At 69.7% G+C, this 56,150-nt stretch carries 50 protein-coding genes, 1 tRNA gene and 1 riboswitch; of the genes, 26 read left to right on the top strand and 25 right to left on the bottom strand.

Annotated features, from left to right (window positions below; genetic code table 11):
• Positions 1-232: 232 nt before the first annotated feature.
• Entirely contained in the window at positions 233-874 is a 642-nt protein-coding gene (locus AC1ECW_RS05275; protein WP_409704914.1) for a DedA family protein, read from the bottom strand.
• 61 nt (positions 875-935) lie between these two features.
• On the opposite strand from AC1ECW_RS05275, the gene mutL reads away from it, so the two are divergent.
• Genes mutL through AC1ECW_RS05260 form a run of 3 tightly spaced genes read left to right on the top strand, consistent with a single transcriptional unit; the run spans position 936 to position 4,623 of the window.
• Positions 936-2,741, top strand: coding sequence for a DNA mismatch repair endonuclease MutL (gene mutL, locus AC1ECW_RS05270; RefSeq protein WP_481201353.1), 1,806 nt, complete (start codon positions 936-938; stop codon positions 2,739-2,741).
• 27 nt (positions 2,742-2,768) lie between these two features.
• Positions 2,769-3,722 carry an alpha/beta hydrolase gene (locus AC1ECW_RS05265; protein ID WP_481201352.1) on the top strand — a complete coding sequence of 318 codons (954 nt, stop codon included), beginning with the start codon at positions 2,769-2,771 and terminating at the stop codon, positions 3,720-3,722.
• Positions 3,667-4,623: a pseudouridine synthase gene (locus tag AC1ECW_RS05260; RefSeq protein ID WP_409706508.1), complete on the top strand. Its 957-nt coding sequence runs from the start codon at positions 3,667-3,669 to the stop codon at positions 4,621-4,623. Before AC1ECW_RS05265 ends, AC1ECW_RS05260 begins: the two co-directional genes overlap by 56 nt.
• Before the next feature lie 12 nt (positions 4,624-4,635).
• On the opposite strand, the gene AC1ECW_RS05255 is transcribed toward AC1ECW_RS05260, so the two are convergent.
• From AC1ECW_RS05255 to AC1ECW_RS05245, 3 genes are read right to left on the bottom strand one after another with little or no spacing between them, the layout of a single operon-like run.
• Positions 4,636-4,848, bottom strand: coding sequence for a hypothetical protein (locus tag AC1ECW_RS05255; RefSeq protein WP_409706511.1), 213 nt, complete (start codon positions 4,846-4,848; stop codon positions 4,636-4,638).
• Between the two features lie 16 nt (positions 4,849-4,864).
• Positions 4,865-5,812 carry a PA2778 family cysteine peptidase gene (locus tag AC1ECW_RS05250; RefSeq protein WP_409706514.1) on the bottom strand — a complete coding sequence of 316 codons (948 nt, stop codon included), beginning with the start codon at positions 5,810-5,812 and terminating at the stop codon, positions 4,865-4,867.
• The gene (locus AC1ECW_RS05245; RefSeq protein WP_409706517.1) at positions 5,809-6,222 is read right to left on the bottom strand and encodes a PA2779 family protein; all 414 of its coding nucleotides are present in this window, start codon (positions 6,220-6,222) and stop codon (positions 5,809-5,811) included. Before AC1ECW_RS05245 ends, AC1ECW_RS05250 begins: the two co-directional genes overlap by 4 nt.
• A 192-nt stretch (positions 6,223-6,414) precedes the next feature.
• On the opposite strand from AC1ECW_RS05245, the gene AC1ECW_RS05240 reads away from it, so the two are divergent.
• The 4 genes from AC1ECW_RS05240 (at position 6,415) to AC1ECW_RS05225 (ending at position 10,167) form a co-directional block, all read left to right on the top strand.
• Positions 6,415-7,674 carry a multidrug effflux MFS transporter gene (locus AC1ECW_RS05240; protein ID WP_481201351.1) on the top strand — a complete coding sequence of 420 codons (1,260 nt, stop codon included), beginning with the start codon at positions 6,415-6,417 and terminating at the stop codon, positions 7,672-7,674.
• On the top strand, positions 7,671-8,609 hold the full coding sequence (gene miaA / locus AC1ECW_RS05235; RefSeq protein ID WP_481201350.1) for a tRNA (adenosine(37)-N6)-dimethylallyltransferase MiaA: 939 nt from the start codon (positions 7,671-7,673) through the stop codon (positions 8,607-8,609). Before AC1ECW_RS05240 ends, miaA begins: the two co-directional genes overlap by 4 nt.
• A complete protein-coding gene (locus AC1ECW_RS05230; protein ID WP_481201349.1) occupies positions 8,606-9,274 on the top strand; it encodes an ABC transporter ATP-binding protein in 669 nt (222 codons plus the stop codon). The genes miaA and AC1ECW_RS05230 overlap by 4 nt, the downstream gene beginning before the upstream one ends.
• 116 nt (positions 9,275-9,390) lie before the next feature.
• The gene (locus tag AC1ECW_RS05225; protein WP_409706529.1) at positions 9,391-10,167 is read left to right on the top strand and encodes an oxygen-binding di-iron domain-containing protein; all 777 of its coding nucleotides are present in this window, start codon (positions 9,391-9,393) and stop codon (positions 10,165-10,167) included.
• Here AC1ECW_RS05225 and AC1ECW_RS05220 read toward each other — a convergent pair.
• On the bottom strand, positions 10,140-11,135 hold the full coding sequence (locus tag AC1ECW_RS05220) for a GGDEF domain-containing protein (protein WP_481201348.1): 996 nt from the start codon (positions 11,133-11,135) through the stop codon (positions 10,140-10,142). The genes AC1ECW_RS05225 and AC1ECW_RS05220 overlap by 28 nt on opposite strands.
• A 43-nt stretch (positions 11,136-11,178) precedes the next feature.
• On the opposite strand from AC1ECW_RS05220, the gene AC1ECW_RS05215 reads away from it, so the two are divergent.
• From AC1ECW_RS05215 to AC1ECW_RS05180, 8 genes are all read left to right on the top strand, one after another.
• On the top strand, positions 11,179-13,701 hold the full coding sequence (locus tag AC1ECW_RS05215) for an FtsX-like permease family protein (protein ID WP_481201347.1): 2,523 nt from the start codon (positions 11,179-11,181) through the stop codon (positions 13,699-13,701).
• The gene (locus AC1ECW_RS05210; RefSeq protein WP_481201346.1) at positions 13,701-14,777 is read left to right on the top strand and encodes a lipocalin-like domain-containing protein; all 1,077 of its coding nucleotides are present in this window, start codon (positions 13,701-13,703) and stop codon (positions 14,775-14,777) included. The genes AC1ECW_RS05215 and AC1ECW_RS05210 overlap by 1 nt, the downstream gene beginning before the upstream one ends.
• 23 nt (positions 14,778-14,800) lie before the next feature.
• Complete coding sequence (locus AC1ECW_RS05205; RefSeq protein ID WP_481201345.1) at positions 14,801-16,612, top strand: ABC transporter transmembrane domain-containing protein; 1,812 nt, start codon at positions 14,801-14,803, stop codon at positions 16,610-16,612.
• A 31-nt stretch (positions 16,613-16,643) separates the two neighbouring features.
• Positions 16,644-16,901 (top strand): type II toxin-antitoxin system CcdA family antitoxin, encoded by a 258-nt coding sequence (locus AC1ECW_RS05200; RefSeq protein WP_409710018.1) that lies wholly within the window; start codon positions 16,644-16,646, stop codon positions 16,899-16,901.
• A 6-nt stretch (positions 16,902-16,907) separates the two neighbouring features.
• On the top strand, positions 16,908-17,222 hold the full coding sequence (locus AC1ECW_RS05195) for a CcdB family protein (protein ID WP_409710021.1): 315 nt from the start codon (positions 16,908-16,910) through the stop codon (positions 17,220-17,222).
• 10 nt (positions 17,223-17,232) lie between these two features.
• Positions 17,233-18,054, top strand: coding sequence for a thymidylate synthase (locus tag AC1ECW_RS05190; protein ID WP_481201344.1), 822 nt, complete (start codon positions 17,233-17,235; stop codon positions 18,052-18,054).
• 145 nt (positions 18,055-18,199) lie between these two features.
• On the top strand, positions 18,200-19,081 hold the full coding sequence (locus AC1ECW_RS05185) for a DMT family transporter (protein WP_409704269.1): 882 nt from the start codon (positions 18,200-18,202) through the stop codon (positions 19,079-19,081).
• A gap of 31 nt (positions 19,082-19,112) precedes the next feature.
• The gene (locus AC1ECW_RS05180) at positions 19,113-19,643 is read left to right on the top strand and encodes a dihydrofolate reductase (RefSeq protein WP_409704267.1); all 531 of its coding nucleotides are present in this window, start codon (positions 19,113-19,115) and stop codon (positions 19,641-19,643) included.
• Here the strand turns inward: AC1ECW_RS05180 and cobN are convergent.
• The 5 genes from cobN to AC1ECW_RS05155 form a co-directional block, all read right to left on the bottom strand.
• The gene (gene cobN, locus AC1ECW_RS05175) at positions 19,604-23,683 is read right to left on the bottom strand and encodes a cobaltochelatase subunit CobN (RefSeq protein ID WP_409704265.1); all 4,080 of its coding nucleotides are present in this window, start codon (positions 23,681-23,683) and stop codon (positions 19,604-19,606) included. The two genes, AC1ECW_RS05180 and cobN, sit on opposite strands and share 40 nt — an antisense overlap.
• Positions 23,680-24,006: a DUF2149 domain-containing protein gene (locus AC1ECW_RS05170; protein WP_409704263.1), complete on the bottom strand. Its 327-nt coding sequence runs from the start codon at positions 24,004-24,006 to the stop codon at positions 23,680-23,682. The genes cobN and AC1ECW_RS05170 overlap by 4 nt, the downstream gene beginning before the upstream one ends.
• Complete coding sequence (locus AC1ECW_RS05165; RefSeq protein WP_409704261.1) at positions 24,003-24,464, bottom strand: hypothetical protein; 462 nt, start codon at positions 24,462-24,464, stop codon at positions 24,003-24,005. The genes AC1ECW_RS05170 and AC1ECW_RS05165 overlap by 4 nt, the downstream gene beginning before the upstream one ends.
• A gap of 7 nt (positions 24,465-24,471) precedes the next feature.
• Complete coding sequence (locus AC1ECW_RS05160; protein WP_409704259.1) at positions 24,472-25,011, bottom strand: ZrgA family zinc uptake protein; 540 nt, start codon at positions 25,009-25,011, stop codon at positions 24,472-24,474.
• Between the two features lie 70 nt (positions 25,012-25,081).
• Positions 25,082-25,339, bottom strand: a riboswitch (cobalamin riboswitch).
• On the bottom strand, positions 25,337-25,675 hold the full coding sequence (locus tag AC1ECW_RS05155; protein ID WP_409704257.1) for a hypothetical protein: 339 nt from the start codon (positions 25,673-25,675) through the stop codon (positions 25,337-25,339). It overlaps the preceding riboswitch by 3 nt.
• Positions 25,676-26,044: 369 nt before the next feature.
• Between AC1ECW_RS05155 and AC1ECW_RS05150 the strand changes: the two genes are divergently transcribed.
• Positions 26,045-26,809 (top strand): exodeoxyribonuclease III, encoded by a 765-nt coding sequence (locus tag AC1ECW_RS05150; protein ID WP_409704255.1) that lies wholly within the window; start codon positions 26,045-26,047, stop codon positions 26,807-26,809.
• Positions 26,810-26,827: 18 nt separating this feature from the next.
• Here the strand turns inward: AC1ECW_RS05150 and ntrC are convergent, their stop codons facing one another.
• The 9 genes from ntrC to ettA all read right to left on the bottom strand — a co-directional run bounded on the left by ntrC (position 26,828) and on the right by ettA (position 38,636).
• Positions 26,828-28,336: a nitrogen regulation protein NR(I) gene (gene ntrC / locus AC1ECW_RS05145; RefSeq protein WP_481201343.1), complete on the bottom strand. Its 1,509-nt coding sequence runs from the start codon at positions 28,334-28,336 to the stop codon at positions 26,828-26,830.
• 58 nt (positions 28,337-28,394) lie between these two features.
• Positions 28,395-29,510: a nitrogen regulation protein NR(II) gene (glnL, locus tag AC1ECW_RS05140; protein WP_409704271.1), complete on the bottom strand. Its 1,116-nt coding sequence runs from the start codon at positions 29,508-29,510 to the stop codon at positions 28,395-28,397.
• 17 nt (positions 29,511-29,527) lie between these two features.
• A complete protein-coding gene (locus AC1ECW_RS05135) occupies positions 29,528-30,043 on the bottom strand; it encodes a hypothetical protein (protein ID WP_409704251.1) in 516 nt (171 codons plus the stop codon).
• Between the two features lie 198 nt (positions 30,044-30,241).
• Positions 30,242-31,660 (bottom strand): type I glutamate--ammonia ligase, encoded by a 1,419-nt coding sequence (gene glnA / locus AC1ECW_RS05130; protein WP_409704249.1) that lies wholly within the window; start codon positions 31,658-31,660, stop codon positions 30,242-30,244.
• A 225-nt stretch (positions 31,661-31,885) separates the two neighbouring features.
• Entirely contained in the window at positions 31,886-32,707 is an 822-nt protein-coding gene (locus tag AC1ECW_RS05125) for a competence/damage-inducible protein A (RefSeq protein WP_409704247.1), read from the bottom strand.
• Positions 32,708-32,729: 22 nt separating this feature from the next.
• Entirely contained in the window at positions 32,730-33,629 is a 900-nt protein-coding gene (locus tag AC1ECW_RS05120; protein WP_409704245.1) for an EI24 domain-containing protein, read from the bottom strand.
• A complete protein-coding gene (locus AC1ECW_RS05115) occupies positions 33,626-34,186 on the bottom strand; it encodes a DUF1415 domain-containing protein (protein WP_409704243.1) in 561 nt (186 codons plus the stop codon). Before AC1ECW_RS05115 ends, AC1ECW_RS05120 begins: the two co-directional genes overlap by 4 nt.
• Positions 34,186-36,660, bottom strand: coding sequence for a hybrid sensor histidine kinase/response regulator (locus tag AC1ECW_RS05110; RefSeq protein WP_481201342.1), 2,475 nt, complete (start codon positions 36,658-36,660; stop codon positions 34,186-34,188). Before AC1ECW_RS05110 ends, AC1ECW_RS05115 begins: the two co-directional genes overlap by 1 nt.
• 308 nt (positions 36,661-36,968) lie before the next feature.
• Positions 36,969-38,636, bottom strand: a complete 1,668-nt coding sequence (gene ettA, locus AC1ECW_RS05105) for an energy-dependent translational throttle protein EttA (protein ID WP_481201341.1) — start codon at positions 38,634-38,636, stop codon at positions 36,969-36,971.
• Positions 38,637-38,812: 176 nt separating this feature from the next.
• Between ettA and AC1ECW_RS05100 the strand changes: the two genes are divergently transcribed.
• From AC1ECW_RS05100 to AC1ECW_RS05085, 4 genes are all read left to right on the top strand, one after another.
• Positions 38,813-39,973 carry an MFS transporter gene (locus AC1ECW_RS05100; protein WP_481201340.1) on the top strand — a complete coding sequence of 387 codons (1,161 nt, stop codon included), beginning with the start codon at positions 38,813-38,815 and terminating at the stop codon, positions 39,971-39,973.
• 146 nt (positions 39,974-40,119) lie between these two features.
• Entirely contained in the window at positions 40,120-41,616 is a 1,497-nt protein-coding gene (locus AC1ECW_RS05095) for a DEAD/DEAH box helicase (RefSeq protein WP_481201339.1), read from the top strand.
• A gap of 82 nt (positions 41,617-41,698) precedes the next feature.
• On the top strand, positions 41,699-43,060 hold the full coding sequence (locus tag AC1ECW_RS05090; RefSeq protein WP_481201338.1) for an MBL fold metallo-hydrolase RNA specificity domain-containing protein: 1,362 nt from the start codon (positions 41,699-41,701) through the stop codon (positions 43,058-43,060).
• Between the two features lie 7 nt (positions 43,061-43,067).
• Positions 43,068-44,330: an MgtC/SapB family protein gene (locus AC1ECW_RS05085; protein WP_481201337.1), complete on the top strand. Its 1,263-nt coding sequence runs from the start codon at positions 43,068-43,070 to the stop codon at positions 44,328-44,330.
• A gap of 177 nt (positions 44,331-44,507) precedes the next feature.
• Here the strand turns inward: AC1ECW_RS05085 and AC1ECW_RS05080 are convergent, their stop codons facing one another.
• The gene (locus AC1ECW_RS05080) at positions 44,508-45,119 is read right to left on the bottom strand and encodes a LysE family translocator (protein ID WP_481201336.1); all 612 of its coding nucleotides are present in this window, start codon (positions 45,117-45,119) and stop codon (positions 44,508-44,510) included.
• Positions 45,120-45,485: 366 nt separating this feature from the next.
• Here AC1ECW_RS05080 and AC1ECW_RS05075 point away from each other — a divergent pair, with 366 nt between their 5' ends.
• Positions 45,486-47,063 carry a DEAD/DEAH box helicase gene (locus AC1ECW_RS05075; protein ID WP_481201335.1) on the top strand — a complete coding sequence of 526 codons (1,578 nt, stop codon included), beginning with the start codon at positions 45,486-45,488 and terminating at the stop codon, positions 47,061-47,063.
• On the opposite strand, the gene AC1ECW_RS05070 is transcribed toward AC1ECW_RS05075, so the two are convergent.
• From AC1ECW_RS05070 to yaaA, 3 genes are all read right to left on the bottom strand, one after another.
• Complete coding sequence (locus AC1ECW_RS05070) at positions 47,057-48,085, bottom strand: CaiB/BaiF CoA transferase family protein (protein WP_481201334.1); 1,029 nt, start codon at positions 48,083-48,085, stop codon at positions 47,057-47,059. The two genes, AC1ECW_RS05075 and AC1ECW_RS05070, sit on opposite strands and share 7 nt — an antisense overlap.
• Positions 48,082-48,954 (bottom strand): 2OG-Fe(II) oxygenase, encoded by an 873-nt coding sequence (locus AC1ECW_RS05065; RefSeq protein WP_481201333.1) that lies wholly within the window; start codon positions 48,952-48,954, stop codon positions 48,082-48,084. The genes AC1ECW_RS05070 and AC1ECW_RS05065 overlap by 4 nt, the downstream gene beginning before the upstream one ends.
• A 72-nt stretch (positions 48,955-49,026) precedes the next feature.
• Complete coding sequence (yaaA, locus tag AC1ECW_RS05060) at positions 49,027-49,803, bottom strand: peroxide stress protein YaaA (RefSeq protein ID WP_481201332.1); 777 nt, start codon at positions 49,801-49,803, stop codon at positions 49,027-49,029.
• A 61-nt stretch (positions 49,804-49,864) separates the two neighbouring features.
• Between yaaA and AC1ECW_RS05055 the strand changes: the two genes are divergently transcribed.
• Positions 49,865-50,278, top strand: a complete 414-nt coding sequence (locus AC1ECW_RS05055; protein ID WP_481201331.1) for a YchJ family protein — start codon at positions 49,865-49,867, stop codon at positions 50,276-50,278.
• Here AC1ECW_RS05055 and AC1ECW_RS05050 read toward each other — a convergent pair.
• Positions 50,254-52,665 (bottom strand): transporter substrate-binding domain-containing protein, encoded by a 2,412-nt coding sequence (locus AC1ECW_RS05050; RefSeq protein ID WP_481201330.1) that lies wholly within the window; start codon positions 52,663-52,665, stop codon positions 50,254-50,256. The genes AC1ECW_RS05055 and AC1ECW_RS05050 overlap by 25 nt on opposite strands.
• Positions 52,666-52,982: 317 nt before the next feature.
• On the opposite strand from AC1ECW_RS05050, the gene AC1ECW_RS05045 reads away from it, so the two are divergent.
• On the top strand, positions 52,983-53,753 hold the full coding sequence (locus AC1ECW_RS05045; protein ID WP_481201329.1) for a pseudouridine synthase: 771 nt from the start codon (positions 52,983-52,985) through the stop codon (positions 53,751-53,753).
• 72 nt (positions 53,754-53,825) lie between these two features.
• Positions 53,826-54,008 carry a hypothetical protein gene (locus AC1ECW_RS05040; protein ID WP_481201328.1) on the top strand — a complete coding sequence of 61 codons (183 nt, stop codon included), beginning with the start codon at positions 53,826-53,828 and terminating at the stop codon, positions 54,006-54,008.
• A 60-nt stretch (positions 54,009-54,068) separates the two neighbouring features.
• Here the strand turns inward: AC1ECW_RS05040 and AC1ECW_RS05035 are convergent, their stop codons facing one another.
• Complete coding sequence (locus tag AC1ECW_RS05035) at positions 54,069-54,923, bottom strand: alpha/beta hydrolase (protein WP_481201327.1); 855 nt, start codon at positions 54,921-54,923, stop codon at positions 54,069-54,071.
• 57 nt (positions 54,924-54,980) lie between these two features.
• Between AC1ECW_RS05035 and AC1ECW_RS05030 the strand changes: the two genes are divergently transcribed.
• Positions 54,981-55,877 carry an NAD(P)-dependent oxidoreductase gene (locus AC1ECW_RS05030; protein ID WP_481201326.1) on the top strand — a complete coding sequence of 299 codons (897 nt, stop codon included), beginning with the start codon at positions 54,981-54,983 and terminating at the stop codon, positions 55,875-55,877.
• A gap of 23 nt (positions 55,878-55,900) precedes the next feature.
• Positions 55,901-55,976, top strand: a tRNA-Ala gene (locus tag AC1ECW_RS05025).
• Positions 55,977-56,150 lie beyond the last annotated feature (174 nt).

Below are 56,150 nucleotides of genomic sequence, written 5' to 3'. Positions count from 1 at the left end.
CCTCCTCCAACCGCACCACCAACCGGGTGGTCCTTTCGGGCGAGGCAGACCACTGCACGGCGTGAACTGCAGCGGCTGTCCAGCCGAGGATCAACACTAGCAAGCAGCGATACGATTTCACGGGGGAATGCCTCGGCTCAAGCGCGGCGGTGGGGGATTGTCGCCCATCCCGCGTGGGCATCCGACGCGTGGCGCACGAAGCGTCGTGTTGGATTCAACATTGCACCGCACCTTAGCGCGCCGCCCGCCGCGTCTTCCACGCCCCGTAGATGGCGATCAACCCCGGCACGATGATCAGCGCCCAGATGATCTTTTCCAGGTTGTTCTGGACAAAACTCAGGTTGCCGAAGAAGTACCCGGCCAGCGTGATGCCGACCACCCACAGGACGGCCCCCACCACGTTGTAGAGCGTGAACTTCGCACGGTTCATCTCGGCCACGCCGGCCACGAAGGGAGCGAAGGTGCGCACGAAGGGCAGGAAGCGCGCCAGGATGATGGTGATGCCGCCGTAGCGCTCATAGAACTCGTGCGCCTGGTTGAAGGCGCGCTTGTTGAACAAGCGCGACTGCTCCCATTGGAACACCTTGGGCCCGCAGTAGCGGCCGAGGGTGTAGTTGACCTGGTCGCCGGCGATCGCGGCCACCAGCAGCAACCCGATGGACAGCCGGATGTCCATCAGCCCTGCCCCACACATCGTGCCCACCACGAACAGCAGGGAATCGCCGGGCAGGAAGGGCATGATCACCAACCCGGTCTCGACGAAGACGATGGCGAACAGCAGGGCATACACCCAGGTCCCGTAGGTGGCCACGAAGCGGGCCAGATGCTCGTCGACGTTCAGGATGAAGTCGATCAGGAAGGTGATCAGTTCCATGGGCCGCGATTATCCCTGCCGGGGCCACGGCGGATGGGGCGCCCTCCTACAATCCCCGTGAATGAATGCTCCCCGCCTCCCCCCGCGCCGGCCCATCCGCGAACTGCCCGACGAGCTGATCAGCCAGATCGCCGCAGGCGAGGTGGTCGAACGCCCGGCCTCGGTGGTGCGCGAGCTGGTGGACAACGCCTTGGATGCCGGCGCCTCGGAGGTGACGGTGAAGCTGGTGGGCGGGGGCGTGCGCGCCATCGTCGTCGAAGACGACGGCCAGGGCATGCCGGCCGACGAGATGCCGCTGGCGCTGCGCCGCCATGCCACCAGCAAGATCGCCTCGCTGGCCGAACTGGAGCAGGTGCAGACCATGGGCTTTCGGGGTGAGGCGCTGGCGGCGATTGCCTCGGTGGCCGAGGTGGCCCTGTGCAGCCGGCCGCCCGAGGCCACCCACGCCCACCGGCTGGACGCCCGCTCGGGCGAACTGAGCCCGGCCGCACGCGGCGTGGGCACCAGCGTGGAGGTGCGCGAGCTCTTTTTCAACACGCCGGCGCGCCGCAAATTCCTCAAGACCGAAGCCACGGAGCTGGCGCATTGCCTGGAAGCCGTGCGCCGCCATGCCCTGGCGCGCCCGGACGTGGGCTTTGCCGTCTGGCATGAAGGCAAGCTGGTGGCCCAGTGGCGCCGCGGCAGCGGGGAGCAGCGGCTGCGCGACGTGCTGGGCGAGGACTTCATCGCGCAAAGCCGCGCGGTGGACGCCCGCTTCGGCCCGCTGCGCATCTTCGGACGCGCCGGCCTGCCCGATGCGGCACGCTCGCGCTCGGACCTGCAGTACTGCTATGTCAACGGCCGCTACGTGCGCGACAAGCTGATCGCCCACGGCGTGCGCTCGGCCTATGAGGACGTGCTGCATGGTTCGCGCCAGCCCAGCTACGTGCTCTTCCTCGACATCGCCCCGGAGCGGGTGGACGTGAACGTGCACCCCACCAAGATCGAAGTGCGCTTTCGCGACTCGCGCGAGGTGCACCAGGCCGTGCGCCATGCGGTCGAGGATGCACTGGCCCTGCCCCGGGCGGGTACGACACCGCAGGTGCCCGTCGGGCCGGGCCCGGTGGGCACGGGCCCTTCGGAGCAGTCGTCGGCACCGCGCTGGAGCCCGCCTGCGCAGGCGCAGCCCAGCCTGGGCCTGCAGCAAGCGGCCCTGCTGTTCGCGCAGGAGGCGCCGCCCGCCTGGCCCCGCCCGGCCGCGGCCGCGGCTCCCGCCCCTGCCCCGCACGCCTGGGATCCCGAGGACTGGCCGCTGGGCCGGGCCATCGCCCAGGTGGGTGGCATCTACGTGCTGGCCGAGAACGCCCAGGGCCTGGTGATCGTGGACATGCATGCGGCGCATGAGCGCATCGTCTACGAGCGCCTCAAGCAGCACCTGCAGGGCCGGCGCATCGAGTCGCAGCCGCTGCTGATCCCGGCCACTTTCGCGGCCACGCCGCAGGAAGTGGCCACGGCCGAAGCCTGTCACGAGGCCCTGCTCACGCTCGGGCTGGAGATCACGCCGCTGTCGCCCACCACGCTGGCCGTGCGTTCGCGCCCCACGGCCCTGGCCGATGCGAACGTGGTGGAGCTGGCCCGCAGCGTGCTGGCCGAGCTGGCCCAGTACGACGCCAGCAATGTCATCGAACGGGCCCAGCACGAGCTGCTGGCCACCATGGCCTGCCACGGCGCCGTGCGCGCCAACCGGCGCCTCACGCTGGACGAGATGAACGCCTTGCTGCGCGACATGGAACGCACCGAGCGTGCCGACCAGTGCAACCACGGCCGCCCGACCTGGCGACAGCTCACGCTGCGCGAGCTCGACGCACTCTTTCTGCGCGGGCGTTGAACTTTGACGGGGCTGACGGGGTCCGTGATGCCCATGATCAGCCTGCGACTCGCGCTTCGGTTTCTTCTCGTCGTCCTCACTGGCTCGGCCTTGCTGGCCGGCTGTGCGGTGCTCGACACCCAGCAGCGCCGCTGGATCTTCCAGCCCAGCAGCGAAACCTGGCGGGGTGCTGCCGACGCGGCGCAGGGCATGGACGAGCGGTGGATCGAGTTCGACTCGCGCTTACAAGCCGAGCGGGCCCGGCTGTACGCCCTGTGGCTGCCCCAGGACCGGCCCGATGCGCCCGTGCTGCTCTACCTGCACGGTGCCCGCTGGGACGTGCGCAGCAGCGCCCCGCGCATGCGCCGCATGCACGACCTGGGCTTTGCGGTGCTGGGCATCGACTATCGCGGCTTCGGGCAGAGCTCTGGCGATCTGCCTTCCGAACGCCTGGCCTACGAGGACGCCCGCGCCGCCTGGGACTGGCTGGCCGCCCAGCACCCCAACGCGCGCCGCTTCATCTACGGCCATTCGCTGGGGGGTGCGATTGCCACCCACCTGGCTTCGCAGGTGGACGATGCCGCCGGCCTGATCGTGGAGGCGAGCTTTCCCTCCATCCGCGACGTGGTGAGTACCTTCCGCTGGGGCTGGTTGCCGGTGGGGCCGCTGATCACCCAACGCTTCGAGGCGGCCGAGCACATCGCCCGCGTGAAGGCCCCGGTGCTGGTGGCCCACGGCAGTGCCGACCGCTTCATCCGCCCCGAGCTGGGCCGCCAGCTCTACGAGCGTGCGCCCGAGCCCAAGCGCTGGCTGCTGGTGGATGGCGGCAGCCACCACAACACCAGCGCCATCGGCCGGGACGACTATCGCGCAGCGCTGCGCGAGCTCTTCGGGCTGGGGCGAGCGCCGGACGTGGTCCAATCGCGGCTGGAACCGCCTTCCCGCCATGACATCCCGCTCCAAGCTGTCGCTGCCTCGCCGCCCGTCGTCCTCGCCCGCTGAACCGCCCCGCCGGCGCACCCGCCCGCCGGTGCGCGGCGCCGGATCGGCCCCGCGCTCGCGCGCCTTGCCTGCTGCGGCCCCGGCCGCGCCGGCCGTCGCGCCCGCGCCCGGGCCGACCACAGCCCCGGCGGCAGTGCAGCCGGGCGAGCGCCTGTCCAAGCGCATGAGTGAGCTGGGCCTGGCCTCGCGTCGCGAGGCCGACCTGTGGATCGAACGCGGCTGGGTGCGCGTGGACGGCCAGGTGGTCGACACCCTGGGCGCGCGTGTGCTGCCGCACCAGCGCATCGAGGTGGATCCGGCCGCTCGACACGAACAGGAACAGCGCGTCACCATCTTGCTGAACAAGCCGATCGGCTATGTGAGCGGCCAGGCCGAAGACGGATACGAACCCGCCGTGGTGCTCATCACACCCGAAAACCACTGGAGCCAGGATCCAAGCCCGCTGCGCTTGGGCCGACATCACCTGCGCAAGCTGGCGCCCGCTGGAAGGCTCGACATCGACTCGACGGGCCTGCTCGTGCTCACGCAGGACGGCCGCATCGCGCGTCACCTGATCGGCGAAGACTCCGCCGTGGAAAAGGAGTACCTGGTGCGTGTGGAGCACCCGCAGGCTGCGCACGCCGGTCCGCCGTCGCGGACCTTACCGCCCGACCAGCTGGCCCTGCTGCGCCACGGGCTCAGCCTCGACGGCCATGCGCTAAGACCTGCCCAGGTGAGCTGGCAGAACGAGCATCAGTTGCGCTTCGTGCTGCGCGAAGGCCGCAAGCGCCAGATCCGGCGCATGTGCGAGCTGGTGGGGCTGAAGGTCGTGGGGCTCAAGCGCATCCGCATCGGCCGCGTGGTGCTGGGCGCGCTGCCGCCGGGCCAGTGGCGCTACCTGGGGCCTCACGAGCGGTTCTGAAGCCCCGCCGGCTCACTTGCGCAAGCCCATCACCACCAGCACCAGGCCGGCCGCGATCGCCACCCCGCCGGCCCACGAGGGGATGCGCTCTTCCTTGCGCACCTCGGCCTTGAGGTTGCCCACCTGAAAGACCGTCTCGTTCTGGGTGAAGAACAGGCCGCGGAACAGCACGACCCCGCCCAGCACGATCAGGGCGGCGCCGACGATGGCGTAGACGGTTTTCATGCGCAAATCTCCAGGGTCAGGGCTGCGACTCTACACGCTCGACCAGGGCCCGGGCCCGATCGGCCCAAGGGCCGCCCAGGCTCAGGGCTTCGCGTGCTGCAGCCAGCGCCCGCTCGCGCTGGCCCAGATCGAGCGCCACCAGGCCCAGGTTCACCCAGGCGGCGGCGCTGGCATGGGCTCGCGCAGCGGCCTCGAAGGCCTGCGCCGCCTCGGCCTTGCGGCCCGCGGCGTACAGGCTGTTGCCCAGGCCCATGGCGATCGTGAGGTTGTCGCTCCAGCGCGCGCGCGCGGCCTCGTAGGCCTGTACGGCCCTCTCAGGCGGCGCCACCCGCTCGAAAGCCACCAGAGCACGGGCCATGTCGTCCTCGGTGGCGGTGCGGGGCAGGCGGCCCGGGGCCAGGGCCACGAAGGCCCAGTGCTCCGAGCGCGCCCAGGTGTGTTCGAAGGTGCGCAGGGCCAGATGCTGGCGACGCTCCCGGCCCGAGCGCAGGATCATCCAGCCGTCGTCCAAGTCGTAGCCAACGGCCACGGCATAGTGCCACGCCGGCGCCAGGCTCAGGCCGAGGTTCTGCAACACCAGCACCGGATGGCCGGCCGCGATCTCCTCGCACAGGGCCTGCAGCGTCGGCGGCAGCCGCACCGCCACCGCACCGCAGCGCCGGGCTGCGGCCAGCATCTCGACCTGCAGCGAGCCGCGACGGCCCGGCAGATAAACCAGGGGCACCAAGTCGGTCGGGGTCTGTGCGAAGCCCTGGGCCTGCAGCACCGTGGCCAGGGTTTCGGGGCCACACAGGTCGGGCCCGGCCTGGGGGAAATAGGGAATGTGCTCGAGTTCGGTGCGACGGGGCAGGCCGGTCACGGCACCTGCGCGCAATGCAGCGGTCTGGGTGGCGCAGCCGCCCAGACCGAGGACGGCCGCGGCCGTGCCGGCCAGCCAGCCGCGGCGCGACACCCCGGCGATCAACGCACCGAACGGGTGAAGGGGAAGACCTTGGTCAGACCCAGGATGTCGGTGACCAGCAGCAGCACGAAGATGAAGATGATCGCGCCCAGCACGTCGCCGGCACCGGCAGGGGCCTGGTCGATCCGGGCCACCAGACGCTGGGCCTCCTCGTCGGTCAGGGCCTGCACACGGGCACGGGCCTGCTCGGGGCTCACGCCCCATTCCTGCAGCTTGGCCTGCAGTTCGGGCCGGTCGAGCTCGGCGGCCAGGCGCTCGCGCGAAGCCTCGCCCGCCGCCGAGCGGGCCACCAGCCCGCCCTCCTGCGCGATCTGCTCGGTCGTGATCAACGTGAGCTGACCCGGTTGCGCGAGGGCCACGGCGCCCATGGACAGCGACACGGTCAGCGCTATGGCACGGATGAAGCGGGACATGAGGGACTCCTTCTCTTGTTCGTGAGGGGGCTCGGCTGGCACCGGCGGAACCGCCGGGCTCAGACATTGTGCGACGAAAATTTCCCATCCGAACCACGAGCGGCCCTCACTCTGTTCCTAAATGTGAGCCGGCCTGGGGAAAGTCCCAAGTCTGCTACGCTCGGCCGGCTTCCCGAACCAGACCGCACCGTTTTGTCCCCCACCACTGTCACCCCCCTGGCCACCCCGCCGTCCACCGGTGTGGTCGTCTTGGCCCTGATGCTGCTGCTGGGCACCCAGCCGGTGTCCACCGATCTGTACCTGCCCTCGCTGCCTTCGCTGCCGCAGGTCTTCGGCGTGCCGCTCACCACGGTGCAGCTCACACTGAGCGTGCTGGTGATCAGCTTCGGCGCTGGCCAGCTCCTGCTCGGCCCGGTGGCCGACCGCTTCGGCCGCCGCCCGGTGCTGCTGGCCGGCCTGTCCCTGTACACGCTGGCCAGCGCGGCGGCCCTGGTCTCGCCGCACATCGCCTGGCTGATCGTCTGCCGCGCTGGCCAGGGCCTGGGCATGGCCGCCTGCGTCGTGTGTGCCCGTGCGATGCTGCGCGACCTCTACGACCCGGCCCAGGGGGCCCATGTGATGGCGCGCGCCGCCACCTGGATGGGGCTGCTGCCGGTGGCGGGGCCCATTCTGGGCGGCTACCTCGAAACCACGCTGGGCTGGCGCGGCGCCTTCGGTGTGCTCACGCTGTTTGGCGCGACCGGCCTGGCCGTCATCGCGCTGCGGCTGCCCGAGACCCTGCAGCGCCCCAACCCCGAGGCCCTGCGCCTGCGCCCGCTGCTGGACAACTGGCACGTGGTGCTGGGCCATCGCGGTTTCTGGGCCTACACCGCAGTGTCGAGCTTCACCTATGCCGGTCTGTTCTGCTTCATCGCCGGCTCGTCGTTCGTCATGGTGGACGTGCTGGGCCTGTCACGGCGCGAATACGGCCTGGCCTTCGCCTTCGTGACCTCGGGCTTCCTGATCGGCTCGGCCGTGTGCCGCCGCCTCGTGCCCAGACGGGGCCTGGTGCGCTCGATCCGGCTGGCCGCCTTCGTCTCGCTGGCCGCCGGCATCTCGATGGCCGGCCTGGCGCTGGCCGGGGTGCATCATCCGCTGGCCTTGATGATCCCCGCCTTCGTCTACACCTTCGCGCATGGCATCCACCAGCCGTGCGCCCAGGTGGGGGCGGTCGGGCCGTTCCCGACGCGCGCCGGCGCGGCCACGGCCCTGTCGGGCTTCCTCAGCATGGCCCTGGCCTTCGGCATGGGCTACTGGATGGGCTGGAGCTACAACGGCACCGTCTACCCCCTGGCGCTGACCATCGCCGCGTGGTGCTTCGCGCTGGCCTTCGCGGCCCTGGTGGGGGTGGGCCGGTATGGTCACCCCACGGCGGCGGCGGTGCAGGAAGCCCGGGACAATACGGCCCGATGAGTGCCCCCTATCTGTGCCTCGCCGGGCCCACCGCCTCAGGCAAGACCGCCGCCGCGCTGGCGCTGGCGCGGGTGCTGCCCATCGAAATCATCAGCGTGGACTCAGCCCTGGTCTACCGCGGCATGGACATCGGCACGGCCAAACCGAGCGCGGCCGAACGTGCCGCGGTGCCTCACCACCTGATCGACCTGATCGACCCCACCGAGGCCTACAGCGCCGCCCAGTTCGTGGCCGACGCCACCCGGCTGGTGAGCGAGATCCGTGCGCGCGGGCGGCTGCCGGTGCTCGTGGGCGGCACCTTGCTCTACTTCAAGGCCCTGTTTGACGGGATGGACGCGCTGCCTGCGGCCGATGCGGCAGTGCGGGCACGCATCGAGGCGCGCGCGGCCAGGATCGGCTGGCCGGCCCTGCATGCGGAACTGGCCCGGGTGGATCCGACCACCGCCGCCCGGCTCTCGCCCAACGACAGCCAGCGCATCCAGCGTGCGCTGGAGGTGTGGGAGCTGAGCGGCCGGCCGCTGTCGCACTGGCACACGGGCCGCGCCTGCCGCGGGCCCCACGAGCGGCCCCGGCTGATCGCCCTGGAGCCCGTGGACCGGGCCTGGCTGCACCGGCGCATCGCCGAGCGCTTCCAGGCCATGCTGGCCGCCGGGTTCATCGACGAGGTGCGCGCGCTGCGTGCGCGCGGCGACCTGAGCCTGGCCCTGCCGTCGATGCGCTGCGTGGGCTACCGGCAGGTGTGGGAGATGCTCGAAGGCTGGCATCCCCCCGGCACGCTGGCCGAGCGCGGCATCGCGGCCACCCGGCAGCTCGCCAAGCGCCAGCTCACCTGGCTGCGCAGCATGCCGTGGCGTGAGCCCGTGGCCTGCGACCGCCCCGACGCCATCGACCAGGTGGTGCGGCAGGCCCAGGCCTGGGCGCAGGAGCAGCGATGACGAGCCCCGGGCCCGTGCTGCGCGTCCGGGGCCTGGCCAAGCGCTACGACGAGACCCCGGTCTTCGAGGGCGTGGACCTGGAACTGCCGGCCGGCCGCTTCATCGCCTTGCTGGGGGAGTCCGGCGTGGGCAAGTCCACGCTGCTGAACTGCCTGGCCGGGCTCGATGCACCCTCGGCCGGCCGCATCGAGGTGCTGGGGCAGGACCTCGCCGCGCTGGACGAGGCCGGCCGGGCCCGGCTGCGGCGCGCCCACCTGGGCTTCATCTTCCAGGCCTTCCACGTGCTGCCGCACCTGAGCGTGGCCGACAACGTGGCCCTGCCGCTGCTGCTGCTCGGCCGCGACGATCCCGCGCGGGTGCGGGAGGTGTTGGCCGAGGTGGGGCTGCAGGCTCTGGCACAGCGTCTGCCCGAGCAGCTCTCGGGAGGCCAGTTGCAGCGCGTGGCCATCGCCCGCGCGCTGGTGCACCGGCCCGCGCTGCTGCTGGCCGACGAACCCTCGGGCAACCTCGACCCCGACACCGCCGAGCGCGTGATGCAGGCCCTGGCCGCACAGGTGCGCCAGCATCGCGCGGCCTGCGTGCTGGTGACCCATTCCCAAGCCGCCGCGGCCCACGCCGATGAGGTTTACAAGCTCACCTCCGACGGACTGCACCGCCTGGGCTGAATCCTTCATCGCGGTATGGGCTTTGTCCCTGAACGTTGATGCGCATCAAGACGACACCCAGGGTGGACCCCTAGAGTCTGCGCTCATCGCCACCTGCTGCACCGCGGACCCGCGCCATGTTCATTGAGCTGTATCACCACAAGGGCCATCAGTGCCTGATGTTTTGCGACACCTGCGTCGAGCACGGCGAGGCGGTGCAGGCCAACCAGTTCCTGATCGTCGATGACGACACCGGCGCGATCATCGACCCGGGTGGCAATCTGGCCTACAGCGAGCTCTACCTGGGCATGACGCGGCACTTCCCGCCGCATCAACTCTCGGCCATCCTGGCCTCACATGCCGACCCGGACATCATCGCCTCGCTGGACCGCTGGATGACGGCCACCACGGCCCCCGTGTACATCTCGCGTGTGTGGGAGCGCTTCGTGCCGCACTTTTGCAAGCCGGGCAAAACGGCCGGGCGGGTGATCGGCATCCCCGATGCCGGCCTGCGCATCCGGGTGGGTCGTGGTGAACTGTGGGCCCTGCCGGCGCATTTCCTTCACGCCGAAGGCAACTTTCAGTTCTACGACCCGATCAGCCGCATTCTGTTCTCGGGCGATCTGGGCGCCTCCATGGGCCGGCAGGTCGATCCGCGCCAGCCGGTCACCTCGCTGAGCGCGCACATTGCCGCCATGGAGGGCTTCCACCGCCGCTACATGGTGTCGAACAAGGTGCTGCGTCTGTGGGCCCGCATGGTGCGCACGCTGGACATCGCGATGATCGTGCCGCAGCACGGCGCTCCCATGGCCGGCGCCGCAGTGCGCGAGTTCATCGAATGGGTGCAGGACCTGTCGTGCGGCATCGACCTGCTGGGCGATGCCCACTACAGCGTGCCGACCGCTGCCGACTGAGCCATTGCTGGCGCACACTGCGTCTGCGCAGCGCCATGCACCCGGTTGCGACCGGCGCGCTTGGCTTCGTACAGCGCCACATCCGCATCGTGGATCATGGCTTTGAGATCCGCATGCGAGGCATGCATGGCCGCCACGCCGATGCTGACCGTGGCGCCCACTTGCTGGCCCTGCCAGTCGATACGGACGTGCTGCAAAGCCGCGCGGATGCGCTCGGCCATGGCCAAAGCGCCCGACAGGCTCGTTTGCGGCAGCAACACCGCCAGTTCCTCGCCGCCATAGCGCGCCAGCACATCGGTGCTGCGCAAGGATGCATCGCAGGCCCGCGCCAAGGTTTGCAGCATCAAATCGCCGGCATGATGGCCGTGGGCGTCGTTGATGCGTTTGAAGTCGTCCACATCGATCAGCAAGACTGCCAACGGCAGTCCGTGCCGATGCGCGCGCGCCCACTCCTGCTCGCTGCGCTCCCAGAAGTGACGACGGTTGTAGCAGCCGGTCAAATCGTCAGTGATCGCCAAAGTCTGCAAGCGCTGGCGCAACTGCTCCAGCCGGAACACCAGCTGCAAAATGGCATAAATGACGGGCGGGGCCGATACCCCGACACACACCGTGGCAATGAGCAACCCCAGGCGCCATGAGCCTTGTCCCAGCACGCCGATCACAGTCACAGTGATGAGCGCCGCCAGGACCCAGGCCACGAACACCAGCAACACCACCGATGGCCACAGGCCAAGCGAAAGCAAGCAGGCATGCCAGCGATCCCATTGCCAATCGGCAGCCTCGCTGCCTGAAGCCACGCGGCGAATAGAGGTCATGGCCTGTCGCCCTCGAACCGAAAGATTTTTATCCTCGCATGCTTCATGGGAATAGGGGAATTCCCGCTCGATACCCCCCCTCAAATGAGTGGGTCGTCTGACCGAGAGCGATGTTTCAGCCGGCCCGGACGCCATGCCCACCGTCGCCGACAATCCCTCCGACCCCTCCCGGCCCCGAGCGTTCCGTTACCACCCCATGACCTGCTTGCGCTGGTGGACCCGCCTGTCCTGGCCTGAATGGCGCCATCACCCCTGGCGCCACGGCATGGCCTTGCTGGCCGTCTTGCTGGGCGTGGCCCTGGCCTTCGCGGTGCACCTGATCAACCAGTCGGCCCTGGGCGAGTTCAGCGCGGCGGTGCGATCGATCCAGGGCGAGCCCGACGTGGAGCTGCGAGCCGTGCGCGGCGGCTTCGATGAAGCCCTGTACGAAACGCTCGTGCGCCATCCCGGCATCGCCCGCGCCAGTGCGGTGATCGAGCTGTCCACCTACGCCCGCGACCGCCGCGGCGCTCGCGTGGCCCTCAGGCTGGTCGGGCTCGATCCGCTCGTGGCACCGGAACTCGCGCCCGCGCTGGCACCGCGCCTGGCCGAGGGCCAGGACCGCTTGGCGCTGCTCGCCCCCGACAGCCTGTCGCTGAACGCAACGGCACGCGAGGCCCTGGGGCTGGCCCCGGGGGACACCGTCGAGGTCCAAAGCGGACTGGCCTGGCGCCGCTTCACCGTGGTGGGCGAGGTCGCGGCCCCGGGGCCGCCGCTGGCGGTGGCCGACATCGCCGCCGCCCAATGGCACTTCGGCCTGCTCGGACGGCTCAGCCGCATCGACCTGCGCCTGCAGCCAGGGGAACGCTGGGAGGCAGTGCAGCGCACGCTCGACCTGCCGCCCGACGTGCAGTGGCAAACGCCCGACCAGGCTTCGCAGCGGCTGTCCAATGTCTCGCGGGCCTACCGCGTCAATCTCACCGTGCTGGCCCTGGTGGCCCTGTTCACCGGCGCCTTCCTGGTGTTCTCGGTGATGTCGCTGTCGGTGGCCAAGCGCGTGCCGCAGTTCGCGCTGCTGGGCGTGCTGGGGCTGGACGAGCGCGAACGGCTGCGGCTGGTGCTGACCGAAGCCGCGGTGCTGGGCGGCCTGGGCAGTCTGCTGGGCCTGGCCCTGGGAGCGGCGCTGGCGCACGCTGCGCTGACCTGGCTGGCCGGCGATCTGGGCGGTGGTTTCTTCCCGGGCGTGGCCCCCCGCCTGCAATGGTCCACACCGGCCGCCCTGGGCTACGCCGGCCTGGGCGTGGCCGCTGCGCTGGCCGGCAGTTGGCTGCCGGCACGCAGGGCGCAGCGCCTGGCGCCCGCCCAGGGACTCAAGGGCCTGGGCCCCGGCGCCAGCGGCCGCGCCCATCCCGTCTGGGGTCTGGGACTCCTGGCTGCCGGGGGGCTGCTCGCGCTGTTGCCCCCGGTGGCTGGGCTGCCGCTGTTCGCCTACTTCGCCGTGGCGGCCGTGCTGCTCGGCGGCATCGTCTGCGTCCCGACGGTGGTCAGCGCGCTGACCGCCACCGGGTCCGCGCGCCTGCGGCGCCACCCCGGGTTGCTGCTGGCGGCTCAGCGGGCCCGCCACCAGGGCCACACGGCCACCGTCGCGGTGGCCGGCGTGGTGGCAAGCCTCAGCCTCGCGGTGGCCCTGACGACCATGGTCACCAGCTTCCGCGCCTCGGTGTCGGGCTGGCTCGATGCCGTGCTGCCGGCCGATCTCTATGCGCGCACGGCCGTCAGCTCGGCGGCCGCCGAGACCGCCTTCCTCGACCCGAGCTTCGTGGAGGCGGTGCGCACCCTGCCGGGCATACGCCACGTCGAAACCTTGCGCGTGGTGACGCTGAACCTCGATCCGGCACGCCCCGGCGTGGTGCTCATCGCCCGCCCGCTGTCCACCCCGGCGCAGTCCCTGCCGCTCACCGGGTCCTTGCTGCCACCCGAAGCCGGACTCGTCTCGAGCTACGTCAGCGAAGCCGTCGTGGACCTCTACGGCGTGCGGCCCGGCCAGGTGTTCGCCCTGCCGCTGATCGAGGGCCGCCCGCCCGTGCCCACCTGGGTGCGCGGCATCTGGCGCGACTACGCCCGGCAGCACGGCAGCGTGGTGATCGACAGCGCCGACTTCCTGCGGCTGAGCGGGGATGCGCGTGTCAACGACCTGGCCCTGTGGCTGGACGACGGCACCTCCACGGCCGAGGTGCAGGCCGCCGTGCGCGCCCTCGCCCCCGACCCGACGCTGATCGAATTTGCCGAACCGCGGGAGATCCGCGCCGCCTCGCTGCGCATCTTCGATCGCAGTTTTGCCGTGACCTATTGGCTGCAGGCCGTGGCGATCGCCATCGGCCTGTTTGGCGTGGCCGCCAGCTTCTCGGCCCAGGTACTGGCGCGGCGCAAGGAATTCGGCCTGCTGCGGCACCTGGGCTTCACGCGCGGCCAGGTGTTGGGCATCGTCGCGGGCGAAGGCCTGGTCTGGAGCGGCGCCGGCGCTCTACTCGGCCTGTCCCTGGGGCTGGCGATCAGTGTGATCCTGGTGCACGTGGTCAACCCGCAGAGCTTCCACTGGACCATGGAACTGCTGCCCCCCTGGGGCCGGCTGGTCGCGCTGGCCGCTGCGATGGTGGCCGCCGGCGCGCTCACCGCCGCGCTCAGCGGCCGAGCCGCTGCCGGCCGCGACGCCGTGCTCGCCGTCAAGGAGGACTGGTGATGCAACGCCGCACCCTGCTCGGCGCCACGCTCCTTCTGGCTCCCTCGCTATCGCGAGCGCAAGGGCGGGTCCAGCCGGGCACCCGGCTGCAGTTCCCGCGCGATCATGGCGCCCATCCCGAGCACCGCACCGAATGGTGGTACATCACGGGCGTCCTGCAGGCGCAGGCACAGGCCTTGCCCTGGGGGTTCCAGATCACCTTCTTCCGCTCGCGCAACGACCTCGCCGGGGACAACCCCAGCGCGTTCGCCCCGCGCCAGCTCGTCTTTGCCCACCTGGCCGTGACCGACCTGGCCGGCCGCCGGCTGCTGCACGACCAGCGCATCGCCCGCGAGGGCTTCGGCCTGGCGCATGCCGGCACGGTCGACACCGACCTGCGCCTTCGCGATTGGACCTTGCAGCGCGAGGGGTCCGTGCAGGCCGCCCTGTACCGAGCCCGGCTCGCCTCGCGGGACTTCGGTCTACAGCTCGACATCGCCCAGACCCAGCCCGTGCTGCTCCAAGGTCAAGCCGGCTACTCGCGCAAGGGCCCTGATCCATCTCAGGCCAGCCACTACTACAGCCACCCTCAGATGTCGGTGCAGGGCCGGCTGCGGCTGCACGACCGGGAGCATGCGGTGAGCGGCCGCGCCTGGCTGGACCACGAATGGAGCGAGGCCCTGATGCATCCCGAGGCCGTGGGCTGGGACTGGGTGGGCATGAACCTCGACGACGGGGCGGCACTCACCGCTTTCCGGCTGCGCCGGCGCGACGGCAGCGCCCTGTGGGCGGGGGGCAGTTGGCGCGCACCCGGCCAGGACGTGCGCAGCTTCGGGCCCGAGGAGGTGAGCTTCCACCCGGGCCGCACCTGGACCAGCCCGGCCACCCAAGCCCGCTACCCGGTGGAATGGACCCTCCTCACGCCAGCCGGCCGTTTCCAGGTCGTCAGCCGGCTCGACGCCCAGGAACTCGACAGCCGGGGCTCTACCGGCGCCATCTACTGGGAAGGTCTGAGCGAGCTGCGCGACCCGCAGGGCCGCCGCCTCGGCCAAGGCTATCTGGAGATGACCGGCTACGCCGCCGCGCTGCGGTTGTAGCCCGGTGCGCCTACACTGGATCGATGTCCTCCACCGCCACCGTGCCGCTGCCGCAGCAACGCACCGAGCCGCCCAAGGCGAGATCCATCACCGGTCTGCGCGCGCTGGCGCCCTTCGTGCGGCCCTATGCCCCGCGTGTGCTCCTGGCCGGCCTGTTCCTGCTGCTGGCCGCACTGACCATGCTGGCCTTTCCCTGGGTGCTGCGCGGCCTCATCGACCAAGGCCTGGTGGGGGCCGAACCGGGCGAGCGCCTGGTGGCCCTGCGCGGGCACTTCGGCTGGCTCTTCGGGGTGGGCGTGGGCCTGGGCCTGTTCTCGGCCGCGCGCTTTTACCTGGTGAGCTGGCTGGGCGAACGCATCACCGCCGATCTGCGCGCCGCCGTGTACGGCCATGTGCTGAAGCAAAGCCCCGAGTTCTTCGAGACCACGCAGACCGGCGAGGTGCTCTCGCGCCTGACCACCGACACCACGCTGGTGCAGACGGTGGTGGGCTCCAGCCTGTCGATGGGCCTGCGCAATGCCGTGATGGGGCTGGGGGCGCTGGTGATGCTGGTGATCACCAACCCGCAGGTGATGAGCTACGTGCTGGGCATCATGCTGCTGGCCCTGCTGCCGGCGCTGCTCATCGGGCGCCGCGTGCGCAGGCTCTCGCGCGCCAGCCAGGACCGCGTGGCCGACACCAGCGCGATCGCCGGCGAGGTGCTCAACGCCATGCCGGTGGTGCAAAGCTACACCGCCGAAGAGCGTGAACACGAGCGCTTCGGCCAGGCCTGCGAGCGCGCCTTCGGCACTGCAGTGCGCCGCAGCCGCATGCGCGCGCTGCTGGTGGCCTTCGTGATCATCGCCAACTTCGGTGCGCTGCTGTGGTCGCTGTACGCCGGCACGCGCGCCGTGATCGAGGGGCACATCAGCCCGGGCCATCTGGCGCAGACGGTCGTGCTCGTCGCCCTCCTCATCGGCTCGGTGGCCGTGCTGTCGGAAGTGTGGGGCGACCTGCTGCGCGCCGCCGGCGCCACCGAGCGCCTGATGGAGCTGCTGGCCACACGCTCGCCGATTGCCGAGCCGGCCCATCCGGTGGCGCTGCCCAGCGCGCAGGGCGGCTCCTCGGTGCGTCTGGTCGGCGTTCGTTTCCACTACCCCTCGCGGCCGCAGACGCCCGCGCTGGACGACGTCACGCTGGACGTGCGCCCTGGCGAAACCGTGGCCCTGGTGGGCCCCAGCGGCGCCGGCAAGAGCACGGTCTTTCAGTTGCTGCTGCGTTTCTACGACGCCCAGCAGGGCCGCGTCGAGATCGATGGCGTGGACGTTCGCGAGGTCTCGTTGGCCGCGCTGCGATCACGCATCGGCATCGTGCCGCAAGAGGCCGTGATCTTCTCGGCCAGCGCGATGGACAACATCCGCTACGGCCGCCCCGGCGCCAGCGACGAGGAGGTGATCGCCGCGGCCAAGGCAGCCCACGCCGACGGCTTCATCCGCGCCCTGCCCGAAGGCTATGCCAGCTTCCTCGGCGAGCGCGGCGTGCGCCTGTCCGGCGGACAACGCCAGCGCCTGTCCATTGCGCGGGCCATCCTCAAGAACCCGCCGCTTTTGCTGCTCGATGAAGCCACCAGTGCCCTCGACGCTGAAAGCGAACGCATGGTGCAGGCCGCCCTGGAAGCCGCGATGGAAAACCGCACCACTCTCGTCATCGCCCACCGCCTGGCCACCGTGCAACGCGCCGACCGCATCGTCGTGATGGAGCATGGCCGCATCGTCGAAACCGGCACGCATGGCGAGCTGGTGGCGCGCGGCGGGCTGTACGCCCAGCTCGCTGCCTTGCAGTTCGACATGCCATAATGCGCATGAATTCATGCGCATTGAGCCACCCATGCTGAACTTCGATCAGGCGCCCAAAAGGGCCACCAATCTGTCGCTGAACTCCGCCATTCTCGATCTGGCCAAGGAGATGGGGCTGAACGTCTCCCAGACCGTCGATCGGCTGCTGGCCGAGGAAGTGCGCCGACGCTACAAGGCCCATTGGGAGCAGCGCAACCGCGCGGCCATCGAGGCGTACAACGAACGCATCGAACGCGAGGGCACGCTGGGTGAACAGGTGCAGCGCTGGCTGTCAGACCCCAGCGGTTGAACGCCCATGCCCCGTTTCGACGTCTATCAGAACCCGATTGCAGAGCAGCGAAGGGCGGTTCCGTACTGGCTGGATGTGCAAAGCGATCTCGTCGATGCGCTGCACACGCGCATCGTGGTGCCGCTGCGCATCCGCGAAGACGAGCATCTCGCCTCTCATCGTCTCAACCCCTGTTTCGAGATCGAGCAGCACCTAGTCTATGCGGAGACGCAGAACCTGGCCGCCGTCCCGCGACGGCTGCTGAAGAAGCGTGTGACCTCGCTCCAAGCCCACCACGCCGAACTCGAAGACGCCCTCGACTTCCTGTTCCGCGGCTATTGATTCGCCCCGGATGTCCACCATGTCCACTCGCCCCATCCGCTCGCAGTACGAAGACTTCATGCGCCACGTCTACACGCACGGCGTGGCCAAGACCGACCGCACCGGCACCGGCACGCGCAGCGTCTTCGGCTATCAGATGCGCTTCGACCTCAATGAAGGCTTCCCACTGGTCACCACGAAGAAGGTGCATCTGAAAAGCGTCATCCTGGAGCTGCTGTGGTTCCTGCGCGGCGACAGCAATGTGCGCTGGCTGCAGGAGCGCGGCGTGACCATCTGGGACGAATGGGCCCGAGCCGACGGCGATCTCGGGCCCATCTATGGCGTGCAATGGCGCTCCTGGCCCACGCCGGACGGCGGCCACATCGACCAGATCGCCGAGGTGGTGCATCAGCTCAAGACCAACCCCGACTCGCGCCGCATCATCGTGAGCGCCTGGAACGTGGCCGATCTGCCAAAGATGGCGCTGATGCCCTGTCATGCCTTCTTCCAGTTCTACGTGGCCGAAGGCCGCTTGAGCTGCCAGCTCTACCAGCGCAGCGCCGACATCTTCCTGGGCGTGCCCTTCAACATCGCCAGCTACGCCCTGCTCACCCACATGCTGGCCCAGCAGTGCGACCTGGGCGTGGGCGACTTCATCTGGACGGGTGGCGACTGCCACATCTACAACAACCACTTCGAGCAGGTCGAGCTGCAGCTCTCGCGCACGCCCCACCCCTACCCCGTGCTGAACCTCAAGCGCCGGCCCGCTTCAATCTTCGACTACGAGTACGAGGACTTCGAGGTGCTGGACTACCAGCACCACCCCGCCATCAAGGCCCCGGTGGCCGTCTGAGTGCCCCCCTACGGCCTTCGGCCGCCCCCTCAAGGGGGCGACACCGGTGGCCCGGCAAAGCCGGCTCCACGGTGTCTGCTCGACAGGCCAACGTACCGCGAATCAGGTGTGTGCTCAACGTGACTGAGTGCTGGATGGACTGGACATGCTGACCCGCCGCCAGCTCGGCGCGCTGGTGCTGCTCACGCTGATGTGGGGGCTGAACTGGCCGATGATGAAGTTCTCGCTGCGCGAGCTCTCGCCGCTGTACTTCCGGGCCGTCACGATGACCGGCGGTGCCTTGCTGCTACTGGCCTTCTATCGCGGACGGGGCGTGCGCTTTGCGCTGCCGCCGGGGGAGTTCGTCCGCATCGCCTGGCTGGCCCTGCCCAACATCCTGGGCTGGCACCTGTTCTCCATCCTGGGCGTGCAGGAGCTGGCCTCGGGCCGCGCGGCCATCCTCGGCTTCACGATGCCGATCTGGACAGTGCTGATCGCCGCCGTGCTCTTTGGCGAACGGCTCGACCACCGGATCTTCCTCAGTGTGGTCTGTGGCGCCGCCGCCGTGGGGCTCCTCGTGGCGCAGGAGTTCACGGCCCTGGCTGGCCGGCCGGTGGGCATCGTCTGGATGCAGATCGCCGCCTTCAGCTGGGCCCTGGGCACCGTGCTGATGCGCCGCACGCACAGCACCGTGCCCACCGAGGCGCTCACGGTGTGGATGATGGGGATGGGGTCCGTCGCCTTCTGGATCATCGCCGGCCTCACGGAGCCGGCGCCCACCTGGCAGTTCAGCGTGCCGATGGGGTGGTCGCTGGTGTGGGGCGCCACCATCAACTACGGCTTCGCCCAGATCATTTGGTTCGGCATGGCGCGCAACCTGCCGCCGGCGGCCAGTGCGTTCTCCATCATGGCCGTGCCGCTGATCGGCACCGGATCGGCCACGCTGATCGTCGGCGAGGTGCCGCAGTGGCAGGACCTGGCCGCGGCCGTGCTGATCGTGGTGGCCATCGCCAGCGCCTTGTTACCACGTCGCATGAGCGTGCGATGACGACCGGCCCGGCTCGCGCCACAATGCAGGCATGAGCCAAGCCCTCCCATCGGACCGCCCACCGATCGCCCTCATCGCTGCCGTGGCGCGCAATGGCGTGATCGGCCGCAACAACCAGCTCGTGTGGCATCTGCCCGAAGACCTGCAGCACTTCAAGCGCACCACCATGGGCTGCCCGGTATTGATGGGCCGCAAGACCTACGAGTCCATCGGCCGGCCGCTGCCGGGACGGCGCAACGTGGTCATCACGCGCAACATCCACTGGGAAGCCCCCGGTGTCGAGGAGGCCCCCTCCTTCGAGGCCGCCGTGGATTTGCTCAAACACGCAACCAAGATCTACGTGATCGGCGGGGCCCAGGTCTATGCCGAAGCCCTGCCCTGGGCCGACGAGCTGGTGCTCACCGAGATCGACCATGACTTCGAGGGCGACACCACCTTTCCGCCATGGGACCGCTCGGCCTTTGCCGTGGTCTCGCGCGAAACGCACACTTCGCCCGAAGGCTGGGACTACCACTTCGTGACCTACCAGCGGCGAGCCCTGCCCGTGCCGGACGAGCCCTGAACACCCCGCTGCCACTGCTGCACCGCCCCACCCGCCACGAGGCCGAGCATCAGCAGCAAGGCCAGCCAGGCAGCCAGGGTCTGGGCATGCGCCGTCGGCACGCGCTGCAGGCGCTCCCCGTGCACACGGACCCAGGCCTGCGCGCGCAAGAGGCTGGGCTCGGGCCGGCTCGGCAGGGCCTCGGCCCCCGGCCGGGCCTCCACCGCTGGCGCCTGACGGATCCCCCCCCGGACGGGTGAGGCCCGTAGTGCCCCGTGCATGTGCGCGTCCACCCAGGTGCGCACGCCGGCAAGTTCCTGCGCCAGGGGGGCCTCGCGCGTCAGGTCACGATAGAGAGCGGCCAGTTCGCGGCGCGTGGCAGGGTCGGGGGTCCAGTGGCCATGGCGCTGCGCCTGGATCAGGCGTTCGATCACCTGGGCATAGGCCTGTGGATGGCTGCGCAGCCAGGCCGGGACGCCCAGGCCCAGCCGGTCCTTCACATAGACCTCATGCAGGCCCTGCCAATGGTCGGCACGCACCACGTCATCGACCACGCTTTGCCAGCCCCAGGTGAACTGCGCCGCCTTGAGCACCTGCAGCGTGCCGGCATAGCCCTCCTCCTTTTGCGCCGCCACCCAGCCGGGGTGCAGGTAGCGCGACTGCATCTCCAGCGCCACGCTCTGCGCGGCCGTCTGCGCATGAGGCTCGTCGGCGTTGTGCAGTTGGTGGACGAACAAGGGCAAAGGCTCGGATCGCCCCGCCCGACGCGCGGCAGCAGCCAGGCCGCCCAGGTATTGGAACGGGTCGTCCGAGCTGACCATGCCGTACAGATGCGAGCTGCGCGACAGGACTGCCGCATCGGCCCGCTTCAACTGGGCGCCCAGGGTGCGCTCAGCCAGCGTCTCGTCGATGCCCGGCAGCGGTTCGCCGCCCAGGTAGGGGTGCCCCATGCGGCGCAGGAAGAGCGCCCCCAGGCGATCGTCACGCCGGCGCAGGCGATCGTCCTGCACGGCTTCACTCAGGCCCGTGCCGTAATCGCCCATCGCGTTGCCGAACACACGGGCGCGGCCCAGCAGCTGCGCCTGAGCGGGCGGCACGCCCTGGCGCCTCAGCTCGTCCGTCACGGCCTGGCTGTGGCGCGCCACCGGCCCGGCCGGCTCGGCCTCGCTCACCAGGGCCACCGCCGCATCGATCAAAGCCATCAGCGCCGGGAATTGGTCGCGGTAGGAGCCGGTGACGCTGAGCAGCACGTCCACGCGCGGCCGGCCCAGTTCCTTGGCCGGCACCAGTTCCACGCGCGTGGGGCGCCCCGCCGCGTCCCACACGGGCCGCACCCCCAGGGCCACCAGCGCCTGGGCTTCCATGATGCCCTGATGGCGCAGGGTCTCGCCGGCCCACAGCGACAGGGCCAGGCGCTGCGGTGGGCGTTCCGGGTGGGCCTTTTGCCATTGCGTCAGCCATTGCTCGAAGAGCAGTTGCGCCACGGTGTAGGCCTGGCGCGTGGGCAGGCGGCTGGGGTCCAGCCCGATGAGGTTGCGCCCGGTGGGCAGGCTGTCGGGGTTGCGCAGCGGATCGCCGCCGTAGGCTGCCGGCACGAAGCGCCCGTCCAGGGCGGCCAGCAGGCCGCTCAACTCGTTCTCGGCGGCATACAGCCGATCCAGTGCCTGTGCCTGCTCGGCCAGCGCCCGCAAGGCCTGCGGGTCGATGGCGTGCACGGCCGCCCGGTTGGGCACGCTGCTGTCAGGCGCCGGCGGGCGCAGATCGAGCTTGCTGGCAGCGTGCGCATCACGCAGCGCCACCTCCAACCAACGCATGGGCCGCGAAGCCGCCACCTGCCGGTGGTCGATCAGGAAGGTTTCGTCCACGTCCTCGCCCAGGGCATCGAGCAGCGGGGTGCGCAGCGCCTGCAGCACCATCAGGCGACGCGAGGCTTCGTCGGGTGCTCGCCCGAACACGGCCAGGCCGCGCGGCTGGCTGCCATGCGCGAGCTGGTCGAGCCAGGGGTGCAGCACCTCGAGAAATTCCTCCAGCCGACCGCGGACCTGATCAACCGTCCACTTCAGGTCATGGTGCAAGCGGCTTTCGACGATCAAGGCCACCAGGCGCTCGCCGATCTGCTGCTTCGTGGGGCCATGGTCGGCCATCGCCCAGTCATGCATCAGCTCGTGCAGGTGGGCCATCGTTGGCGACAGGCCGGTGGTGGCCAGCACCGGGGTGCGGTGGCTCACCAGCAGCGCGCGGCCCCGGCGCTTGGCCGTGAGCGCCTCGCCGAGGTTGTCGACGATATAGGGGTAGACGACGGGCACGTCCCCCAGCGGCAGGAGGGCATCGTCGAACACGTCCAGCCCGCGCGCCTTGCCGTTCGCCCATTCCTGCGTGCCATGGGTGCCGAAGTGGATCAGCGCATGGGCCTGCCGCGCCCACAGATAGACGGCCAGGTAATGGTGCGACACCGGCTCACGGCTGCGGTGCATGAAGGGGTTCTGGCCCTGGCGCAGGGTCTCCTCGCGCGGCGGCTGCGGCAGCACCGACAGATTCCCCGCCCGCAGGCGAGGAATCACGAACACCGCCTCGCCCTGCCAGTGCACGACGTAGCGGCTGGACGCCGGTTCGCCCCAGCGGGCTGCGATGCGCGCACGCACGGGCTCGGGCAGCGTGCGCCACCAGGCGAGATAGTCCCTCAGGGGCAGCGCGGCGGCCTGATCGTTGCGCAGCAAGGCGATCAGATCCACATCGGGATAGTAGGCACGCAGGAGCGGACGCAGGCGCTCGATCCACTCGGCCTCCCGGGTCGGCGGCACCCGGTAGCCGGCCTCGGCCAGGCTGGCGCTCACCACCTCCAGGCTGCGTGGCACGTTCAGGAAAGACGCTCCGAAGTGGCTGCCACCGGGCGGGTAGTTGTAGACCATGGCCACGAGCTGCCGGTGCGCCGCGGGCGTATCGCGCAGGGCCACCAGGCGCCGTGCCTTGTCCGCCACGGCCTGGGCCTGGCGCTCGATCAGCTCGGTGCGCCGCCCGCCATCGGCATGGGCGGTCACCACCACGGGGTCGATGGCCCCGGCCGCCTCGGGCTGCACCAGGTAGAAGGGGGCGTCGGCCAGCTTCAGACCCGTGGGGTCACGCTCCCAGGTGGCCGTATCGCCATGGCGGTAGGGCTGAGTGGCCAGCACCGGCGTGCCCCATGCCTGGAACAAGGCCTGCAAGGCCGCCGACTGCGAACTGATCTGATGCAGCACCAGCACCCGCGGTGGCGCAGCACCGAGCAGCTCACGCAGCCCGTTGGCATCGAGCTGCTGCCCGAAGACGGCATAGGCGTCGAGCCCCTGGGCCTCGAACAGCTGCAACCACCGGTCGAGCCAGGCCGTTTCCCCGTCGATGAAATGGTGGCGGTGTACCAGCACAGCCACGGTCGGCCGATTCGCACGCCCGGCCCGCCAGCGCTGCCAGTCCTGGACGTCGGCCAAGAAGCCCGGGGCCTGCGGGTGGTAAAGCGCGCGCAACGGCCAAGTCTGCGGCGCGGGCCAGTCCATGGCTGCCACTGCTGCGCCCGAGCGGCCCGATGTCAGCCAGGTCTCGCCCAGCCGCAGGGCATGGCGCAGGTTTGCCGCCCCCCCGGCACGCAGATAAGCCGCCATGCGTGCGGCCACGTCGTCGGCCGCCGGCGTGCCCGCCGACGCATCCGCCGGGACGATCCACACCAGGCTGCCCGGTCGCTGGCGTGCATGGGCCTCGAACAGCTCGCCGAACTGGCGCTGCAGCCGCGTCACCACCGTGGGGTGCGGGGCGTCGATCCACACCAGGTCCGCACGCGCCAGCCCCTCGGCCATCGCCTGACGCTGCGCGGCCTGGCCCGCGGGTGGATCCTGCAAGGGATGGTCCAGATGCTGCACCTGCCAGCCCCGTTCGGCCGCGACACGCTCGACCTGCGCGGTGCGGGACGCCGGCGTCACATCCACCGTGACCCACAGCAGGGTGCGCGCCTGTGCCACACCGCCGAATCCGCCGCCTGAGGCCAGCATCAGCAGCGCCACCACGGGCAGCCAGGCCCGCCATCCACTCATTGGGGCGGCTCCGCGCTCGGGGCAGACGCGGCTTCGGGCACATAGACGATGCTGCCATCGCGCAGCCGGTAGGCCACACCGGCGCGCACGCCCTCGCCTTCGCCGACCGAGCCGCTGCCGCGGTAGCGCACCTCCCGGCCCTGCTCGCGCACCACGATCTCCGGGGCCCCGTCGCCCACCGCCACAGCCCCGCCCTGGCGTGCCATGCTCACGGCGATCAGCAAACCCACCACCAGCACCAGGAAGACATCCACGAGGTTGATGGCCGAGAGCATCGGGTCGTCGTCGTCCTCGTCGAAGACCTTGAGAAAGCGCAGGCTCATGCCGACGCTCCCCGCGCCCGCTTCACCGCCAGCAGCTCGGCCAGCAGCCAGCGCCTGCGCACCGAGTACAGCACCAGGCCCAGGCAGGCGGCCGTGAGGGCCAGCACCACGCCGGCGAAGGCACCGCTGAACACCGACAGCGCCGCGTGCCCCTGGCCGCTGGCCACGCCCTGCAAGGCCGGGCCCAGCGGGATCATCGTGGCGATCAGCCCCAGCATGGGAGTGACGCGGCTGAGCAGGCGCAGCGGCTCCATGCGGGCCAGGGCCTGAAGCTCCAGTTCGTCCAGCGTCAGGGTGTCGGCCCCGCGCAGCAACGAGAAACCCGGCGAACGTCGTTGCCAGGCCTCGACCGCGACAACGCCCGCCATCCACAAGGCATAGGCAAACGCGCAGGCCAGCAGCACGAGGACCGGCGTCAGCAGCCACTGCACGATCTGCAGGAAACCCAGTTCGAGCATGGTCGCCTCAAAACGTCAGCGCCGGGAAGCGTGGGCGCACCGTGACGGTCTTGCGGCCCTTGGGCGAGGCAAGCTGCACGCGCAACTGTTTCAGGCCGGGGTGGTCGCGAAACGCGGTGAAGGACACCGCGTTGAGCGCTTCGGGCCGGTCGCAGCGGAACTCGGCACGGTAGACGATGTTGGGGATGTCAGCGTTCGGATCGGCCGCCGCCGGATCGGGGGTGGCCTCGTGGCCGACCACCTGGCACCGGGCATCGGCAGCAGGCTGCAGGAAATTCAAAGGGTCCTGCAGCCGTGTCTTGAGCTCGCTCCACACCCGCTCCTGGTCTGCCCCCTGGGGCGGGTAGTCGTAGCCCAGCAAGCTCTCCAGCGGCACGTCGAAGACTGCGGTGAGGGTGCTGCCCTCCACCACCAGCCGCACCGCACCGTGGCCGTGGCTGTGGCTCCCGTGAGCCCAGGCCACGGACGTGAGAACAGACCCAGCGCCCACCCACAGGCAGGCGCACAGGCGCGGCACGAAGCTCGCGCACGAGAACGACTTGAACATGACCGTTTGCGATGAGAAACGCTCTCACCGCCTTCCCCGACGGTGCACGAGCCTCACGGCCTGGCAATCACGCCGGGCCACCTTGTTGGCCGGTATCCGGGCTGGTGGAAACGACCTTCATCGCCTTCCCGGGGATGCCGACAACCCATCACCAGTGGCCTGCAAGATGAAAGCGGGAGCGCGTCCTGCGAAGACGCATCCTCCGTCCACTTACCGTTGCGGGGGCAGCGCTGGTTAGACACGGCCCGCGCAGGCCGGCGTCCCCCAGCTTCCCGTTGAACTGCAGCGCGTGAACCGCACTGCGAGCACCAACCTTCACATCCTATCAGCCCGGGCCAGGTCGATCGACGACCACCCAGGGCCCGTGCGAGCGTTCGCGCAACAAGACCTGCACGCGCTCGACCAGCGCTTCGATGCGACGGCTCAGTTCCATGCGCCGCGGCAAGCCCGGCAGCGCGGCCTCCAGCACACGACGGTCTTCGCGCGCCATCGCCAGCGCCGTTTGCTGCACGATCACCGCCGCGCGCAGGCGCATCACCTCAGCCTCCAGGTGATCGATCCGCCAGGCCTGCTCCCGCAATTGCGCGCTGCAACGCGCTTGCACCTGCCCATACAGGGCAACCAAGGCGCGATGCTCCTGTGCCAACGTTCCCACTTCGACCATGGCTGACTCTCCCGTTCATCCAGCCCCGAAGCTGCCGGGGCGTCCGTTTGCCATCGTGGGATCGACGATTTATTTGCAAACGATTCTCATTTGTGTTTATACTGCGGTCAAGTCATCGCCCTGCCGCTTGCAGGGCCGCCACGCCGGTCATCGTGGGGCGATCCGGGGCCACAGGCCCTCGATCGTTTTGGCCAGCCAAAGGCGGGTTTGCGCCCGTCTGGTAGCCAGGCTGCTTTTTCGACCCTCACCGCGAGCCGGTGCTACTGGCCTGCGGCAAGACCGCCTTCGTGGACGATCTCATGGGCTCGATCATCGGCCCGGTGCGCAGCGTCTACACTCGGCGTCCCGCGTCCCTCACTCGGTGCCCCGATGCAACTCGCCACCTGGAACGTCAACTCCCTGGCCGTGCGCCTGCCCCAGGTGCTGGACTGGCTGGGCCAGCACCAGCCCGAGGTGGTGGTGCTGCAGGAAACCAAGCTCACCGACGACAAGTTCCCGCACGCGCAGTTTGCGCAGGCCGGCTATGCGGCGCAGTGGTTCGGCCAGAAGACCTACAACGGCGTGGCGCTGCTGAGCAAGACGCCCGCCGAGGACGTGGTGCGCAACATCCCGGGTTTTGCCGACGAGCAGGCCCGCGTGATCGCCGGCACGGTGGGCGATCTGCGCGTCATCGGGGCCTATTTCCCGAACGGTCAGGCGCCGGGCACCGACAAGTTCGAATACAAGATGCAGTGGATGCGCTCGCTGCGCGACTGGGTGCGTGAAGAACTGGCCCGCCACCCGAAGCTGGTGCTGATGGGCGACTACAACATCGCCCCCGAAGACCGCGATGTGTACGACCCCATCGCCTGGGCCGGGCAGATCCACTGCACGCCCGAGGAACGCGAGCAGTTTCGTCAACTGCTGGCGCTGGGCCTGTACGATGCCTTCCGGCTTTTCGAGCAGCCGCCCAAGAGCTGGTCCTGGTGGGACTACCGCAACCTGGCCTTCCGCAAGAACCAGGGGCTGCGCATCGACCACATCCTGGTGAGCGAGGCGTTGAAACCCTCGGTGACGGCCTGCACCATCGACAAGGCCCCGCGCAAGAACGAGCGCCCCAGCGACCATGCGCCGGTGGTGGCCGTGATCGCCTGAGGAGGCCGGGCGCCAGCCTCAATCGTCGAGCCCCAGCTCCTGGATTTTGCGGGTGATGGTGTTGCGCCCGATGCCCAGTTTCTGCGCGGCTTCGATGCGACGACCGCGGGTGAGCGCCAGTGCCGTGTGGATGAGCCGGGCCTCGAAGCGGCGGGTCAGGGTGTCCCACACGTCGGGCTGCCCGGAGGCGAGCAGCTCCCGCGCCTCGCGCTCCAGATCCCGCAGCCAGTCACCGGCGGCCTGCACCGGCCCGCCGGCGCAGTCTGCCGGCTGCGCCGCAGGCTCGGCCTGGCCGGCGGAGGGCGCCACGGCCGTCGCCGCCGCGCTCGGCTGCGCAGGCAGCACCGACACCGGCGGCTTGGGCGAGAGCGTGGCCTCACCCAGCAGTTCGGGCGGCAGGTCCTTGTCCTCGATGACTTGGGCCGGCGCCATCACAGTCAGCCAGTGGCAGACGTTCTCGAGCTGACGCACGTTGCCGGGAAAGTCAAAGGCCATCAGCCGCTCCAGCGCCGAATCGGAGATGCGCTTGGCTTCCACGCCCAGTTCCTTGGCGCTCTTTTGCAGGAAGTAGCGCGCCAGCGTGGGGATGTCCTCGCGCCGCTCGCGCAGCGGCGGCAGTCGCAGGCGGATGACGTTGAGGCGATGGAAGAGGTCCTCGCGGAACACCCCCTGCCGGACGCGCTCCTCCAGGTTCTGGTGTGTGGCGGCGATCACACGCACATTGCTGCGCAGCGGGTTGTGGCCACCCACCCGGTAGAACTGCCCGTCGCTGAGCACGCGCAGCAGGCGCGTCTGCAGATCGAAAGGCATGTCGCCGATCTCGTCGAGGAAAAGCGTGCCGCCGTCGGCCTGCTCGAAGCGGCCGCGCCGTGTCGTCTGCGCGCCGGTGAAGGCGCCACGCTCGTGGCCGAAGAGTTCGCTCTCGAGCAGGTCCTTGGGAATGGCCGCGGTGTTGATGGCGACGAAGGGGCCGCTGGCGCGCGGGCTGTGCTTGTGCAGCGCGCGCGCGACGAGTTCCTTGCCCGAGCCGCTCTCGCCGGTGATCAGCACCGTGACGTTGCTCTGGCTCAGGCGGCCGATGGCACGAAAAACGTCCTGCATCGCCGGCGCCTGGCCCAGCATCTCGGGCATCTGCGTCAGGCGCTCGTCACGCACTTCCTCGCGCAGGCTCTCGTCGACTGCGCGGCGGATCAGCTCCACCGCCTTGGGCAGGTCAAAGGGCTTGGGCAGGTATTCGAAAGCGCCGCCCTGGAAGGCCGAAACGGCACTGTCCAGGTCGGAGAAGGCCGTCATGATGATGACGGGCAGCCCCGGATGGCGCTCCTTGACCTGGGCCAGCAGGTCGATGCCCGAGCCGCCGGGCATGCGGATGTCCGACACCAGCACCTGGGGCTCGTCCTCGTCCAGCGCCGCGAGCACGTCGCGGGCGTTGGTGAAGCTGCGCACCGGCAGGGCCTCGCGGGCCAGGGCCTTTTCCAGCACGAAGCGGATGGATTGGTCGTCGTCAACGATCCAGATGGGTTTCATGGGCTGCCGCCTGTCGTCCTCGCCTGTGGACTTTCGGCCTGAGCCCCACCCGGATCGCTCAGGGCAAGGGGATCAGGATCTTGAAATTCGTGTTTCCGGGCTCGCTTTCGCATTCGATCGTGCCATGGTGCTGCTGCACGAAGGTCTGCGCCAGCGTCAACCCCAAGCCCGACCCGCCTTCGCGTCCCGACACCAGCGGGAAGAAGATGCGATCGCGGATCGACTCGGGCACGCCCGGGCCGTTGTCCTGGATATGCAATTCCAGTGCCAGACGATAGCGCTGCTTGCCCAGCGTCACCTGGCGGGCGATGCGGGTGCGCAGGGTGATGCAGGCGTCGCCGGCGGCAATGCGCGGGGCCAGGGCCTGGGCGGCATTGTGGGCGATGTTGAGCACGGCCTGGATGAGCTGTTCACGGTCGCCCCGGAATTCCGGGATCGAGATGTCGTAGTCGCGCCGGACCGTCAGGCCGCGCGGGAATTCCGCCAGGATCAGCGAACGCACCCGCTCACAGACCTCATGCACATTCACATCGCCGACGACATGGGGCTTGCGGTGGGGGGCCAGCAGCCGGTCCACCAGGGCCTGCAGGCGGTCGGCCTCGTGGATGATGACCTGGGTGTATTCGGCCAGCCCCCTGGATTCCACCTCCATCTGCAGCAACTGGGCCGCCCCACGGATGCCACCCAGCGGATTCTTGATCTCGTGGGCGAGGTTGCGGATCAGCTCCTTGGTGGCCTGGGCCTGGTCCAGCGCACGCTCCTCGCGGTCCTGGCGGGTCTGCTGCTCGATCTCGACCAGCTCCACCAGGACCTGCTCGGGCTGGTCGGTCTGGGTCACGATCACATGCACCGGCAGCCATTCGGTCTGCGCGGTCCCCGGTGGACGACGCAGTTGCGTCTCGAAGCGGCTGATCGAGAACTCGTTGCGCGCCACCGCCACGACGGTGTCGCGCACGGCCTCGGGCTCAGCGAACCATTCGAACAGCGAGCCGCGCAGCATGCTGCGCCGCGAAAGGCCCAGCACGGTCTCGAAGGCCGCATTGGCGAAGCGGCAACTGCCATCGGTGCGCACCAGGGCCACCATGGTGGCCAACTGGTCGAAAGCGGCGAAGTCGGCCGGCGGCACCGGCGCGCCGTCGACGCCGTCGGGCAAAGGAGCGCAGGGCGAAGACACCGCCAGGGGCACCGCCGTCAGGGCGTCGTGGCCGGCAGGCGGCCCAACTCGCGGCGGATGGAGGCGATGTCGGCCTCCTTGCGGGCGATGTCGGCCTGCAGGTTGGCCACGCGGTCCAGATACTTCTGGTAGTTGCGCTCGTCGCCGCGGCGCTCGGGTTCGCCGTTGTTGTATTCCTTGCGCAAAGCGGCCAGGGCCTCCTCCTCGCGGCGCAGCTCGGCCTCGAGGATGCGCCGGGCATCGCTGTCGCGGGCGCGCTGCTCGTTCGGGTCGATCCGAGGGCCTGTCGGCGCGGCGGCAGAGGCCGAGCCGGCGCCGGACGGCCGGGCCGCCGGGGCCGGCCGGCGCGATTCGACGATGGTCACATTCCCGCCCTCAACCACACGACAGCCCTTGGCCTCGGCCTCCTTGGGCGTCAGGGCATTGGTGAAATGGTTGCCCGGGCAACGGTAGACCGTCTGCGCCCAGGCCGGCACACCGGCCAGGATGCAGGCGGCGATCACCAGGGGGCGGCAGAAGTCGGCTCGTGGCATGGATGCAGTCTGGGCAGGCAAGGCTGAGTAGACCCCGGCTCGGCGCAAGGGTTCACGGCTCGTGTCAGCCGTCGAGACCTGCAGTATCGGGCATGAGCCGCACCACGGTCCAGCGATGGATCCTCCGGAAAGCGACAAAGGGTGGCATATGCCACCCTTCGTCGCTTGCGAGAGCCCCTTGCGGGGCCGCCGGCTGCCTCACAGGCTGTAGTACATGTCGAACTCCACCGGGTGGGTGGTCATGCGGAAGCGGGTCACTTCCTGCATCTTCAGTTCGATGTAGGCGTCGATGAAGGCATCGGTGAACACGCCGCCCTTGGTCAGGAAGGCGCGGTCCTGGTCCAGGTACTCCAGCGCCTGGTCGAGGCTGTGGCAGACGGTCGGGATCTTCGCGTCTTCCTCGGGCGGCAGGTGGTACAGGTCCTTGGTGGCAGCCTCACCCGGATGGATCTTGTTCTCGACGCCGTCCAGGCCGGCCATCAGCAGCGCGGCAAAGCACAGGTAGGGGTTGGCCATCGGGTCGGGGAAGCGCGCTTCGATGCGGCGGCCCTTCGGGTTGGCCACATAGGGGATGCGGATGGAGGCCGAGCGGTTGCGGCTGGAGTAGGCCAGCTTCACCGGGGCTTCGAAGCCCGGCACCAGGCGCTTGTAGCTGTTGGTGGTCGGGTTGGTGATCGCGTTCAGGGCACGGGCGTGCTTGATGATGCCGCCGATGTAGTACAGCGCAAAGTCCGACAGGCCGGCGTAGCCGTCACCGGCGAACAGGTTCTTGCCGTCCTTCCACACGGACTGGTGCACGTGCATGCCCGAGCCGTTGTCGCCCACGATCGGCTTGGGCATGAAGGTGGCCGTCTTGCCGTAGGCATGGGCCACGTTCTGGATCACGTACTTCTGGAGCTGCAGCCAGTCGGCGCGCTGCACCAGGGTGCTGAACTTGGTGCCGATCTCCATCTGGCCGGCGTTGGCCACCTCGTGGTGGTGCACTTCGACCGGAATGCCCATTTGCTCGAGGATCAGGCACATCTCCGAGCGCAGGTCCTGGCCTGAATCGACCGGGGGCACCGGGAAGTAGCCGCCCTTGACGGTGGGACGGTAGCCGGTGTTGCCGTGCTCGTATTCCTTGCCGGTGTTCCAGGCGGCTTCCTCAGATTCGATCTTCACGAAGCAGCCGGACATGTCCACGTTCCAGCGGATGCTGTCGAAGACGAAGAACTCGGGCTCGGGGCCGAAGTAGGCGGCATCACCGATGCCCGAGGACTTCAGGTAGGCCTCGGCGCGCTTGGCCAGCGAGCGGGGATCGCGCTCGTAGGGCTTGCCGTCGCCCGGCTCGATCACGTCGCAGGTCAGAAAGAGCGTGGGCTCCTCATAGAACGGGTCGATGTTCGCGGTGTTCGGGTCGGGCATCAGCAGCATGTCCGAGGCCTCGATGCCCTTCCAGCCGGCGATCGACGAACCGTCGAAGGCGTGACCCGACGTGAACTTGTCTTCGTCGAAGGCCGAGATGGGCACGGTGACGTGCTGTTCCTTGCCACGGGTGTCGGTGAAACGAAAGTCGACGAACTTGACTTCGTTCTCCTTCACCATCTTCATCACGTCGGCGACCGTCTTGTTGGCCATCAAATGCTCCTAGGGGATGTGTGTGAGGGGGGTGGGTAGGCCGAGGGCCGGCCCGCGCGGGGGCAATTTAGCAGAAAGCATGCCAACGCTGATGCATTCCGGTGCATCGCCGGCACGCCGACGGGTCACCCCGGACATGGCCCGAACGGTGCGCGGCACCACCGCAGGTGCCAAGTGGCCGCCACGACGCCTGAAGCACCACCATAGTGCACGTTACCGCACCATTCAAGGGCTCGGCGGCGAGGAGTGTCGCACCAATTCGGGGCCGAGCCGCACGGCCAGCGCCTGCAGGCCCGACAGCAGGTCGGCGTAGGCCTGGGCCGCCGCCTCGGGCGGCCCCATGACCCCCAGTTCGATGTGCCGGCCATGCTCGGGGTGGTCGACGCTGGGCAGGCTGAACACCCGCACCTGCGGATGGCGGGACTCGATGGACTCCATCAGCGGGGTGAGGCTGGCTTCCATGCTGCCGTAGACGATGACCGAGCGCTCCGTCTGCGGGCGGGCGTGGAAGAGATGCCGGTACTGGTGGTCCAGCACCCACTCCATCATCGGCCAGGCCATGACCGGAAAGCCCGGCAGGAAGTGGACATGCCCCACCGAGAAGCCGGGGATCTTGTTGTAGGGGTTCGGGATGATCGTCGCCCCCTCAGGGAAGACGCCCATGTTGAGCCGGTGCACGTTGTCGGGGCGGTCGGGCTCGAAGGGCTGGCCCTGCTCGCGTGCGACGTCGCGCATGCGCTCGATGATCAGCTCACGGGCCTTGGGGTGCAGGGCCAGCGGCACGCCCAGCGCACGGGCGGCGCACTGGCGGGTGTGGTCGTCCGGCGTGGCGCCAATGCCGCCGCAACTGAAGACCACGTCCCCGCTGGCGAAGGCGTCTTTCAGCGCCGCCTCGAGGCGGCGGGGGTCGTCGCCGACATAGCGCGCCCAGCGCAGGGCCAGCCCGCGCTGCGACAGCAGCTCCAGCAGCCGCGGCAGGTGCTTGTCCTGGCGTTTGCCCGAAAGGATCTCGTCGCCGACGATGAGAAGTCCGAAGTCCATGGTCATCCGTGCGGATCGGTGAGGGGGATCAACCGGGCGTGCCCGGGCCCGGGGGCGGTTCGAGCAGGCCCGCGGCACGCACGGTCTCGGGCCCCGGGGCAACGATGCTTTCGGCGGGCAGGACCTGGTCCTCGCGCTGACTGCGCCAACGCTCCAGCGCTGCCAGGGCATAGTGGGTGAACCACAGCGAGGAGAAGGCGAACACCAGCGTGTAGAGCCAAACCGACACCACCACGAGCAGCGGGGCCAGGATGAAGGCCACCGCACCCAGGGCCCACAGCAGGGCCGGGGCAGCCCCGAGGTAGCCGCACAGCAGGCCCATGCCCAGCAAAGGCCAGCGGTGCTCGCGCAGCAAGGCGTGGCGCTCGGCACGCTCGGCATGTTCGGCCAGGGCATCGAAGGCCATCACACGGTAGGTGAGCCAGCCCCAGATCAGCGGCGGCAGCACCAAGGCCAGCGGCGGGATGAGCCACAGCGGCAGGCTGACAACCAAGGCGGCCAGCGCCACCAGGGTGTGTCCCAGCATCCACAGCAGCGAGCGCCAGAAGGATTCACCCTGGCGCCGGGCCAGTTGCGGGAAGCGCCGGGCCCCCACCAGGCGCACCAAGGCCGGCGTCATGAGGACCGAGACGGCCATCAGCGACACCACGACGATCACCGGCACGGCCAGCGCCACCACGATCAACGGCGCCATCACCGCGCGCAGGCCGGTGGCCCCCATCGATTCCAGCCACAGCGTGAACGAGTTCACCAGGGCCCAGCCGCGCAGCCACGCGTCCACCGCCGCCACGGCGGCTTCCCAGTAGAACCAGCCCAGCGCAAAGCACAGACCGGCGGTGAGCAGCAGCGGCGCGAGCGACAGCAGGATGACGCGCGGATGCAGGCAGTAGGCCAGGGCGCGCCAGAAGGCGTCCAGGAGCAGGGTCATGAGGGTTTGTCGTCCATCAGCCGGGCCCAGCCGTGCGGGCCCAGCCGTCGCAGCGTCGCGATGTTGGCTTCGTAGATGGTTTCAGGCTCGGGAAACGCGGCCACCGCCCGCTCGATGCTGGCCTCGCGCAACAGGTGCAAGGTGGGATAGGGCGAGCGGTTGGTGGCATTGGCGATGTCGTCGGCGTCGGTGCCGGCGAACTGGTAGCCGGGGTGGAAGCTGGCCACCTGCAGCACGCCTTCCAGGCCCAGCTCGGCCACAGCCGCCTCGGCGTCGTCGAGGAAGTCGTTGAAGTCGAGGAAGTCGGCCAGCACATGGGGGTGGATCAGCAAGGTCGTGTCCGTTGCCGAGGGATCGGCCTGCGCCAGCCAGCGCAGCTCGGTGCGCAGCGCGTCCAGCAGGGCCTCGGTCGTGGTGGCAGGGCTCACCACCCAGCGGATCTGGCCACGGGCGTGCACCGCCTTGGCAAAGGGGCACAGATTCAGGCCGATCACAGCCCGCTCCAGCCACAGGCGGGTGCGGGCGATCACGTGCTCGGCAGTGGTTCGATCGGTCATCAGTAGCGGGTTTCTGGGGTGTCGCTGTCGTCGCCGCAGGCATGGAGCAGCACGCGCCGGATCTCCGAGCGCATCACGCGCAGGTCCAGCGGCTTGGCAATATACCCGTCCATGCCGGCCAGCAGACAGGACCGCCGGTCCGACTCGCTGGCGTGGGCCGTGGCGGCGATGATCGGAAACGGCGGCAGCCTGCCTTGGGCCTGGGCGCGGCGCAGGCGGCGCGTGGTCTCCAGACCGTCCAGCCCGGGCATCTGGACGTCCATCAACACGGCATCAGGGGGATGGCGCTCGCAGTGATCCAGGGCCTCCTGCCCGCCGGCAACCACCTCCACCTGAAAGCCGAGCAGCCGCAGCATCTCCTGGGCCAGCACCTGGTTCACTGGATTGTCTTCGACCACGAGGAAGCGTGCGCCCTGCCAACGCGCCAGCGGCAAGGCCGTCGCGGTCGCGGGGGGTTGGGCTGGCACGGCGGCGGCCGGTGCCTGGTGGCTGAGCGTGAGCTGGCGCAGGTCGGCCGGGCTGAGCGGGGCGATGTAGACCTTCAACCCCAGCGCCTGCCCACGCTCGGGCTCCAGCGCCCCGGTCTCCTCGCTGCCATGGGGCGACACCAGCACGACGATGTCGCAGCCGGCGCTCAGGCGCTCGCGCAAAGCCACCAGGGCCGCCTCGGAAACGGCTTGGCGCGCATCGTGCACCACGACCACCAGCCCCGGCGGCGGGGCCCCGGCGGCATGCGCCAGGGCCTGGTCCAGGCCGGCCAGCGACTGGACCTGCCAGCCCAGCCGCGCCAGGCGTTCGCCCAGCGGGTCGCCCGGCGCGGCGCCGACCACCCAGGCCCAGGCCCCGGCCACCGCGGGCTCGTCATCCGGCTCGGCGGCATCGGCCGGGGCAGCTCGCAGGGGCAGCAGCACCTCGAAGCTCGAGCCCACCCCCGGCTCGCTGCGTGCCTGCACGCTCCCGCCCATCAGCTCGCACAGGCTGCGCACGATGGACAGCCCCAGCCCTGTGCCCCCCACCGTGCGCGACACCGAGGGATCGGCCTGCTCGAAGGGATGGAACACGCGCTCGAGCGTGGCCTCGTCCATGCCCATGCCGGTGTCCGAGACCTCCAGACGCACATGGCACAGGCCCCCGGGCGAGCCTTCCACACTGACCACGAACCGCACCTGCCCGGCCACCGTGAACTTCAGAGCATTGGACAGCAGGTTGGTGGCGATCTGGCGCACCCGTACCGGGTCGCCGAGCACGCGCAGGGCCGCCCCGCGGCTGTCGAAATGCAGCGCCAGGCCTTTGTCGTACGCCTGGGGCAGCACCGAGCGCACCGTCACGGCCATCAGCTCTCCCGGATCGAACTCCACCTCGTCGAGACTGAGCTTGCCGGCCTCGGCCTTGGCGAAATCGAGGATGTCGTCGATGATGGCCCGCAGACTCGCCCCCGAGGACTGGGCCAGTTCCAGATAGCGCCGCTGGGTGGCGGTGGTGGCGGCCCGCAAGGCCAGCTCGGTCATCCCCAGCACCCCATTGAGCGGGGTGCGGATCTCGTGGCTCATGTTGGCCAGGAAGAGCGATTTGGCCCGGTTGGCGCGTTCAGCTTCGGCGCGCGCGGCCTCCAGCCTGGCGGTGCGCTCCCGCACCAGTTCCTCGAGCTGGCTGTGGTGCCGGCGCAAGGCCTCCACGGCCTCCATCTCATCGGTCACGTCCGTCACCGCCCCGGCCAGGATCGCGGGCTGGCCGGTCTCGTCGGGCCAGGCCCGGGCCCGGCAGCGCAGCCAGCGCCAGCTCCCGTCGCGGTGCAGCACCCGCACCCGGTAGTGCCATTGCCCGCCTTCGCGCAAGGCGCGTTCGTAGGGCACGGTGAAGGCCTCCAAGTCGTCGGGATGGATGCGCGCGTTCATCACGTTGCGGTCGTTGGGCAGCTCATGGTCGGCAAAGCCCATGATCTCTTTGTAACGCGGCGAATACCAGCTCTGGTTGGTGCGCAAGTCGCGCTCCCAGATCCCATCGTGAGTGCTCTCCATCACGCGGCGGTAACGCGCGGCCGTCGCTCGCTGGCTGTCCTCGGCCTGCTTCAAGGCGGTGATGTCGGTGGCGATGGCCAGGTAGCCGAGGAAGCGGCCGCCTTCGTCCAAAGGAGTGGCTTCGACGCGCCGCCACCAAGCCCGTCCGTCGGGCAGACGCAGTTCGATCTCGGCGGAGAACGCCTCACGCGCGGCCACAGCGGCCTGCACCCGGGGCGAAGGCCCGGCCTGCCCGTGGGAGGTGAGCCACTCATGCCAGGGCCGCCCACGCAGAAGCTCGATGGCCGGGGACGACGCCCAGGCATCGTTGAACCACACCACCTGGCTCTTCGCATCGGCCACCAGGGCCAGGCAGCGGCTGCGCTGCAGGCCCGCCACCAGCAGGTCCGGCGACAGGCCCGCCACCGCCCCGGGCGGCGAAGGCAGGTGCTCAGACGGCTCGCGAGGATCTGTCACGGCTCGGGACGTGCGGGCCCTCACCCGCACCGGAAATGCTCATGCTCAGCCATGCTTGTAGCACCGTCTGGCCCACGGGGGCGCCCCGCGTCTGCGTTGTGCGACACCCTTTCGAGGGTCTGGGCCCTGCCTGCGTGCGGAAATCGCGCGGCGTAGACTGCGGGGCAGCCCTTCCCCGCCCTTCCATCACGGCCGGCCCGCATGCCTTCCATCTCCTGTGCACCACCCGCATCGCCCGCGTGCTCCTCATTGTGGACAAAGCAAAAGCCCGCCTTTCGGCGGGCTGATGCAGGCTCGGCCGGTGGCCTTCAGCGCGTGATGGGCTTGTAGCGCAGGCGGTGCGGGCGGGCCCCCTCCTCGCCCAGGCGCTTCTTCTTGTCTTCCTCGTATTCCTGGTAGTTGCCGGTGAAAAAGTACCACTGGGAATCGCCTTCGGCGGCCAGGATGTGGGTGCAGATGCGGTCCAGGAACCAGCGGTCGTGGCTGATCACCAGGGCCGAGCCGGCAAACTCCAGCAAGGCCTCCTCCAGCGCGCGCAGGGTTTCGACGTCGAGGTCGTTGCTGGGCTCGTCCAGCAGCAGCACGTTGCCGCCCTTGGCCAGGGTCTTGGCCAAGTGCAGCCGGCCGCGTTCGCCGCCCGAGAGGTTCTTCACCAGCTTCTGCTGGTCGTTGCCCTTGAAGTTGAAGCGGCCGAGATAGGCGCGTGAGGGCATCACGAACTTGCCCACCACGATGTTGTCCAACCCGCCGGAGACGTCCTCCCAGACGGTCTTGTCACCGTCGAGGTTCTCGCGGCTCTGGTCCACGAAGGCCATCTTGACCGTCTGGCCGATCAACACCTCGCCGGAGTCGGGCGTCTCGGTGCCCTGGATCATGCGGAACAGCGTGGACTTGCCCGCGCCGTTCGGGCCGATGATGCCCACGATGGCCCCGGGCGGCACCTTGAAGCTCAGGTTGTCGATCAGCACGCGGTCGCCGAAGCTCTTGGTGACGTTCCTGAACTCGATCACGTCATTGCCCAGGCGCTCGGCCACCGGGATGAAGATCTCGTTGGTCTCGTTGCGCTTTTGGTATTCGACGTCGCTCAGCTCCTCGAAGCGGGCCAGGCGCGCCTTGCTCTTGGCCTGCCGGCCCTTGGCATTGGAGCGCACCCACTTGAGCTCCTCCTTCATCGCCTTGATGCGGGCGTCCTCCTGCTTCTGCTCGATCTCCAGGCGGCGTTCCTTCTGCTCCAGCCACTCGGAGTAGTTGCCCTTGTAGGGGATGCCCATGCCGCGGTCGAGTTCGAGGATCCACTCGGCCGCGTTGTCGAGGAAGTAGCGGTCGTGGGTGATGGCCACCACGGTGCCGGGGAAGCGCTGCAGGAACTGCTCCAGCCACTCCACCGATTCGGCGTCGAGGTGGTTGGTGGGCTCGTCCAGCAGCAGCATGTCGGGCTGGCTCAGCAGCAGCCGGCACAGCGCCACGCGGCGCTTCTCGCCGCCCGAGAGGGTGCCGATCAAGGCGTCCCAGGGCGGCAGGCGCAGCGCATCGGCCGCCAGCTCAAGCTGCAAGTCGGTGTTCTCGGAGCCCGAAGCGGCAATGATCGCCTCGAGTTCGGCCTGCTCGGCGGCCAGCTTGTCGAAGTCGGCGTCCGGCTCGGCATAGGCGGCGTAGACCTCCTCCAGGCGCTTCTTGGCCGCCAGCACGCCGCCGATGCCCTCCTCCACCGCCTGGCGCACCGTCTGCTGGGGGTCGAGCTGAGGTTCTTGGGGCAGGTAGCCGATCTTGATGCCCGGCATGGGCACGGCTTCGCCCTCGATGTCCTTGTCCAGGCCGGCCATGATCTTCAGCAGCGTGGACTTGCCCGAGCCGTTCAGGCCGAGCACGCCGATCTTGGCGCCGGGGAAAAAGGACAGCGAGATGTCCTTCAGGATCTGCCGCTTCGGAGGCACGATTTTCCCGACGCGGTTCATCGTAAAGACGTATTGGGCCATGGTCTGTCCTGAGGCTGTGGATGCGACAAAAAAGCAAAGCGCGGAAAGGCCGCGCAACGCCGCTATTGTCGCCGCAACCCGGCCGGGGCGTTTCCACGATGCGCAAGAGCCCGTGCCGCCAGCGCAAGATGCCGCTTGCTGATAGGGTGCAGGTTTTGCCGATTCGCCGTCCGTCCATGCCCCGCCTGCTCCTGCTGTTCTCCTTCATCAACCTCATCATCGGGACGGGGGCCTTCGTGATTGCCGGCATCCTGGAGCCGGTGGCGGCCTCGCTGTCCGTGGGTGTGCCGGCCGCGGGCCAGGCCGTGACGGCCTATGCGCTGGCCACGGCGGTGCTCGCCCCGGTGCTGCTGGTGGCCACCGGGCACTGGCGGCGCAAACGGGCCATGCAGCTCGCGCTGGCGCTGTTCACGCTGGGCAATGGGGTGTGCGCGCTGGCTCCCGGGCTGCCCACCTTGCTGGTGGGGCGTGTGCTGATGGGCCTGGGGGCCGTCTTCACGCCGATCGCCGCAGGCATCGCCGTGGCCAGCGTCGAGCCGGCACGGCGCGGGCGGGCGCTGTCGGTGGTGTTCCTCGGTATCAGCATGAGCTATGTGGTGGGCATCCCGCTGGGGGCCTGGCTGGGGCTGCAGTGGGGCTGGCAGGCGCCGGTGGCGGCCGTGGCGGCCCTCTCGGGGGTGATGCTGCTGCTCGTCACGCGCTGGGTGCCTCGCGACATCGACGCACCGGGCGCCAGCTTCCGCGGCCTGCCCGAACTGCTACGCCAGGGCCGGGTGTTGTGGCCGCTGGTGCTCACGCTGCTCTACTTCATCGCGATCTTTTGCGTGTTCTCCTACATCGGCCCGGTGCTGCAGGCGCTGTATCCGATGTCGGGCGAGCGGCTGTCGGCCACGCTGATGGTCTTCGGCCTGGCCGGCGTGGCCGGCACGCTGATCGGCGGCTGGGCCAACGACCGCTTCAGCCCGCGTCGCACGCTGATCGTACAGCTCAGCGTCCTGGGCACGATGATGCTGCTCGTGCCCTTCACCCAGGGCCACTACCTGGCGCTGCTGGCCACGTTCGTGGTCTGGGGGGTGGCCGGCTTCGGGATGATGACTCCACAGCAGTCACGACTGGCCGAGGCCGCCCCGGCGCAGGCGCCCATCCTGCTGTCGCTCAACACCTCGATGCTCTACCTCGGCACCGCCCTGGGCGCAGCCATCGGCGGGGCCGCCAGCGCCTCCCTTGGCTTCGACCGGCTCTCGTGGATCGGCGTGCCGTTGGCGGCTGCGGGCCTGCTGACGCTGGCCTTCGGCCGCACCGCGCCGCCGCCGTTGGGTGTGGCCAGCAAGTCCTAGGGTACAATGCTGCACTGCAACGTCGATACCAGTCCAGGCGTTGCAGTCGCTTCCGACCCTATCTTCCCGTCTGCCTTCCCGACTGGTGCCCTCCTTGTGAGCGGTAACAGGCCGATCCCGGCTCCCTTGCGGGGGCACATTTCCAAATGCGATTCGACGACCTCGGCCTGGCCGAGCCCCTCCTGCGCGCCGTGCGCGAGCAGGGTTATGACACCCCCACCCCCATCCAGCAGCAGGCCATCCCCGCCGTCATCAGCGGCGGCGACCTGCTCGCCGGCGCCCAGACCGGCACCGGCAAGACCGCCGGCTTCACGCTGCCGCTGCTGCACAAGCTCTCGCAACGCCCCGCGCCGCGCGACGGCCAGGGCCGCGTGGCCATCCGCGCGCTCATCCTCACGCCCACCCGCGAACTGGCGGCCCAGGTGGAGGAAAGCGTGCGCACCTATGGCAAGTACCTGCCGCTCAAAAGCATGGTGATGTTCGGTGGCGTGGGTATGCAACCGCAGATCGACGCGCTCCGGCGCGGCGTGGACATCCTGGTGGCCACCCCCGGCCGACTGCTCGACCACCACCAGCAGGGCACGCTCGATCTCAGCCGAATCGAGTACTTCGTGCTCGACGAAGCCGACCGCATGCTCGACATGGGCTTCATCCACGACATCAAGAAGGTGCTGGCCATCGTGCCCCAGCACAAGCAGAGCCTGCTGTTCTCGGCCACCTTCTCCGACGAGATCAAGGCCCTGGCCGACCGCCTGCTCAACCAGCCGCAGGTGATCGAGGTGGCGCGGCGCAACACCACGGCCGAGACCATCGCGCAGAAGATCCATCCGGTCGACCGCGACAAGAAGAAAGAGCTGCTGACCCACCTCATCAAAGAGAACGACTGGCACCAGGTGCTGGTGTTCACGCGCATGAAGCATGGCGCCAACCGGCTGGTCGAATACCTGCTGAAAGAGGGCATCACCGCGATGGCCATCCACGGCAACAAGAGCCAGGGCGCGCGCACCAAGGCACTGGCCGAGTTCAAGAGCGGCGAGCTGCAGGTGCTGGTGGCCACCGACATCGCCGCCCGCGGCATCGACATCGACCAGTTGCCGCACGTGGTGAACTACGAACTGCCCAACGTGCCCGAGGACTACGTGCACCGCATCGGCCGCACCGGCCGTGCCGGTGCCCGGGGCGAGGCTATCTCGCTGGTGTGTGTGGACGAGGAAGGCTTCCTGCGCGACATCGAGAAGCTCATCAAGCGCCAGATCCCGCGCGAGGTGGTGCCGGGCTTCGAACCCGACCCTCATGCCCGGCCCGAGCCGATCAAGCTGGGCCGCATGACCCTGCACGGCGGCCTGGGCGGTGGCAGCGGCGACCGGGGACGTGGCAACCATGCCGGCCGTCCGAGCGGTCGGCGCGACGGCAGCAGCCCGCGGCCCGAGGCGGCCCGCCCCCCGCGCCGCGAGGAGCGCGCCCGGCCGGCGTCCGGCCCCGCCCGCGCCCAGGCACCGGCCCGTCCGGGCCATCACGCCCCCGCCCCGGTGAAGCAGGCGCACCCGCAGCCGGCCCGCTCGCCCCAGGCCGCGGCGCCAGGCCAGCCCCGTCGCCCCGCCCAGCCGGCGGCCCTGCTGGGCGGCAAGCCGCCGCGCCGCTGACGCTGCACCGGGCAGCGGTCTTGACGCAGGTCAAGCCCGCTGCCACCCCGGCGCCGCTAGCATGGGCCCACAAGGGGACACCATGCACATCCACTTCCTCGGTGCCGCCGACACAGTCACCGGCTCCAAGCACCTCGTGGACACCGGCTCGCACCGCATCTTGCTGGACTGCGGCCTGTTCCAGGGCTACAAGAACCTGCGCGAACGCAACTGGTCGCGCCTGGCCGTCTCGGCCCGGCACATCGACACCGTGGTGCTCAGCCACGCCCACCTGGACCACAGCGGCTACCTGCCGGCACTGGTGAAGCAGGGATTCCACGGCCGCGTGTTCGCCACCCCCGCCACCTGCGACCTGGCCGAGGTGCTGCTGCTCGACAGTGCCCATCTGCAGGAAGAGGACGCACGCCGCGCCAACCTCTACGGCTATTCGAAACACACCCCGGCCGAGCCGCTGTACACCGTCGAGGACGCAAGGCGGGCCCTGAACCGCGTGCATCCCCTGCCCTTCGGCGAGGAGATCGAGCTGCATCCGGAGGTGACGGTGAAATACACCCCGGCCGGCCATCTGCTGGGGGCGGCTGCGGTCACCCTGCGTTGCCAGGGCCGCACCATCGTCTACTCCGGCGACCTGGGGCGCCACAACGACCTGCTGATGCCCCCGCCCGAGCCGGTGCACGAGGCCGACGTGCTGCTGGTCGAATCCACCTATGGCAACCGCCTGCACCCCGCCGACGATGTGCTCAAGCTGCTGGGCGGCCTGATCCGCACCTGCTTGCAGCGCGGCGGCTCGGTGCTGATGCCCACCTTCGCCGTGGGCCGTGCGCAGGCCCTGATGCTGGCCCTGCACCGCCTCAAGCGCGCCGGTGAAATCCCCGCCCGGGTGCCCATCTTCCTCGACAGCCCCATGGCTGCCGAGGCCACACAGCTCTACGAGCGCCACCAGGCCCTGCTGCGCGTGCCGCCCGAGGAGGTGGCCCACCTGTGCGAGGGGGTGACCCTGGTCGACAGCCCGCAGGCGTCCGAAGCCCTCACGCGCTCGCACTATCCGCGCATCGTGCTGTCGGCCAGCGGCATGGCCACCGGCGGGCGCGTGCTGCATCATCTCAAGGTGATGGCGCCCCACCCGAAGAACCTCATCGTCTTTCCCGGCTTCCAGGTGGGCGGCAGCCGCGGCGCCAAGATGATCGCCGGAGCCACCGAGGTGAAGATCCATGGCGAGTATGTGCCCGTCAAGGCCGAGGTGCGTCACCTGGAAGGCTTTTCCGGGCATGCCGATGCCGATGAGCTGATGGACTGGCTGCGCCATTTCCGCCAGCCGCCGCGTCACACCTATGTCGTGCATGGTGAACCCGAGGCCGCCGATGCCCTGCGCACCCGCATCAAGGAAGATCTGGGCTGGCGTGTGAGCGTGCCCGATCACCTGGCCCGCATCGAACTGGACTGACGCGGCCGTGGACGTCACCGGGCTGCCTTCGCAGTGGCTGGGACTGGCCGTGGCCCTGGGCTGCGGCCTGCTGATCGGACTGGAGCGCGAGCGCCGCAAGGGGCAAGGCCCCGCGCGCCAGCCCGCCGGCATCCGCAGCTTCACGCTGGCGGCCCTGGCCGGCGGTTTCGCCCAGGCACTGCAGCAGCCCGCCCTGGTCTTCGCCGGCGCGCTGATGGTGATCGCGCTGGCTGCAGTGGCCTACCTCAAGAGCCGCTCCGAGGACCCGGGCCTGACCACCGAGCTGGCCCTGTTCGTCACCTACCTGGTGGGCGTGCTGGCCGTCGTGGCGCCGGCCCTGGGCGCGGCCTGCGGCGCCGGCGTGGCCGCCGTGCTGGCCGCGCGCACCTGGCTGCATCGCCTGTCCACGCAGTTGCTCAGCGAACAGGAAGTGCAGGATCTCGTGCTGCTGGCCGCGCTGGCCCTGGTCGTGGTGCCCCTGCTGCCTGCCCGGCCCCTGTCCTGGCTGGGCGGCATCCAGCCCCGCTCCCTGGGGCTGCTGCTGGTGCTGATCCTTGCGTTGCAGGCCCTGGGTCACGTGGCCACACGCTGGCTGGGCCCGCGGCTCGGCCTGGCCGCCTCGGGCTTCTTTTCCGGCTTCGTTTCCAGCACCGCCACCGTGGCCACGATGGGTGCACGCCACCGGGCCCATCCGGAGCACCCGGGCTGGCATGCGGCGGCCGGTGTGATGTCCGGTGCCGCCACCTGGCTGCAGGCGCTGGTGATGTCGATGGCCCTGGCGCCGGCTGCTGGGACCACGCTGGCGCCCAGCGCGCTGGCCGGCGCTGCCGTGGCCCTGGGCGTGGGTGGCTGGCTGCTGCGCCATGCGCTGCCCGTCACGAACGCCCACGCGACCGAAGACGTGAGCCCGCTGCGCCTGCGGGAAGCGGCGATCGTCTCGGCCGTGCTGGCCGGTGTGGCCTGGGTCGTGTCGCAGGCTCAGCAGCACTTCGGCGCGAGCGGACTCTTCGCCAGCGTGGCCCTGGCCGCGCTGGCCGACGCCCATGCCCCGGTGGTCTCGAGCGCCGCCCTGTTCGAAGCCGGCCGTCTCGACGCCCCCACCTTGCTGGCCAGCATGCTGCTGGCCGTGGGTGTCAACACCTGCAGTCGCTGCGCGGTGGCCTGGCTCAGCGGCGGACCGGCCTATGCGTGGCGGGTGGCCCTGGGGCTGGGAAGCGCGGCCCTCGCCGCCGTCGCGGTGGCCTCGGTTTCGCTCGGCGGCCCGGCCTGACCCACGGCCCCTCAACTGCGCCCGCAGCGCCGGCTGCGCGGCTGCGGCTCGTCCAGCTCGGCCAGTTGCGGCGTGAGCGGCAGCATCAGCTCGTCGGTGTTCAGTTCGATCAAGCCCTCGTCGTCCGCTTGTCGTAGCTCACCGACTTCAGGCGCTGGGGCTCGCTGTCACCAGTCATCAGGACCGCAATGGCAATGCCGCCCCGATGGCCATGAACACCCCGCCGCAGGCCTTGTTGAACGCGCGCCCGACGCGCGCCAGCCAGCGACTGATGCGATGGGCCACACTGGCGATGAAGACCTCGGTGACGAACTCGATGGCGGCGAAGGTGCCGGCCATCACCACGAACTGCAGCGCCAGGCTGCGCTGCGGGTCGATGAACTGGGGCAGGAAGGCCGCGAAGAACAGGATGCCCTTGGGGTTGGTCACGGCCGACAAGGCCCCCTGGCGGAACAGCGAGGCGTTGCTGCGCCCCTCGGCGCGGGCCGCCGGCTCCAGGCCGATCGGTGGCGAACGCCACACCTGCAGGCCCAGCCACACCAGGTAGGCGCCGCCCACCCACTTGAGCACCGTGAGCCACACGATCGAGGTCTGCAGCAGCGCGCCGATGCCGAAGAGCGACAACGCAATGATCACCACAAAGCCGAGCGAACCGCCGGCCACCGTGTACAGCGTGCGCCGCCGCCCGTAGAGCGCGCCGTGGGTGAGGGCCAGCAGCCCGTTGGGGCCCGGCGAGAGCGACAGCCCCAGGGCCGCCAGCGTGTAGAGGAGCCAGACGTGGAAATCCATGACACCGCCTTGCGCAATCGAGTCTGCAGGATACACAGGTTCCAGGGCCCGCGCCCCGTCGGCCCAAGTTCAGGCATAATGTGATTTGTGCGCCGCAGCAACGCGGCGCTTCGCTCATCCCCTCTGACCTTTTCAGGCGTGGCGCCCCCGGGCGCCCCCGGGCGACCAGCCCGGTGTCTTGAGTCCCGGTTGGCGGCGATGCCGTCGCAAACCACCGACTCGAGGCCATAGGCCTGCACCTTCCCGTGCAGGCCCGCCCCCTGACCTGCGACTTCGTCCTGAACGCCCGGCGTCGGTGCCGGCGTTGTGCCTGTCTTGCCGTGGCTTTGGGCCACGGGGCAGGTTTTTGCCTTGAAAAGAACTGACATGACTTTCGACTCCCTGGGCCTGAACGCCGTCTTGCAAAAAGCCCTCACCGAGGCCGGCTACACCGGGCCCACCGACGTGCAGGCCCGCGCCATTCCCGCTGCACTGGAAGGCCGTGACCTGATGGTCTCGTCGTCCACCGGCAGCGGCAAGACGGCCGCCTTCGTGCTGCCCGCGCTGGAGGGCATCCTCGCCGCCCGTGGCGACAACACCAAGCGCCGCGAAAAGGGCAAGGTCTACGGCCCGCGCGTGGTCGTGCTGACGCCCACCCGCGAACTGGCGATGCAGGTCTCGAAGGCCTGCCTCACCTATGGGCGCCATGTGCAGGGCCTGCGCGTGGCCACCATCGTCGGCGGCGTGCCCTATGCGGCACAGCTCAAGGCGTTGCGCGGCCCGCTGGACATCCTGATCGCCACGCCGGGCCGACTGCTCGACCACCTGGGCACCGGCGCGGCCGTGCTCGACAACGTGCAGATGCTCGTGCTGGATGAAGCCGACCGCATGCTGGACATGGGCTTCATCGACGACATCCGCGCCATTGCCGAGACCATTTCGGCCGAACGCCAGACCCTGATGTTCAGCGCCACCTTCGCCGGCCATGTGGGCGGCCTGGCGCAGCAGCTCACCCGCGAACCGCAGCGCATCGACGTGGCCTCGCACACCGACACCCACGCCAACATCGAGCAGCGCCTGCACTGGGCCGACAGCCTGAGCCACAAGAACGCCCTGCTCGACCACATCCTGACCACCCGCGAGCTGGACCAGGCCGTGGTGTTCACCAGCACCCAGCGTGACGCCGATCTCCTGGCCGACCGCCTGGGCGAACTGGGTCACGCCGTGGCCGCCCTGCACGGTGGCATGCCGCAGGGCCGCCGCAACCGCGTGTTGCAAGGCCTGCGCCAGCGCCAACTGCGCGTGCTGGTGGCCACCGACGTCGCCGCGCGAGGTATCGACGTGCCCACCATCACCCACGTGATCAACTACGGCCTGCCGATGAAGGCCGAAGATTACGTGCACCGCATCGGCCGCACCGGCCGTGCCGGCCGCGACGGCCTGGCCATCACGCTGGCCGAACGCCGCGACACCGGCATGATCCGCCGCATCGAGCGCTTCACCACGCAGCGCATCGAGGCCGTCACCATCGCGGGCCTGGAGCCCAAGGCCCCGCCGCCCGTGGAACGCAAGAAGCCCGAGGGCTGGAAGCCCGGCATGGGCAAGGCCGGCTTCCAGCCGCGCAGTGACCGCCGGGGCGATTTCGCTGCGCGCGACTTTGCGCCGCGCGAGCGTGCCCCCTTCGAAGGCCGCCATCGGCGCGATGACGGCGGCCGTGGCCTGAGTGAAGCCCGCGGCAGTCTTGCCGACACGCCTTCATTCGGCGACCGCAAGCCGTTGGGCGACACCCGCTCGTTCGCCGACAAGAAGCCTTGGGCTGACAAGAAGCCCTGGGGCGAAAAGAAGTCGTTGGGGAACAAGCCGGCCGGGCGCAACAAGCCCTTCGGCGCCAAGCCCTTCGGCTCCAAGCCCTTCGGTGCCAAGCCCCAGGGCGGCAAGCCCTTCGGCAAGCGCCGCGACTACTGATTGAAGAGTGGGTGGCGCATGGCCTCGTCCATGCGCAGCACCGGGCTCACACAGCAATCGGCCGCCTCGAAGGCGGCGGTCCATTCGGCCTGGCTGCGCGTGGCGAACACCGCGGCCACGGCCTCGCGCAGGGCCATCGCGTCCTCGCCGCCCACCGCCTGGCCCAGTGACCAGTGGCGATCGCCCCACTCGGGGTGACCCAGCACCTCGCAAGCCGCGCGCCAGAACTTCAGTTCCAAGGCCCCCACCGCCATCCAGCGGCCATCGCTCGTGCGATAGACGTTGTAGCAGGGCACCCCGCCGGTGAGCAGGTCTCGCCCCGGGCTCGGCGCGCGGCCCGTGGCTTGCACGGCCAGCCGCGCCAGCAGGTTGTGCTCGTACACCCCATGGGTCATGGACACATCCACATGCCGGCCGCGGCCGGTGCGCTGGGCCGCCAGCAGCGCCGCCAGCAAGCCCGCCACGGCCGCCTGCGTGCCACCGAAAAGGTCGGCAATCTGGAAGTTGGGAATGGCCAGTTCGCCGTCGCGCGTGGCGATCTGGTCGAGCACCCCGGCATAGCCGATGTAGTTGAGGTCGTGTCCCGCCTTGCGCGCAAACGGCCCGCTCTGGCCGTAGCCGCTGATCGAGCCCATCACCAGGCGAGGATTGACGCCGCGCAGCACCGGCCAACCCACGCCCAGCTTGTCCATCACACCCGGGCGGAAGCCCTCGACCAGCACGTCGGCCTCGCGCACCAGGGCCAGCAGTTCGTCGCGGCCGGCCGGCTGCGTCAGGTCGATGCGATGCAAGCGCTTGCCCTCATTGAGCCAACGGAAGAAAAGGCTGGGGCGGCCCTGGGCCACGTCCTCGGCCGAGCGCATCATCGCGCGGGCATCGTCGCCCGACCCGGGCGCTTCGATCTTGAGCACGTCGGCGCCCAGGCGGCGCAGGTGCAGCGTGGCAAAGGGGCCGGGCAGCAGCCGGGTGAGGTCAAGCACCCGCACGCCGGCCAGGGGCAGGTCGTCGGCTGCGTCGCTCACTCGAAACGGCCCTCGCGCAGCCACTTGGTGGCGACCCACTTTTCACCCGCGAGCACGGGCGCGCCGCCGTGCAGCGTCTGGGTGGAGGGATGCGGCAGCGCATAGCTGAAGAACACCGCACTGCCCTTGACCGGGTTCACCGAGAGCTTCACATCGGGAAACGTGGTGGCGCCACCGGCCTCGGGCGTGTTGAGGTACATCACCAGCGTGCCCACGCGCTGGCCGCCGCGCTTGAGGATGGTCGGCGTGCCGGGCTGGGTCGGGTCGAAGTAGTCGTAGTGGGGTTTGTATTCGGCGCCGGGGCGGTAGCGCAGCACCTGCAGGCCTTCGCCGTTCTCCACCGGCCAGTTCAGCAGTCGCGCGATGCGCCGCTCGATGCGTTCGCACACGGGGAACTCACCGCGCTGGAAGAACATGCCGTCACTGGTACGCGCCGCATTGACTTCGCTGGTGCCGGTGTCGGTTTTCACCGTCAGCGAACGTTCCAGCCGCGTGGCCGCCAGAGCCATCAGTTCGTCACACTCCTGCGCACTGAGGAAGTTGGCGAACACGACCACCCGGGGGGTGTGCATGCTCATGACGACCTGGACCTGCGCGTCGCCGAGGTCGATCACCGTGGGATCGCCCCGCAGCGAAGGCTCAGGCACCGGCTTGTCATACAGCGCTGCGGTGCCGCGCTCGTAGACGGCCTGCGGATCGATGCCGCGCTCACGCAGGAAGGTCTCCAGGGTCTGCTCCAGCGCCTTCAAGGCCACGTCCTCCTGCCAGCCGCTGGCCATCATCGACTGGAGCACCACCTCCGGCCCGTGGCCGGCCGCCACCTGCTCGGTGATCCACTGGCGAAGTTCGGCTGTGATGGTCTGGCTCATGGCGCCCCCTGGGGCCCGCGCTCGGGCTGCCGGTGCGGGTGGATGCTCGATCGGTCCATGCACCCGATTGTGCTACGGCGCCGCACGCCGCCGGAAGACCAGCCGATCCCGCCCGGAGGCCGCAGCGTCATAGACATAACCCTCTCGGTCGAAACCCTGCAACTGCTCGGGCAGCAACGCACGGGTCTCGATGGCGTAGCGCGCCATCAGGCCGCGGGCACGCTTGGCATGGAAGCTGATGAGCTTCCAGGCGCCGGACTTCCAGTCCTCGAACACGCAGTGCACCACGCGGGCCTTGAGGACCTTGAGATCCACGGCCTTGAAGTACTCCTCGGAGGCCAGGTTGACCACCACCGGCGAGGCGTCGGCCTTCAGGCGCTCATTCAGGTGTTCGGCAATGCGCGGGCCCCAGAAGGCGTACAGGTCCTTGCCGCGCGAGGTGGCCAGACGGGTGCCCATTTCCAGTCGGTAGGGCTGCATGCGGTCCAGCGGGCGCAGCACGCCGTACAGGCCGCTCAGGATGACCAGGTGCTGCTGGGCCCAGTCGAGCTGCGCGGCGCTCAGCGTGCGGGCCTGCAGCCCTTCGTAGACATCACCGTTGAAGGCCAGCACGGCCTGCTTGGAATTGGCGGCCGTGAAGCGGGTGGACCAGGCGGCATAGCGGCCCACATTGAGCGTGGCCAGCGCATCGCTGAGCGACATCAGCTGGGCGATCTCGGCCGGTGTCTTGCGGCGCAGAACATCGATCAGTTCGGCGGCTTCGTCCACGAAGACCGGGCGGGTGTGCGTGCTCACGTGCGCGGGGGTCTCGTAGTCGAGGGTCTTGGCAGGCGACAGCAGGAACAGCATCGGTCGGGCGGCAAAGGCTTATAAAGGCGAGAAGGTTACCAGCCCGCACCGCCCCACAATGATGTCCTCCGACAAGCCCGCCACTGCCTCATCCCCCAACGCCTGTCCCTGCGGCACCGGCCGCGCCTATCCCGGTTGCTGCGGTCGCTGGCATGGCGGCCCGCAGCACCTGGGAGCACCGGATGCTCTGGCCTTGATGCGATCCCGTTACAGCGCCTACGTGCTGGGGCTGCACGACTATCTGCTGGCCACCTGGCACCCCAGCACCCGACCGGCCGCGCTGGAACCCGATCCGCCGGGGCTGCGATGGCTGGGGCTGGAGGTCAAGCGCCATTGGCGCGACGACGACACCCACGAGCGCTTGGAGTTCGTGGCCCGTCACAAGCAAGGAGGGCGCGCGCAGCGCCTGCACGAACTCAGCCGCTTCGTGCGCGAGCAGGGGCGCTGGTACTACGTGGACGGCGACGTGGGCTGAGCGGCCCCGGCCGGCGGCGGGCCGGATGCGCAGGCCTCGGGGCACCGGGCCTGTCGCAGTTCGAGCGAGACGGTGAAGACGCTGCCTCGCCCCGGCTGGCTGTCCACGCTCACCGTGCCCCCCATCAGCGAGACCAGTTCGCGCACGATGGCCAGGCCCAGACCGGTGCTGCCCGGTCCGGTGCCGGGCGCCTGTGCAAAGCGCTCGAAGAGCCGGTCGCGCACGGCCGGGTCCACGCCCGGGCCCGTGTCACTGACATGCATCACCAGGCGGCTGCGCTGCGGCCCGCACGCCTGCGGCGGCTCCAGGACGAGCGCCACCGAGCCCTCGCGCGTGAACTTGATCGCGTTGGACAGCAGGTTCGCCAGCACCTGGCGCAGGCGCAAGGGATCGAGCATCATCGGCTCGGCCCAGGCGTCCTCGCCCTGCAGGCGCAGTGCCAGGCCTTTGGCCTGCGCCGCGGGCCGGAATTCCTCGGCCAGTTCGCGCACCAGGGCGGCCGGTGCCACGGCGCTCTCATGCAGCGTGATCTTGTGGGCCTCGAGCTTGGCGGCATCGAGCAGGTTGTTGAGCAGCTCCACCAGACGATCGGCCGAACGGCTCATCGCCTCCACCAGCTGGGCGGCCTTCGGGCTCAGCGGCTCGGCGCGCAGCAGGCTCAGCCCGCCGGCGATGCCGGCCAGCGGTGTACGCACTTCGTGGCCCATCTCGGCCAGGAAGTCCGCCTTGGCCGCCGTGGCGGCGCGTGCTGCGTCCCGCTCGGCCTGGAGCTGGCGCTCCACCGCCTGCCGGGCTTGCACATGGGCCTGCAGCCGGCGGTTGAAGAGCAGGCTCAGCGTGAGCCCGAGAAGCAAGACGACCAGCAACGGCCCCCCCACCCCCAGCACCTGGGACCAGCTCAGCCCGGCCCGGAGCTCGGTGCGCAACCAGGTGTTGGCCAGCGCTGCGCGCTCGTTCTCGGGCACGGCATCGAGCCCGAGCCGCAGTGCCTCGGCCAGCTCGGGCCAGTCCTTGCGCACGGCGAAGTACAGCTCGCTGGGCCGCCCCTCGACCGTGCCCGACACCTGGAGCTGGCCCAGGAAGCGCTGCTTGATCAGGGCGGCCGCCACCTCTAGGTTGGTGATCATCGCATCGGCCTGGCCGCGCGCCACGGTCTGCATCGCCGTCTCGACCGTCTCAACCTCGAGCAGGCGCACGGCCGGGGCCTCGCGCTGAAACACCGGGATCAGGTAGTGCGCCCGGTCGATCGCCAGCGTGCGGCCGGCCAGCGAGGCCACGCTCGGCCAGCCGCCGTCGAGCCGGCTGACCAGCACCGAGGGCGCGGAGTAATAGGGCCCGACGAAATTCGCGAACTCCAGTCGTGGCACGGTACGCACGACCGAGAGCATCACGTCCAGCCGCCGCTCGCGCAGGGCGTTGAGACCCTGCTCGAACGTGCGCTGCGGCTCCAGGCGAAAGCGCAGGCCCGAAGCCTCGGCCGCGCGCCGGAAAAGCTCGATCGCAAAGCCTGTGGGTTCGCCGTCCTCGCCCAGGGCATTGATGGGGCCGAAGCCCTGGTCGAAGCCCACGCGCAGATCGCCCCGTGCGGCCAGGGCCCGACGCAGCGAAGGGTCGATGGCCGGCGCCTGCTCGGGGGCCAGCGCCAGATAGCGCGGCTGCCAGGCCGCCACGAGCCGGTCCACCCAGGCCGGGTCGATGCTGCGCAAGGCAAGGTTCAGGGCCTCGTGCAGCGGGGCCGCACGCTGCGGCACCGCCAGGTGCAACTGGCCTTGGGCGAGGTTCACCTGGCGCAGCACCTGCAGGTTGCCGATGCGCTCGAGCTCGATCACCTGGTGGGCGGGCAGCAACGCGCCGAGATACACATCGGCGCGCTGCTCGGCCACGGCTTGCAGCGCCGCGCGCGTGTCCTCCACCTCGACCAGGCCGACGTTGGGGAAGCGCGTCAGCAGGTACTCGTGGGCGGCATAGCCGCGCTCGACCGCCACACGGCGGCCTCCGAAGTCATGGCTTTCGGAGAAGTCGGTGGTGCCGCGCCGTCCGATGTAGGCCATTGGCAGACGCACATAGGCATCGGTGAAGAGCAGCTCGGCCTCACGCTGCGCCGAACGCGCCACCGACGGCAACAGGTCGATCTCTCCGGCCCGCGCGGCCGCCAGCACCGAGGGAAAGTCGTCGAAGGCGCGAAGCTGCACGGGCAGTTGCAGCATCGCGGCGAGCACATGGACGAGCTCGCCGGAGACGCCGGTGTAACGGCCCTCGGCATCGATCCAGTCGATGGGTCGCCAGTCGCGCACCACCCCCACCCGCAGCACCGCATGCTCGCGCTTCCACGTGGCGAACGAAGGTGGCAGCGGCACGGGGGCCAGCACCTCGGGCTCGGGCAGCACTCGCGTCTGCGCGGGGGCCTGCGCGGTCAGCAGGAGCAGGAGAATCAGCCAGGCGCAGCCCCACAGCCGACCGCGCCTCCCCCAGCCCGCCCCCGGGTGCGATGGCGCCCGGGGGCATGTGCGATCCTCCAACGCCTTCAGCATCTGGCCGTGCATGCGGCTTCCCCTGTCCGTGATGGGTGCGGGCCGCAGAGGTCGTCCCGAACCGGTCCGCTGGGCCGGATTGTGCAGGCCGGGCACTCAGCCACCAAGCGAGCAGCCGAAGTCCGGCCGATGAACAGCCGTGGACTTTGTCACACACCGGCACAATCTGCCGCATGCCCACGCCCACCGCCTCACCGACCCTGCTGTACCACGACGAGCACCTGGTGGCCATGAACAAACCAGCGGGGCTGCTGGTGCACCGCTCGGCACTGGCCGCCGGCGAATCGCAGTTCGCCCTGCAATGGCTGCGCGACCATCTGGGCCGGGCGGTCTACCCCGTGCACCGGCTCGATCGCGGCACCTCCGGGGTGCTGTTGATGGCCCTGGACCCGGACACCGCCCGCGCTCTGGCCCGACAGTTCGAGGCCCACGCCGTGCGCAAGACCTACCTCGCACTCGTGCGGGGCTGGCCGGCGGCCCGCGGCGAGGTGGACCACCCGCTGCGCCGCCTCGACGACGGCGCCCCGCTCGCGGACCGCGGCCGATCCACCGCGGCACAGCCGGCCCTGACGCGCTATTGGCGCCTGGCGCGGCTGGAATGCGCCAGCCCCCTGCCCCCGCATCCCACGGCGCGCTACGCCCTGATGGCCGTGGAGCCGCACACCGGGCGCCAGCACCAGATCCGCCGCCACTTCAAGCATCTGAGCCACCCGCTGATCGGCGACGCCACCTACGGCAAGGGCGATCACAACCGCTGGTGGGCCGCCCGCCTGGGGGTGGCGCGGCTGTGGCTGCATGCGGCCCGTCTGGCCCTCACCCACCCGGCCAGCGGCGAACCGCTGGCGCTGCAGGCCCCTGCGGGGCCGCCCTGGCAGGCCCTGCTGGCCGAGCCCGGCTGGGAGGTGGAGCAGGCCCAGGCGCTGCGCGAGCTCCTTGGATGCTAGAGCCGGTCCACGCCGCACAAGGTCTTGGGGGCGATACCGGTCTGTGCGGTGCATCTTGAGCAGCCCGTCCCCGTGACGGTCGACCCGATACTCGAAAAGATCCCCCATCGCCTCCTTCACCCACTGCCCATCGGCCTCGTCGGGAAACCGCAGCGCCGGCTCGCGCTTGAACTCGCCACCTTGCGCGGCGAGCGCTCACCGTCCTTCACGGGAGGCTCGCCGTTGCTGGAAGCACTTCAGCGCGGCGGCTCGTGAGCCCCACCACAAGGCCCCCAGTGTCCGCCCGGGCGCGACAACCGCCCGAAGGACACTGCCTCACCCCAGACCGAGCAGGCCCAGCGCAAGCCCGTGCAGGCGCTCGCCCGGCCGGGCCAGCGTCTCGACCACGTTCAGGTGATGCGTGCCGGCGATGGCCTCGCACACCGGCACCGCCTGCTCGCCCCAACGCTCGCGGATCAAGCGGTTTTGACGCAGGAATTCCTCGCTCTCCTGCGCCCCCACGATGGCCAGCAAGGGGCGATCCGGCGGTGGAAAGTACGCCGGACTCAGCCGGGCCACGTCCTGCGGCGTCAGGCGCAAATCGGCCTGCAGGAAAGGCGTGTGGCGGATCGGCTCCAAGTCGAACACCCCTGAGATCGACAGGCCGGCCTTCACCAGGTCGGCCGGCAGATCAGCAGCCACCTGCGGCCAGCGGCACGACAGCATCATCGCCGTCAAATGGCCTCCGGCAGAGTGGCCGGCCACCACGATGCGGCCCGGGTCACCGCCGTGGGCCGCGACGTGTCGCCAGGTCCAGGCCAGTGCACGCACCATCTGCAGCGTGATCGTCTCGATCGTCACCGCGGGACACAAGGCATAGTTCGGCACCACCACACACGCGCCGGCCTCCACGAAGGCCGGTGCCACGAAGGAATGATCGGCCTTGTCCAGCGAGCGCCACCAGCCGCCGTGGATGAACACCAGCACCGGGGCACCGGGCCGGCGGGCCGGAAAGACGTCGAGCGTCTCGGCCGCACTGGCACCATAGGCCAGGTCCAGCGCGGGCGAGAACCGCTCACGCGCACGGGCCGAGTCCTGCGCCCAGCGGGCGAAGATCTGCGCATGCTCGGGAATGCGGGCGCGGTTGTTGTACTGCGCATCGAGCCACTGCGGGTCGTGGGTCCGGGTCATGCACATGCTCCTTGCAAGGACTTGGTGGAGGGATCGCCGTCTTTCTATACTGGCTGATTGACTTGCACCAGAGGAACTGCCGCCATGAACATCACCGTGCTGGGCATCGGCATGATGGGCCTGCCCATGGCCCAGCGGCTGCGTGAGGCGGGCTTTGCCGTCACCGCCTGGAACCGCACCGTCGAGAAGGCCATGCGCCTGGCCGCACACGGCGCCCGCGTGGCCCATACGGCGGCCCAGGCCGTGCGCGAGGCCGACGTCGTCATCACCATGCTCGAAAACGGCGATGCCGTGCAGGCCGTGCTCTTCGGCCAGGGCGTGGCCCAGGTGCTCAAGCCCGGCACCCTGGTCATCGACATGAGCTCGATCAAGCCGGCCCAGGCCCGCGACCACGCCCGCCGGCTGGCCGAACATGGCTGCGCCCACCTCGATGCGCCCGTCTCCGGCGGCACCGTGGGGGCGCAGGCCGGCACACTGGCCATCATGGTGGGAGGCGAGGCCGCCGACTTCGCGCGCGCGCAGCCCATCTTTGCCCCACTGGGGCGGGCCACCCATGTGGGCCCTCATGGCGCCGGGCAATTGGCCAAGCTGGCCAACCAGATGATCGTGGGCATCACCATCGGCGCAGTGAGCGAGGCCCTGCTGCTGGCTGCCCGGGGCGGCGCCGACATGGCCCGGGTGCGCGAAGCCATCCGCGGCGGCTTTGCCGAAAGCCGCATCCTTGAGGTGCACGGACAGCGCATGGTCGAGCGCGACTTCGCCAAGCGTGCCGCCATGAGCGTGCAGCTCAAGGATCTGCGCAACGCCCTGGACACTGCCGACGCCCTGGACTTCCAGGCCCCCATCACCAAGCTGTTCGCGCAGTTGTATGCCGACGGCGTGGACCACGGCCTGTCGGAGTACGACCACTCGGCCCTGTTCGTGGAGCTCGCGCGGCGCAACGGCATGAAATGATCTGCTAGAATATTGGGCTACACGGGCCGATAGCTCAGCTGGGAGAGCGCTGCGTTCGCAATGCAGAGGTCGGGAGTTCGATCCTCCTTCGGTCCACCACATCCCCAAAGCCAGCCTCGCGCTGGCTTTTTTATCGGCGCGCCGAAGGCGGTGCGCGTCAAGGTAGTTGTCGCCTCGTTCACGCAGCCAATGGCTGTTTGACGGTGGCCGGCACGGCGCCTGCACGCAGGGTGGTGTCGCGCTCGGGGTTGAGCGCCACCAAGTCGATGTTCG

Source organism: Caldimonas hydrothermalis, assembly GCF_056746695.1.
The sequence above is the reverse complement of the archived record's forward strand: the minus strand, read 5'-3'. Positions and strand labels throughout refer to the sequence as shown.

Excerpts from the sequence above, each read along its gene's own strand:
- AC1ECW_RS05275 (WP_409704914.1), bottom strand. The coding sequence starts at position 874 with ATGGAACTGATCACCTTCCTGATCGACTTCATCCTGAACGTCGACGAG.
- mutL (WP_481201353.1), top strand. The coding sequence starts at position 936 with ATGAATGCTCCCCGCCTCCCCCCGCGCCGGCCCATCCGCGAACTGCCC.
- AC1ECW_RS05265 (WP_481201352.1), top strand. The coding sequence starts at position 2,769 with ATGCCCATGATCAGCCTGCGACTCGCGCTTCGGTTTCTTCTCGTCGTC.
- AC1ECW_RS05260 (WP_409706508.1), top strand. The coding sequence starts at position 3,667 with ATGACATCCCGCTCCAAGCTGTCGCTGCCTCGCCGCCCGTCGTCCTCG.
- AC1ECW_RS05255 (WP_409706511.1), bottom strand. The coding sequence starts at position 4,848 with ATGAAAACCGTCTACGCCATCGTCGGCGCCGCCCTGATCGTGCTGGGC.
- AC1ECW_RS05245 (WP_409706517.1), bottom strand. The coding sequence starts at position 6,222 with ATGTCCCGCTTCATCCGTGCCATAGCGCTGACCGTGTCGCTGTCCATG.
- miaA (WP_481201350.1), top strand. The coding sequence starts at position 7,671 with ATGAGTGCCCCCTATCTGTGCCTCGCCGGGCCCACCGCCTCAGGCAAG.
- AC1ECW_RS05230 (WP_481201349.1), top strand. The coding sequence starts at position 8,606 with ATGACGAGCCCCGGGCCCGTGCTGCGCGTCCGGGGCCTGGCCAAGCGC.
- AC1ECW_RS05225 (WP_409706529.1), top strand. The coding sequence starts at position 9,391 with ATGTTCATTGAGCTGTATCACCACAAGGGCCATCAGTGCCTGATGTTT.
- AC1ECW_RS05215 (WP_481201347.1), top strand. The coding sequence starts at position 11,179 with ATGACCTGCTTGCGCTGGTGGACCCGCCTGTCCTGGCCTGAATGGCGC.
- AC1ECW_RS05210 (WP_481201346.1), top strand. The coding sequence starts at position 13,701 with ATGCAACGCCGCACCCTGCTCGGCGCCACGCTCCTTCTGGCTCCCTCG.
- AC1ECW_RS05205 (WP_481201345.1), top strand. The coding sequence starts at position 14,801 with ATGTCCTCCACCGCCACCGTGCCGCTGCCGCAGCAACGCACCGAGCCG.
- AC1ECW_RS05200 (WP_409710018.1), top strand. The coding sequence starts at position 16,644 with ATGCTGAACTTCGATCAGGCGCCCAAAAGGGCCACCAATCTGTCGCTG.
- AC1ECW_RS05195 (WP_409710021.1), top strand. The coding sequence starts at position 16,908 with ATGCCCCGTTTCGACGTCTATCAGAACCCGATTGCAGAGCAGCGAAGG.
- AC1ECW_RS05190 (WP_481201344.1), top strand. The coding sequence starts at position 17,233 with ATGTCCACCATGTCCACTCGCCCCATCCGCTCGCAGTACGAAGACTTC.
- AC1ECW_RS05185 (WP_409704269.1), top strand. The coding sequence starts at position 18,200 with ATGCTGACCCGCCGCCAGCTCGGCGCGCTGGTGCTGCTCACGCTGATG.
- AC1ECW_RS05180 (WP_409704267.1), top strand. The coding sequence starts at position 19,113 with ATGAGCCAAGCCCTCCCATCGGACCGCCCACCGATCGCCCTCATCGCT.
- cobN (WP_409704265.1), bottom strand. The coding sequence starts at position 23,683 with ATGAGTGGATGGCGGGCCTGGCTGCCCGTGGTGGCGCTGCTGATGCTG.
- AC1ECW_RS05170 (WP_409704263.1), bottom strand. The coding sequence starts at position 24,006 with ATGAGCCTGCGCTTTCTCAAGGTCTTCGACGAGGACGACGACGACCCG.
- AC1ECW_RS05165 (WP_409704261.1), bottom strand. The coding sequence starts at position 24,464 with ATGCTCGAACTGGGTTTCCTGCAGATCGTGCAGTGGCTGCTGACGCCG.
- AC1ECW_RS05160 (WP_409704259.1), bottom strand. The coding sequence starts at position 25,011 with ATGTTCAAGTCGTTCTCGTGCGCGAGCTTCGTGCCGCGCCTGTGCGCC.
- AC1ECW_RS05155 (WP_409704257.1), bottom strand. The coding sequence starts at position 25,675 with ATGGTCGAAGTGGGAACGTTGGCACAGGAGCATCGCGCCTTGGTTGCC.
- AC1ECW_RS05150 (WP_409704255.1), top strand. The coding sequence starts at position 26,045 with ATGCAACTCGCCACCTGGAACGTCAACTCCCTGGCCGTGCGCCTGCCC.
- ntrC (WP_481201343.1), bottom strand. The coding sequence starts at position 28,336 with ATGAAACCCATCTGGATCGTTGACGACGACCAATCCATCCGCTTCGTG.
- AC1ECW_RS05135 (WP_409704251.1), bottom strand. The coding sequence starts at position 30,043 with ATGCCACGAGCCGACTTCTGCCGCCCCCTGGTGATCGCCGCCTGCATC.
- glnA (WP_409704249.1), bottom strand. The coding sequence starts at position 31,660 with ATGGCCAACAAGACGGTCGCCGACGTGATGAAGATGGTGAAGGAGAAC.
- AC1ECW_RS05125 (WP_409704247.1), bottom strand. The coding sequence starts at position 32,707 with ATGACCATGGACTTCGGACTTCTCATCGTCGGCGACGAGATCCTTTCG.
- AC1ECW_RS05120 (WP_409704245.1), bottom strand. The coding sequence starts at position 33,629 with ATGACCCTGCTCCTGGACGCCTTCTGGCGCGCCCTGGCCTACTGCCTG.
- AC1ECW_RS05115 (WP_409704243.1), bottom strand. The coding sequence starts at position 34,186 with ATGACCGATCGAACCACTGCCGAGCACGTGATCGCCCGCACCCGCCTG.
- ettA (WP_481201341.1), bottom strand. The coding sequence starts at position 38,636 with ATGGCCCAATACGTCTTTACGATGAACCGCGTCGGGAAAATCGTGCCT.
- AC1ECW_RS05100 (WP_481201340.1), top strand. The coding sequence starts at position 38,813 with ATGCCCCGCCTGCTCCTGCTGTTCTCCTTCATCAACCTCATCATCGGG.
- AC1ECW_RS05095 (WP_481201339.1), top strand. The coding sequence starts at position 40,120 with ATGCGATTCGACGACCTCGGCCTGGCCGAGCCCCTCCTGCGCGCCGTG.
- AC1ECW_RS05090 (WP_481201338.1), top strand. The coding sequence starts at position 41,699 with ATGCACATCCACTTCCTCGGTGCCGCCGACACAGTCACCGGCTCCAAG.
- AC1ECW_RS05080 (WP_481201336.1), bottom strand. The coding sequence starts at position 45,119 with ATGGATTTCCACGTCTGGCTCCTCTACACGCTGGCGGCCCTGGGGCTG.
- AC1ECW_RS05075 (WP_481201335.1), top strand. The coding sequence starts at position 45,486 with ATGACTTTCGACTCCCTGGGCCTGAACGCCGTCTTGCAAAAAGCCCTC.
- AC1ECW_RS05065 (WP_481201333.1), bottom strand. The coding sequence starts at position 48,954 with ATGAGCCAGACCATCACAGCCGAACTTCGCCAGTGGATCACCGAGCAG.
- yaaA (WP_481201332.1), bottom strand. The coding sequence starts at position 49,803 with ATGCTGTTCCTGCTGTCGCCTGCCAAGACCCTCGACTACGAGACCCCC.
- AC1ECW_RS05055 (WP_481201331.1), top strand. The coding sequence starts at position 49,865 with ATGTCCTCCGACAAGCCCGCCACTGCCTCATCCCCCAACGCCTGTCCC.
- AC1ECW_RS05045 (WP_481201329.1), top strand. The coding sequence starts at position 52,983 with ATGCCCACGCCCACCGCCTCACCGACCCTGCTGTACCACGACGAGCAC.
- AC1ECW_RS05035 (WP_481201327.1), bottom strand. The coding sequence starts at position 54,923 with ATGACCCGGACCCACGACCCGCAGTGGCTCGATGCGCAGTACAACAAC.